We start from the raw sequence: 54,345 nt of genomic DNA, 5'->3' as shown, positions 1-54,345 counted from the left end.
TCGACGAGGTGGACTTCGAACTCGGTACGGAGCTCTGCTCGCTCATCGGCCCCAACGGCGCCGGCAAGACGACGTTCTTCGACCTCCTGACCGGGGTCCTCGAACCGACCGCCGGGTCGATCGAGTTGCGACGCGACGGCGACTGGGTCGACGTGACCGACGCCTCGCCCGACGAGACGGCCGCGATGGGCGTCCACCGCTCCTACCAGATCACGAACGTCTTCCCGACGCTCACGGTGCTGGAGAACGTCCGCGTGGCCGCGCAGGCCCACGGCGACGACGCCGCGACGTTCTGGCGCAACGTCGACGCCTACGACGAGTACGTCGCCGAGGCCCGCGCGGTCCTCGAACGGGTCGGCCTCGCCGACCGCGCCGACGACGTCGCGCAGAACCTCAGTCACGGGGCGAGTCGCCAGCTAGAGGTCGCCGTCGCGCTCGCGGGCGACCCGGACGTACTCCTGCTCGACGAACCAAACGCCGGCGTCTCCTCCGAGAGCGTCGGCGACATCGTCGACCTCATCGAGGACGTGGCCGAGGACCACGCCGTCCTGCTGGTCGAGCACAACATGGACATCGTCATGGAGGTCTCGGATCGAGTCGTCGTGCTCAACCAGGGCGCGGTCATCGCCGACGACGAACCGAGCGCCGTCCGCGAGAACCCGGCCGTGCAGGAAGCCTATCTGGGCGGCTACGAACCCGGCGACCTCGAGGACCGGAACGCCGACGAGTCGGGAGCGGGCCGCGACACCGACTCGGGAGGCGTCGCATGAACGGGAGGCGTCGCATGAACGGGAGGCGTCGCATGAACGGGAGGCGTCGCATGAACGGGGGGTCGTCGGCGTGACCCTCCTCGAACTCGACGGCGTCGAGACCTACTACGGCGAGAGCCACGTGCTGGAGGGCGTCACACTCTCCGTCGACGAGGGCGAGGTGGTGGCGCTCGTCGGGCGAAACGGCGTCGGCAAGACGACGACGCTCCGCTCGATTCTCCAGTTGACACCGCCACGGGAGGGCAGCATCGAGTACCGCGGCGAACAGCTCGTCGACCTCGAGACGCACGAGGTGGCCGACCGCGGCGTCGGGTGGATCCCCGAGGACCGCCGGATCTTCTCGCAACTCACCGTCGGCGAGAACGTCCGGGTGGCGATCCCCGACGACGCGGACACGGGCGAGGCGCTCGCGATCGCCTTCGACACGTTCCCGATCCTCGAAGAGCGACGCGACCAGGAGGCCGGCACGCTCTCGGGCGGGCAACAGCAGATGCTCGCGCTCGCGCGGGGCCTCGTCGGCGAGAACGACCTCCTCCTCGTGGACGAACCGAGCGAGGGGCTCGCGCCGCAGATCGTGGCGGACGTGGCCGAGGCGCTGAACGACGCCGCCCGCGAGACGACCCTGCTCGTCGTCGAGCAGAACCTCCCGCTGGCGCTCGATCTGGCGGATCGGTTCTACGTGCTCGACAAGGGCCGGGTCGTCGACGACGGCGACACCGCGGAAGTCACGGCGGACGACGAACGACTCAGGAGGTATCTCTCGGCATGACGGTACCCCTGCTCCTGCCGGAACTGGCCGCGTTCGCCCTCCAGACGGGCTTCGTCGACGGACTGGGCCAGTTCCTCCGCCCCACCAATCTGGTGAGCGTGCTCGTCGAGGGGCTGGCGAAGTCGGCCATCTACGTGATGATAGCCAGCGGCCTCACGCTGATATTCGGACTCATGGGCGTGCTCAACTTCGCCCACGGGTCGCTGACGATGATCGGCGCGTACCTGGCGGGCGTCGTCATGGTCGTCCTCGTCGGGAGCGCGACCGGGCAGTGGACGCGGCTCGCGTACTTCTTCGGCGCGCTCGTGGTCGTGTTCGCCGCGCTCTCGCTCCTCGGCGGTATCATGGAGGTCGGACTGATCCGCGAACTGTACGACCGGCCGCCGATCTACCAGATCCTCCTGACGTTCGGGCTGACGCTCGTCCTCGAGGAGGTCGTCCGGATCGTCGTCCAGTTCTACGGGCTCCAGCCTATCTCCGAGTGGCAGGGCGCCCTCGGCACGAAGCCGGCGTTCCTCGCGACCGACCAGTCGCTCGGACCGCTCTCGATTCGCGGGCTGGCGGTGTTCGAGATACTGCTCGGCGTCGCGACGGTCGCCGCCATCTGGGCGTTCCTCACCCGGACCCGGTACGGCCTGTACATCCGCGCCGGCAGCGAGGACGCCGAGATGGCCGAGGCTCTCGGCATCGACGTGCGGCGCGTCTTCACGGTGGTGTTCGCGCTCGGTGCGGGTATCGCCGGCGTCGCCGGCGCGCTCCTGATGTGGGACCCCGTCTGGGGCGCGAGCGTGCCGCTCGCGGCGGAGACGCTCCTGCCGGCGTTCGTCGTCGTCATCATCGGCGGCCTCGGTACCTTCCGCGGCACCGTCGCGGGCGCGCTTGTCGTCGGCATGGCCGACGCGACCACGACCTGGTGGTTCCAGAACGTCGTCACGTGGACGTGGCTCCCCGAGATGGCCGTGTTCCTCATCCTCGTCGGGATGCTCGTCGTGAAACCGCAGGGGCTCTACGGCGTCGAGGAGGTGGGGGGCCATTAGCTCCGTCACCCGCTGGGCCGAGGAGCGTGGCGTCTCCTGGCCCCTCGACCACCTGCGGAGCCAGCAGGTCCACATGCTGGTGATCCTCGCGCTCGTCGCCTATCCGGCCGTGTACCACCTGCTGACGAACTCGCCGGTCGCGAACCTCGCCGTCGCCGTCCTCCCGCGGATGGACTCGATGGTCGCCGTGCTGTACTTCGCGCTGTTCGCGATGTCGTTCGACTTCATCAGCGGCTACACCGGCTACCTCTCGTTCGGCCACGCCGCCTTCTACGGCACCGGCGCGTACGTCGTCATCCTGATCGCCAACGGCAAGGTCCCGCTGCTCCCGCCGGGAACGCCGTTCGTGGTGTCGCTGTTGATCGCAGCGGTCCTCGCCGCGCTACTGGCCGTCGTCATCGGCCTCGTCTCCTTCCGGCTGACGGGCGTGTACTTCGCGATGATCACGCTCGGGTTCGCGCAGGTCATGTACGTCTTCGTCCGCGGCTGGGACTACGTGGCGAGCAATCCCCGCGACGGCCCCGCCGTGGGGTCGACGCACGCCGAGGGCTTCGGGATCGGGATCCCCTTCGTCGACCAGTTGAACCTCGCTATCGGGAGTTTCACCGGCGACACGGTGACGCTACTCGGCCACGAACTCGGGACGTACACCGTCTCCTTCTACATGGTCGGGCTGGTCGTCCTGCTCTCCTATTTCGCGATGCAGCGGGTGATCCACTCCCCCTTCGGCCGGGTGATGATCGCCATCAGGGAGAACGAGGAGCGAGCGGAGGCGATCGGGTACGACACGTTCCGCTACAAGCTGGGAGCGTTCGTGATGAGCGCCTTCTTCGGCGGCGTCGCCGGCGCGCTCTTCGCGGGGTTCAGGCGCTCGGTCACGCCCGAGAACACGTTCTACTTCCTGGTGACCGGTGACGCCCTGCTCGCGAGCATCATCGGCGGGTTCGGCACCCTGGCCGGCCCGCTGTACGGCCACCTGTTCGACCACGGCGTCCGCGAGTTCCTCTCGAACCGCGGCCAGGGCGGCGGGCTCCTGCCGTACCTGCAGGAGACGCTGAGCGAGGGACTGCTCACGACGCAACTCCCCGGCGGGATCAGCGTCCAGGGGTTCATCCAGGCGGCGCTGAACGGCCACGCCAGCCTCTACGTCGGCATCGTCTTCGTCCTGGTCGTCCTCTACGTCCCGAGCGGCATCCTCGGGACGGTGCGGAGTCGACTCGGCGGCAAGCTCTCCGAGACCCTGCCCGCCCGAGTGTGGGGTGACCGGTGACGGTCCACCTCACCGGCGTCGGGACGACGCTACCCGACGAGACCATCGGCGGCGCAGACATCGCCGAACGGAGCGGGATTCCGAGAGACGTGGTCGTCGAGAAGATGGGTATCCGCCGGAAACACGTCTGCCGGAACGGGGACGAACAGCCGAGCGACATGTGCGTCGAAGCGGCGGCGGCCGCGCTCGCCGACGCCGACTGGGACCCCGCCGACCTCGACGTCGTCTGCTATCACGGCAGCGAGTACAAGGACCACGTCGTCTGGAGCCTCGCCGCCGACGTGGCCGACCGGATCGGCGCGACCGACGCCTACGCCACCGAGAGCTACGCCCTCTGTGCCGGCGCGCCGGTCGCGATCCGCGAGTCGAAGGCCCAGATCGAGGCCGACGCCCCCGACAAGATACTGCTCGTCGCGGCCAGTCGCGAGGAGGACCTGGTCGACTACGAGGACCCCGACACCTCTTTCACGTTCAACTTCGGGAGCGGCGCTTCGGCGATGGTCCTGGAGCGGGACACGCACGAGCGCGCGCTGGCGACCGTCCACGAGAGCGCGGCCGTCACGGACGGCAGTTTCTCCCGTGACGTGATCGTCCCCGGCGGCGGCACACGCCATCCGGCGTCCCGCGAGACGGTCGACTCGGGGATGCACGCGCTCCGGGTGCGCGACCACGCTGAGATGAAGGAGCGCCTCGCCGAGGTGAGTCTCCCGAACTTCCTCGAGGTGGCCGACACGGCGCTGGACCGGTCGGGCTACGACCGCTCGGCGCTCGACTTCGGGGCGATCACCCACATGAAGCGCTCGTTCCACGCCTACCTCTGCGACGAACTCGGGCTCGACGACCGGGGTCACTACTACCTCGACGACTACGGGCACGTCCAGAGCGTCGACCAGGCGCTCGCCACTGAGGAAGCGCGCTCGCGCGGGTGGCTCGACCGCGGTGACGTGGTGCTCTATCTCGCGGCGGGCACCGGCTACACCTGGGCGGCCACAGTGCTGGAGTGGCGGGGCTGACCCCGCATTGAACGGAGCCGGTTCTCGTCCGATCATGCGGAATCTGACGGCGCTGGCCGGTGAATCTTGAGTGGCTTCGTATCACTTATGCCGGTCGCGTGCGCCCACTCGCTCATGGATCTGCACGAGTACTTCGACGAGTTCACGACACGTGACTGGCCCCAGGCGGACGAGGGGACGGTACGCTTCGCGATGGTGGGGCTCGGCTGGTGGACCCTCGACCACGCCATCCCGGCGACCAACGATCTGGAGCACCTGGAGACGACGGTCGTCGTCTCCTCCTCGACCGAGAAGGCCGAGGGCGTCGCCGAGGACCACGAGACGATCGAACACGGACTCACCTACGACGAGTTCCAGGACGGCGTGGCCACCGACGCCTACGACGCCGTCTACATCGCCACGCCGAACGCCCTCCACCTCCCCTACGTCGAGGCGGCGGCGGAGTTCGGCAAGGACATCCTCTGCGAGAAGCCCCTCGAAGCCAACACCGAGCGCGCGGAGAAGGTCGTCGCGGCCGCCAGCGACGTGACGCTCGGCGTCGAGTACCGGATGCACGTCCAGCCGGCCGTGCGGATGATGCGAGAGCTGATCGACAGCGGGTTCATCGGCGACCCGACGCTCGTCCACGGCAACATGTCCCAGCTCCTCCTCGAGATCAACGACAACGAGGACCAGTGGCGGCTCAACCCGTCCCTCGCCGGTGCCGGGGCGTCCGTCACCGATCTGGGCGTCTACTCGATCAACACCTCGCGGTTCGTCCTCGACAGGGACCCCGTCGCCGTCTCCGGCGCCACGTGGTCCGAACACGACGCCTTCGACGAGGTGCCCGACGAGCGGGCCGCCTTCACCGTCGAGTTCGAGGACGGCGTCCTCGCCTCCTGCACCGCCAGCCAGAACGCCCAGTACGCCAGCAGCCTCCGCGTCGTCGGCACGAAGGGCGAACTCCTCCTCGAAGACGCCTTCCTCGGCGACGAGCGCGTCCTGACGGTCACCCGCGGCGACACCACCATCACCACCGAGTTCGACCAGATCCAGGAGACCAAACGCTCGCTGGAGTACTTCGCCGACCACGTCCTGACCGACACCCCGATCCTCGGCGACGGCGAACACGGTCTCGTCGACCAGCAGGCCATCGACGCCGTCTACGAGGCGGCCGACGAGGGCGAGCGCGTCGAACTGTAACGGTCCACCGAGCGTTTCTGTGGCTCGAGACGTCGCTACGAGTCGCGACTCCCCGCCTCCTGTGATGCGAAATCACCGACCCAGGTCAGAGCGCTCGCGAGAGCGACGGTCCCTCCAGCTACCCCGGCGAGCGCGAACAGGAGACCGTCCTGATAGCCGGAGACCACGTACCCGGTGTTCGCGAGCGTCACCACACCGACGCCGAGTACGAACACGAGACTCATCAACCAGCGGCGGATCGACCTGAGCAACGCGACTGTCTCGGAGGGCATCGCCAGCACTTCTGGGACGACCGGCATAATTCCGCTGATACCCGGTTTCAGTGGCACGTCCGCTTGCCGGCCGATGATCCCCTCGTTCTCGCCGTGGAGGTGGATCCGTCGAGCCCAGTTTCGAGAGACGCTCCACTGGAGACGACGTCGACGAAAGAGCGGAGCGACCGGGCGACCGGTCGCCCCGTCAGAGGCACAGGTGAGTCAGTTGCCACGCGATACACCAGCGGCGCAGTCCGGTGAGGAGACCGGCGGAGGGCCGAAGCGCGGGGACCTGACAGGGTGGCTCGGATGCCGCCCCACCCACCGAACTGCGCGCACTAGCAGGTAGCCGCCGTCGGTATGTAATTACTACCCGAGTACTATCTATTGTGTCGACACCGTTCATACTATACGAACTATCTGAACTGTTTGCGGAACGGGGACTGAACGGGCCAGGGAGAACGGGCCAGCGACGGCTCAGAGCTTGTGACGGAACGCGTGGAGGACGTTCTCGCCGGTGTCGGTCAGGCGGATCTGTTTCTGTCGGCCGACGCGTTCGACCTCGACGTAGCCGTCGTCGACCAGCGGGTCGACGATGTTCGCGTTCAGGAGGGCGAACTTCGCCTTGTCGTTGGCGGGGTCGGCGTCGGCGATGAAGGAGAGTTCGGCGGTCTCCGCGTAGTCGATGAGATCCGATTTCTTCGCGGTGTACGTGTCGTCGTTGGTCGCTTCCAGGTAGTCGAGTATCGCGACCTGGTCGCGGGAGACCGCCTCGATGGGGTACGACGGGAGCACTTCGTCGCCGCGCATCCCCCGCGTTCGCGGGTTGGTCTCCAGGTCGGGGACGTGTTCCTCGACGCGGACGTAGTAGGCCGTCGCGTCCGTGGCCATGCAGGCGATGGCGCTCCCGATGGCCGCGAGTTTGCCGCCGCTGGAGACGTTCACCCGGACCACGTCGTCGGAGTGGTAGGCCGCGACGGTCGTCACGACCGCCAGCACGTCGTAGAGGTCGCTCAGATCGGTCTCCCGGAAGCGGATGGTCCGTCCGTCGGCTTCGAGTTCCTCGACCAGGGCTTCCTGGTAGGGGGTCAGCGGCGTGTGCTCGCCGTCGGCCGCGAGCAGGTAGACCACGTCCGCGTCGTGCTTGCGGACGGGCTGGAGGATCCGGTCGTGCTCGTACCCCAGCGGCACGACGTGGACTTCGTCGATGGTTCGCATGCGAGGGAGCGCGTCCCCGACCGACGAGAGCGTTTCGGTGAGCCCCCGTCGGTCGACGCGCCCGCACCGGTGCGACGACGCTGCGGGTCGGTCCCACGTCCCCGGAACGCACTTGAGAGCGCCGGGAAAATCGACGGACGATGACGAACGCCGGAGGCCCGAGCCGCGAGAACGTCGGCGGCCCGAGCCGCGAGACCGGCGGCAGCGAGGCGACGCACGAGGTCGTCTGTCGCGGCGACCCGGCGGACGCGGTCGCCGCCGACACCCGACTCGTGTCCGTCGGCTGCGAGTTCGGCGACGAGGCGCTCCTCGCGACGACGAGCGACGACCTGCTCGACCGGAGTCCGCACACCCAGCGAGTCCTCGACGACGAACTGGAGCGACTGCCCGACGGCGCCGGACTCCGAGGTGACGGTCCGACGTGGCGAGCGACGCTCCCGGGTGACGCCGACGCGCTCCGGCGTGGGCTCACGGTCGACACCGAGGAGTCGGACGGCGATCCCCTCGGCGACGCGCGCTGGCGGGTGTGGGACGTCGAAACCGTCGAAGTCCGCCGCGACGACGAGTGGATCTACCGGTCGGTCCCGCACCACTCCCAGATGGAACTCGACGGCGAGGGGGCTCCCGGACTCGTCGAACGGGCGACCGAACGGCTCGCGGAGCTGCCGTGTGCCGTCGTGCCCACGGGACCGGTCGCCACCTGGGAGGACGGCGGCGAACTCGACCACCGGAGTCTCCGGTTCGAGACGGGGTCGGGCGTCTCGCTCCGTCACGTGCGACGCGTCGCGGTCGACCGGGACCGACGCGAACTGGTCGTCGACTGGGAGCCCCTCCGCGAGCGCGTCGAACGCGAGCCGAGTCGCGTCCTGCGGACGGTGCTTCGCGCCTTCACGTGGACGCTCTCGCGGGTGACCGACACGGAGTCGCCGCCGCGGCGACTCGCCTTCGCCGACGAAGCGTCGTTCGACCGCGCGGCCGAGGGGATCGAGATCGTTCGCGACAGGGTCGGCTACGAGTTCGACGTCGTCGACGCGTGATCGAGAGGACCGCTGCCGCCAGTCTTTATATCCGCACCGGCCACTGTTCCGACATGGACCGGATCACGGACCCGGAGACGCTACGCGACGACCCCGGCGTCGACTTCCGCGAACAGGAACGCGTCGTCGGCGACGAGGAGTTCGAGACGGCGATGGAGGGCGCGGAGGACCAGAGCGGCCTCGTCGTCGTCGGCGTCGAGAACGAGGACGGCGAGCTCCTGCTCGTGGACTCGGAGTGGGTCGACGGCTGGACGCTCCCCAACGGCCCGGTCGGCGTCGACGAGGACTGGGCCATCGCCGCCGACCGCTGGAGCGAGGACGCGCTCGGCTTCCCCGTCCAGATCGGGACGCCGGAACTGGTGATCCGCACCGAGACCCGCCCCGAGAGCGGCGGTGAGGGCGTCGTCGGCTACACCGTCGCGTTCGGTGCCTCGCTCGTTCCGGGGATGGAAGACAGCGGTGCGATGGGGCCCGGCGGCGCGGTCGGCGGTGGTCCGCCACCCGGCGTCGGTCCCGACGACAGCGGCGCCGGCGCGCCGCCCGGTGGCCCGCCGGGCGGTGCGGGCGGTAGCGGCGGCGCACCCGGACCCAGCGGCGTCGACGCGGCCTCGAATCTCGACTGGTTCGAACACGTCCCCGACGACGTAGCGCCGGGCCACGATGCCCTCGTCCGGTTCTTCGTCGAGCGGTAGCCCAGAGCCGACGAGGTGACCGGGACACCGGCCGAAACGGCGGTTCTCCCGGGGACGCCGCCGATCCTTGCCAGACCACCTGAAGATATTTACGACAGCCGGCGTCTCGGTCCCGTATGGACGACTCGACCCTCCGGAGTCGGCTCGACGCGATCGAGCGACGGCTCACGCTCGTCTCGTGGTTGCTCGCAGGGATGTACGTGTTCGGTACCGCCTGGCTCCTCGTGGAAACGTTCGATGCCGTTACCGTCTACTCCGCCGCGGTCGGTGTGGTCGCTCTCGCCGTCGTCGCGTCGATGAGCGGCGTGTACCGGCGGCGACGAGCGAGGCGATGAACGCGGTCTGGCGGGCGAATTGCTCGAACGGTCCCAGTTCGGCGACGCGTACGCTTCGTCGAACACCGACAGACCACCTTCGCTCGTCTGTCGAGCGCGACTTCGGCTATGCCTCGTCGAAGAGGGTCTCGCCGGAGACCATGTGCTCCTCGACGGTGTCGAGGTCGAGCGTCACGCCGAGACCGGGTTCCTCGGGCACGTCCATGTAGCCGTCCTCGATGAGGCCGTCCTCCTGCACGAGGTCCTCCCACCAGTCGAGTTCGTAGGAGTGGTACTCGACGGCCAGCGAGTTGGGCACCGCGGCGCCGACGTGGGCGCTGGCGACGGTGCCGACCGGCGAGGAGACGTTGTGCATCGCGACGGGGATGTAGTACTGGTTCGCCACGTCCGCGATCTTCCGCGTCTCGCGCATGCCGCCGATCTTCGGCATGTCCGGGGCGACGATGTCGACCGCCTGACTCTCGATGAGTCGGCGGTGCTCGGTGACCCGGTAGCGGTTCTCGCCGACGGTGATCGGCGTCGTCGTGGAGTCGGTCACCTTCTCCTGCACTTCGAGGTTCTCCGGCGGGACGGGGTCCTCGAGCCACCACACGTCGTAGTCGTCGATGGCTTCGGCCAGGCGCTCGGCGGAGTTGGCGGAGAACGTCCAGTGGCAGTCGAAGGCCACGTCGGCGCGGTCCTTGACGCGCTCGGTGACTTTCTCGACGATCTCGGCCTTGTGACGGATCTCGCCCGGGCGGAGGTGGCGATTGGCGCGGTCCTTCTCGTGGCCGGAGGGGACGTCGAGGTCGAACTTCAGGGCGTCGTAGCCCAGTTCCTCGACGACGCGCTCGGCCTCGTCCGCGCAGGCGTCGGGGTCTGCCTCCTCCTCGGTGTGGCAGTCACAGTAGACGCGCATCCGGTCGCGGTACTTGCCGCCGAGCAGCTGGTAGGCGGGCACCTCGATGATCTTGCCGGCGAGGTCGTGGAGCGCGACGTCGATGCCGGAGATGGCGCTGACGGTGACGCCCTCGACGGAGCCCTCGCCGGACATCTTCTGGATCAGGTGTTCGTACAGGCGGTCGATGTCGAGCGGGTTTTCGCCGATGAGGAACGGCGTCATCCGCTCGATCAGCTCCGGGATGCCCGCGCCCCAGTACGCCTCGCCGGTGCCGACGATGCCCGCGTCCGTGTAGATCCGAACGAGCGTCCACGGGAAGTTGCCGTCGACCATCGTACACTGTACGTCGGTGATCGCCACGTCTCGGCCGCCTCCGCGCTTGGCGCCGGCGCCCATGGTCTCGGCCGACAGTTCTCGCATCGTGTACTCCGCGTTGGGATCGTGGAGATCCCTGTAGTTACGTCCCATACCGGCGCTACTTGTGGGCAATACTAAAGTCTGGATGAATCCGATCGCCGCGTTCGCCTCTTCGGAACGGCGGCCCGGATTCGACCCCCGATCCGTCGCGACCGGCGGGTCGGAGCCGAACGCGACGGCGCCGAGAAACGGTCAGTCGTCGACCGCCGCGTCGGCCTCCTCGGCCTCCTCGGCCTCTATCTGTGCCTCCAGTCGGTCGAGTCGCTCGACCAGTTCGTCGTACTCGTCGCTCTCGGCGAGTTCGGCCGGGTTCTTCTCGACGCGGAGCGTCGCGACTTTCGCCGCGAGCGCGTGATACTCCCGGACGACCGTCCGCTTGTCGAGTCGATTGACCGTCTCCGCGACGACCGACTGGAGCTCCGCCCCCTTGACTGGCTTCAGCAGGTAGTCGTCGAACCCCATGTCGACGATGTCGAAGCCCGGATCGACCGCCGTCACCATCACGACCCCGCACGTCAGGTCGCGCTTCCGGATGCGCTCGAGGACTTCCTGTCCCGAGAGTCCGTGCATTCGCCGGTCGAGCAAGACGACGTCGACGTCCTCCGTCACCAGTTCGAGTGCTGTGTGTCCATCGTACGCCGTCAGCACTTCGTACGACTCCCCCAGTTGACTCGCGTACACGTCCGCGACGGCCTCGTTGTCGTCGACGACCAATACGGTCGCTACCCCCCCTCGTACCATGGGGTTGTGTTGGCGGGTACCCGATTTAGGGTTTTATAATAGAATCTGACACGTTCGGGTTCGGAGCGGCCCGGTCAGTCCGTCCACTCGTCGCGGTGAGCGTCGCTACAGAAGTGAGTCGTCTGCACTTCGCCGTCCCGGACTCGGGTGACAACCCGGTGGTCGGGGTCCTGCACGAGCGCGTCGCCGCAGACGGCGCACGTCGGCGCGTCGTCCTCGGAGACGTCTTCGTTGAGATCTGAGGTCGGGTCGACCATCTTGTCACACCCGTGTAGACGGACCCACTTAACCGCATACATCGACGGCGGACGAACGTGTGCGCTCCGCCCCGCCGCGACGACCCGCCCGCACCGGCGCCCGGCCGGTCACCGGTCCCGCGTCACGGACTCGCCGGGCGTCGTCGTCGCACCGGCCGAGAGCCTGAGACCGGGAGAGAGACTCGTGTTGATGCCGGTCTTCGCGCCGTCGCCCGCGACGACGCCGAACTTCCTGCGACCCGTCGAGACGCGCTCGCCCTTGACGGTGAACTGCACGTCGGCGCCGTCGTGTCTGAGGTTCGCGACGTTCGTCCCCGCGCCGAAGTTCACGTCTCGCCCGAGGACGCTGTCGCCGACGTACGAGAGGTGGGGGACGTGCGTCCCGCGCATGACGACGCTGTTCTTGATCTCGACGCCGTTGCCGACGTGCGTGTCCTCGGCCAGCAGCGTCGCGCCCCTGACGTACGCGTTCGGACCGACGTCTGCGCCCGAGCGGATCAGCGCCGGCCCCTCGACGACGACGCCGGCGTCGACCGTCGCTCCGTCCTCGACGACGACCGCGCCGCGGAGGTCCGCCGTCTCGTGAACCTCGCCCCGCACGTCGCGGTCGAGTTCGGCCAGTTTCCACTCGTTGGCCTCCAGGAGCTCCCACGGGCGGCCACAGCCGAGCCAGCGCTCGACGGCGACCGTGCTGACGGACTGCTCCGCGATGGTCCTCGAGAGCACGTCCGTGATCTCGTGTTCGCCCCGTTCGCTCACGGGCACGTCGAGCCACTCGCGGGCCTCGGCGGGGAAGCGGTACGCGCCGACGTTCACGAGGTCCGTCGGGGGGTCCAACGGCTTCTCGACGATGCCGGTGACGACGCCGTCCTCGACCTCGAACACGCCGTAACTCGTCGGGTCGTCGACGCGGTAGGTGCCGACCGCGGGACCGTCGGCGGAGAGCAGCGCGTCGATGCTCGGACGGTCGTAGAGGTCGTCGCCGTTGAGGACAACGAACGGTCCGTCGAGGTGCTCGGTCGCGCAGTCGACCGCGTGAGCGGTACCGAGCTGTTCCTCCTGGACCGCGTACTCGACCGGGACGCCCCGGTACTCGTCGCCGAAGTACTCCCGCACCGCCTCGGCCTCGTAGCCGACGACGAGGATCAGTTCGGACGCGCCGGCGTCCACGGCGGCGTCCGCGCCGTGGGCGACCAGCGGCCGGTCGGCGACGGGCAGCATCGGCTTCGGTAGCGACTCGGTCAGCGGACGCATCCGGGTTCCCTCCCCGGCCGTCAGCAACACGACTTGCATGTCTCCGTGGTGACGCGGACGCTCCAAAGAGGTACCGCCACGGGAGTCGGTGACGTGTGACAGTCGCGGACGGCGGCGGTGTGTGATACCGCGACACATACTAATGCGGCCGGGCCGTACCGAGTGGATCGATCACCATGAACTCGACCGACGACGGCGGACGGGGCGTCGAGCGCGCACGAGCGTTCGCCGACGGCGGCGAGACGGTGCGTGACGACCGGGCCGCGCTCCCGGAGTCGGTCGTCGCGGACCTGCGGGCGAGCGAGCGGCGGTGTCACGCACTGGAGTGTCTCGACTCACGCGACGACCCCCTCCCCGTGTCGGATCTGGCGCGGGCGGTCGCGGCGCGCGAGCGCGACGAGCCGCGGGCGGAGATCCCCGACGATGTCGTCGACACCGTCCGCAGGGACCTGTTCCAGCGGCACCTGCCGAAGCTGACCGCGACGGAGGTGGTCCGGTACGACTCACAGGTCGGGACCGTCGCGCTCTCTACGGACGACGGTCGGTTACTCGGCGGTGTCGCGGCCGGCCCCGACTGACGCCGACCGAGTGCACGAGAGTATCCGAAACGGAAAGAGCAATACAGGCAGCTTTCTAACGAGCCGGTACTGTGACGAACACGCAGGTAACGCACGTCCAGATCGACAACTACGGTCCGTGGACGGTCACCCCGGAGCCACGCCGGGAAGTCGACCTCCAGACGCTCCAGTCGCGGCTCTACGCCGATCTGTGCCAGCTCGTCGGCAACAGGGGCGGCTACGTCTTCTTCTCACGGTTCGACAACATGATCGCCGTCACCAACGGGTTAGACGAGGCCGACCACCAGCTCGTCCAGGAGTCGGTCGGCAACCGCTACCCGGTGACGATGAGCCTGAGCGTCGCCACCGGCACGACGCCGGCCGAGGCGCTCGGCACGGCGACCGAGCAGCTCCAGGCCGCCGGGAGCGCACAGGACAAGACTCGCCGCGAGATCCTCCGTGGGCGAACGATCGACGCGGAGTTCCGAACCGACGAGGACCTCCAGATCGCTCACTTCGACGTCGTCGACGCGACGGGCAAGTACACCGACCAGCTCAACGAGTTCGACACGTTCATCCAGATCGAACAGGGGTACGCCGAACTGATGCGCTACATGCGGGAGGCGTACGACTCGCTCTCCTTCTTCGTCGGCGGCGACAACGTCATCGCGGTCTGTTCGGAGATGGACGCCGCGGACTACCGGGACGCCGTCGACCACGTCAGCGACGCCGTCGACGTGGAACTCCAGGTCGGCGTCGGCCGCGGCGCGGTCGCACAGGACGCCGGGATGGCGGCCAAACACGCGCTGGAGGAGTGCCGCGCGACGGGCGCGGAGGTACACGTCGGCTGGTCGCGGACGAACGACTCACAGGTCGGGTGATGCCGCGCACGGCCGGGCGGGATATCGGACGGGAGAAAACCGCCTCACCGGGGGCCTGAACAACCGGTAACGTACGCCCGGACAGGCCTTAAGCATGGTGCAGGTACCTTTTAGACGCCGTGTGTGAAAGGTCCGCACATGGAACGAGACGTGAGTGTCCAGGAGGTGATGGACCGCGAGTTCGTCGGGGTCAGCGAGTCGGACGACCTCAGGGAGACGGCCGAGTTGATGCTGGACGAGGCCGTCGACAGCGTGGTCGTGCTGCGGGGGAGCGACCCAGTCGGGGTCGTGACCGAGCGCGACGCGCTGGAGACGTTCGTCCGGTCGGACGGCGACGCCCCTCGGGTCCAGGACGCGATGACCGAATCGGTGCCGACGGTCTCTCCCGAGACGACGATAGCGGAGGCGGCCGACGAGATGTCCGCCAACTCGACCCAGCGGGTACTGATCTCCGAGGGCGCCGAGCCCCTCGGCGTCCTGAGCGAGCACGACCTGATGACAGCATCGCCGTTCGCACAGACCGCGAACGGACCGGACGTGCCCGGCGGCGAACGGCAGGTCGCCGGCGTGTCGGCCGGCCGCGGCGAAGCGGCCGCGGAACCGGGGGGCGAAGGTCGCTTCACCGACCAGTCGCTGTGTGAGGCCTGCGGCTCGCTCGCCCGTGACCTCTCCCCGTTCAACGGACAACTACTCTGTGCGGACTGCCGAGACATCTGATCGGCGCCGGCCGCCGCGTTCGGCGCAGTCGGTCCCGGACTGGCCGAGACGGGACAGTAGGCGCTCGTTACATGAGCGCGTTCTGGTAGGACTGGACACCCGGTATCCAGCATCCGGTCTGGACGGTCGTTCGAAAGCTCACGCGTCGGGTCAAGCCGTTCGTATTAGTCGTAGAACGTGACAGGAAGTGGAACAGCTTTATACTCGTCGCAGGAGAAGAGGTTGATCGAGATGACTCGCAAGATACGTCGACGGAAGGTGCTCAAGGGGCTCGGTGTCGCGGGTGTCGCCGGACTCGCAGGGTGTGCACAGGCGGGGGACGACACCCCGACCGAAGAAGACGAGGCCGATGGCGGCGGTGACGGGGCGGACGGCGACGGGACAGACGGGGACGGGACAGACGGTGACGGGACAGACGGTGACGGGACAGACGGTGACGGTGACGGAAACGGGGGCGGCGATGCGTCCCGAACGATCAGGATGGGGATACTCATGGGAGTTACCGGGGGGTTGTCGGAGCTCGGGCCGCCGATCCGGCAGGCCGCGGAGGTGGCGGCCGAGTACGTCGACGAGGAGAGCGACACGTTCTCGGTCGAATACGACTTCGAGGACACCGCGACGGACCCGAACACGGGCATCTCCGGCGCGAACGCGCTGGTCGACGCCGACTATCCGATGATCGCGGGTGCGCTGTCCTCGACGGTGACCATCCAGACGGCGAACAACTCGACCGTCCCGAACGGCGTCGTCCAGTGTTCGCCGGCGAGCACCTCGCCGGCGATCACAGATCTGGAGGACAACGGCTACCTCTGGCGGACGACTCCCGGCGACGGACTCCAGGCCGAGGTGATGACGACGGTCGGCCGGGACCGCCTCGACGGCGAGACGACGGCCACCCTCTCGCTGAACAACGACTACGGGCAGGGCCTCGCCGAGGAGTACGCCTCGGCCTGGGAGGACGCGGGCGGCACCGTCCAGAACGAGGTGAGCTTCGAGCCGGGCCAGGGGTCGTACACCTCACAGCTCAGTTCCGCGCTGCAGGACGAGCCCGACGTTTTGATGATCGTCGGCTACCCGGAGAGCGGCGTCCAGATCTTCCGCGACTTCTACGGCGACTACTCACAGGACTTCTGTGACATCGTCGTCCCCGACGGCCTCCAGAGCGGGAGTCTCCCTGGCGACGTCGGCAACTCGATGCGGAACGTCTGGGGCACCGCGCCGAGTTCGACGGGTCCCGGCCGCGACGCGTTCGAATCGATCTATCAGGACGCCTACGACAGCGACCCCGCGGGGAGCCCGTTCACGGCGCAGTCGTTCGACGCCGCCGCCGTGCTGCTCCTCGCGAACGCCGCCGCGGGCGAGAACGACGGCGAAGCCGTCCGCGACCAGATGGCGAACGTCGCCAACGACGGCGGCGAGGAGGTCACGCCCGACAACCTCGTCGAGGGGCTGGAGATGGCAGCGGAGGGGACGGAGATCAACTACCAGGGCGCCTCCAGCGACATCCAGTTCAACGACAACGGCGACATCGGCGCCGCGACCTACCAGTTCTACCGCTACAACGAGGACGGGTTCGAGGTCATCGAGGACATCGAGTACTCGCAGTAAGTCGCCGTAGAACCGCCGTTTTTTCGCGCGCTTCGGACTCCGCCTCACCCGCCGAGGAACTGCTGCCGGACGTTCTCGTCCGCCAGCAGGGCGTCGCCCGAGTCGACGAATCGGTTCTCGCCCTGCACGAGGACGTACCCCCGGTCACAGCGCCGAAGCGCCTCTTTCGCGTTCTGTTCGACCATCAGGATAGCCGTTCCCGCCTCGTTGATCGCGTCGATGCGGTCGAACAGGTCCTCGACGAGGTCGGGCGCGAGTCCCGCGGAGGGTTCGTCCAGCAGGAGCAGGTCGGGGTCGAGCATCAGCGCCCGCCCCATCGCCAGCATCTGCTGTTGGCCGCCCGAGAGGGTGCCCGCGCGCTGGTCTTCGCGCTCTTCGAGGATCGGGAACCGGTCGTAGACCTCGGCGAGTCGCCCGTCGGGGAACTCCTCGAGGATGTACGCGCCCATCTCGAGGTTCTCGCGGACCGAGAGGCCCGCGAAGACGTTCTCGTTCTGCGGGACGTAGCCGAGGCCGAGGTGGACCAGCGAGTCGGGCGGGGCGCCGGTGATGTCCTCGTCGTCGAAGGTGACGGTCCCGCCGAAGACCCGGGTCAACCCGAACACCGACTTCATCACCGTCGACTTGCCGGCGCCGTTGGGGCCGACGATGGTGACGTACTCGCCGTCGGCCACGTCCATGTCCACGTCGTTCAGGATCTGGAGGTCGCCGTACCCCGCGTCGAGGTTCCGGACCGAGAGCAGGGAGTCGGCCGCCGTCTCGGCCTCGCCGGCGCTCGTCGCGGTGACGCCGCCGCCCTCGTCCGCCGCGGACCCGTCGTCGGGGTCGGTCGCGTCGCTCATATGTCCTCACCCAGGTAGGCGTCGATGACTCGGTCGTTCGACCGGATATCGGCCGGTTCGCCCTCCGCGAGTACCTGTCCCTGATGCATGACGATGACGTGTTCGCAGTGTTCCATGATGAGGTCCATGTCGTGTTCGACCAGCAGGAAGGTCAGGCCCTCCTCGCGCAGTTCGTGCACGCGGTCGAGCAGTTTCTCCTCCAGCGTGGGGTTGACGCCCGCGAACGGCTCGTCGAGCAGCATCATCGACGGGTCGAGCATCAGCGCCCGCGCCAGTTCCAGCAGTTTCCGCTGGCCGCCGCTGAGGTTGCCGGCGTGCTCCTCGGCGAGGTGGTCGATCTCGAACAGTTCGAGCGTCTCCCAGACCCGCTCGCGCAACGCACGTTCCTCCTCGCGCACTCGGCCGCGCAGTCCCGGCGTGACCGCGTTGACCAGCTTCTCGCCCGACTGGCCCCGCGGCGCGAGCATCAGGTTCTCGAGGACGGTCATCTCCTCGAGTTCGCGGGCGATCTGGAAGGTCCGAACCAGCCCCTCGTTCGCGATGTCGCTCGTCCGCAGTCCCGTGATGTCTTGCCCTTCGAAGGAGACTCGTCCGGTGTCTGGCTCGTTGACGCCCGTGATCAGGTTGAACGTCGTCGACTTGCCGGCGCCGTTGGGGCCGATGAGTCCCGTGAGCGACCCTCGTTCGACGGAGAAGGAGACCCCGTCGACCGCGTCGATGCCGCCGAACGACTTCGAGAGGTCGTCGACGACGAGCGACGCGTCGCCCGGCTCGTCGAGGCGGTCGGCCGTCCGCTCCGCGGTCGCCGATTCCCGGTTCCCGGACTCGGCGGCCGCGTCGCTCTCGGTCGCCGCCGTGCCCTCGACCGACGTGCCGTCGTCAGTCATCTCGCTCACCCCCCACGTCGTTCCCGCCGTCCGTCGCGGGACGGCCCTCGCCCGGTCCGGTCCGGGAGGTCCGCTTACCCAGGTCGATGCTCGACGCGACCTCCTTGCGGTGGCCGAGCAGGCCGGTCGGTCTCCGGTGCATCAGGACGATCAACACGACGCCGACGAGGACGAACCGGAGCGAGGAGACGTTCTGGAGGGTGTAGGCGACGAACGGCGTGAGATTCAGGGAGGCGACGGGGGCGAGCGCGCCCGCGAACGTGCTGGGCGCGTCGCCCGTCGCGATGAACTTCGAGAGGATGCGGCTGACGTACAGCGGCCCCTGGAAGAGGAGCGCCGCGAACAGCGCGCCGCCGAGGACGCCCCCGGTGTTCGACCCGGCGCCGCCGATGATCAGCGCGATGAAGATGTAGAACGTCTGGATCGGCCGGAAGGTGGTCGACGTCGGGTCGGTGAACCCCCGCTGGGTCTCCCAGAGGATCCCGCCGAGCCCCATCAGCGCACACCCGACCATGAACACCTTGATCTTGAACATTCGGGTGTCCTTGCCCAGCGAGTTGGCGACGAGTTCGTCCTCGCGGATCGCCTTGAGGACGCGCCCGAACGGCGAGTTCCCGATCCGGCGCAACAGCCAGTAGAAGAGGGCGACGAACCCGAGGAGCACGAGCGTGTAGGTCAGCGAGACGACGACGGTCTGTCTGACTCCGACTGCCCTGAACGCCGTGATCACCGTCTCACCGAAGGCCGTGAAGTCGCCGGCCGCCGGGTTCTGCGGGTTCGTGTAGTAGATCGACTTGACCGGGATCGTCGGGTTGATCGGCATACTGATCCCGCGGCCCGCGCCGGTTCCAAGCGGAACGTCGGGCAGGAAGGGGACGCTGGAGAACAGGGTGAACTCCTCGAACGTCGTGGACAGCAGTGAGAGCCGCACGATCTCCGAGAAGGCGACGGTGACGATGGCGAGGTAGTCGGCGCGGAGCCTGAGCGCCGGCAGGGAGACGAGCGCGCCGGCGAGCGCGGCCATCAGCATGCCGCCGACGATGCCGACCCACAGCGGGAGTCCGAGCCCCGGCGGCGTCGCGCCGGTAGGTGCGGTCAGTGCCGCGAACGTGTAGACGCCGACGGCCATGAAGCCGGCGACGCCGATGTTGAACAGCCCGGCGTACCCCCAGTGGAGGTTCAGCGCGAGCACGAGCATCGCGTACAGCGCCGTCCAGAGCGTCACCGTCTGGATCGCGGCGACGACCCCTTCGAACCCCTGCGAGGGGCCGAGTATCGCGAAGATCGTGAACAGCACGTAGATGCCGGCCATGACGAGGGCGATCAGACCGGCGTCACCGTCCTGTAGCTGTGCGCCCAGCCGCCTGACCGCGCTCCGCCCGTCCGACGGCGGGCCGTCCGACTCGCTCGGGTCGGTGTCTGACTCGCTCATGCCGTCGTCACCCCTCCGTAGAGACCCGCCGGCCGTATCACGAGCACGACGATCATGATCGCGAACGCGGCGGCCGTCGAGAACGACGACGGGATCCACACCAGCGACACCGAGTTGGTGAGGCCGATGAGGATACCACCGACGATGGCGCCGTAGATAGAGCCGATCCCCCCGAGGATGACCGCGGCGAAGATGAGCAGGAGGAGCAGCCAGCCGAGGTTGAAAGCGAGCGTCCCGCGTTCGAGCGCGATGAGGTATCCCGACGCGCCCGCGAGGCCGCCGCCGATGATCCACGTCGCGCGGACGACGCGCTCGGTCGGGATGCCTGTGACCCGGGCGAGGTCCTCGTTGTCGGCCATCGCCCGCATCGCCTTCCCGAGTTTCGTTCGCTGGAGGGTGACGTGGAGGCCGTACATCAGCGCTAGTGACGTGACCACGAGCGTCAGCTCCACGCTCGTGACCGTGAGCAGTTCGGCGGAGTAGCCACCGAAGTCGAGCACCGGCAGCTCGGTGTAGAAGGCGTCCGCCGGCACGTCGCCGCCCTGCGCGCGGATGATGGTCGACCGCTGCGTCGCCAGCGCGAGCTTCCCCTCGACGCCGGCGAGGATGAGCTTCGCGCCGCCCGCCGTCAGCCCGCGGTTGCGCGCCCCGAAGACGAAGACGACGACGTATCGAAGCGCGAGCGCGACGCCGATACTCGCGATCAGGAGGGCGATCCCGCTCTGGTCGCGCATCGGTTCGAAGACGAGTCGGTCGAGCAGGAGCGAGACCGCGACCGTCGCCAGGATGGCGACGACGAGCCCGCTGAATATCGCGAACGGCGTCTGGAGCACGTTGACGGACAGCTCACCCGCGCTCGGGCCCCCGGAACCGAACCCGACCGTCGCCAGAAAGAGAACGTTCCCGTCGAGCGCGCCGGAGCCGAAGCCGGCGACGAGCCAGGCGACGGCCCAGCCGGCGAAGGCGCCGCTCGTGATGTAGTCGCCGTGGGCGAAGTTCGCGAAGCTGAGGATGCTGTAGGTCATCGAGAGTCCGATCCCGGCCAGACCGATCCCCAGTCCGACGACGAGCCCGTTCCAGACCAGCGTGATCAGCCGACCGAATCGCAGACTCCCCCCGAGGAGTGACGCGCCGCCGGCGGTCAGCTCGAAGCCGAGGAGTTTGAACACCAGGTCGAGGGCGAGCAAGACGACGAAGGCGCCGAAGAGCGCCGTCGTCGGTCGCTCGGTGACGGCCAGCCGTACGTCCGCGATTCGTTCAGTCGTCGCCATGGTTCGATGGTGGCGATTCGGTCGCGCCGCGGCCGAAGCCGGTCAGCGCGGTGGTTCTCGGGCAGGAACCGAGTTCCCGCGAGGGGACGTGAGCCGTCCGGGCCGGTCCGGGCTCGCTCCGACTCCCACTCTCGCTCCAGCCCGAACTCCTCTCTCCCCCTCCAGTAGGTCGTACGGGCCGTCGCGGTCTTCGTGTCGGCGGCAGGCGCACTCGCACCCGCGCTGTCCACCTCGAGCCCCGGCGACCTGTCGTGTGATCGGCGAACATTCCGTGTTCCTCACTGGGAGTGGAGACTCCGAGGGGATAAAACTCTTCGACGCGCCGACCGAAGTGATTTGTCGGTCCCCCGTATCTCTCCGATAACCAGATGGAGATCGAGCTGGCAACGGTCGAACAGGCCGAGCGCGTCACGGAGCTGTGGGTCGCGCTCGCGGCCGAGCAGACCCAGTACGACTCGCACGTCCTCGCCGAGCGCAACGAGAGCGTGGTCGCCGACGAGCTGACTCGCCACGCAGTCACCGACCGCCTCGTCGTCGCCACCGCCGACGGCGATATCGTCGGATTCGTCATGTACACTCTCGACCGCGGCAGTTACGAGATGGACGTGACCCAGGGCGTCGTCGAAAACCTCTACGTCGTCCCGAAGTACCGCAACGAGGGGGTCGGCGGCGAGCTGCTGGAGACCGCCGAGCGACGGCTCGACGGGCTGGGGGCAGACACGGTCGTTCTGGAGGCGATGGCCGAGAATCTCGAGGCCAGACGCTTCTATCGGCGTCACGGGTACGACTCTCACAGGGTGCAACTGGAGAAACCGCTGGAAAACGATAACCTCTCAAAGGAGGGGGAGTAACTGCCGAGTGCGCCAGGGGAGCTTGGGTGGTTCAAGCACTCGACTTGTAATCGAGACTCCCGGGGTTCGAATCCCTGCCCTGGCTTCCTGCGGCGTCGTCGCGAACGGTGCGAGGCGCGAACGGAGTGAGCGCCTCGGTGTGAACGGGGAACGGAGTGACCCGTGAACGGACGTGAGCGTCTGCTCGGAGCGACTGCTCTACACTGTACCTGCGAACGTTTGCGAATCGACGGGAGAGCGATCGTATTTCGGCTTGCGACTGACCTGAACCGGGGTTCAGGCGCCCCCTTCGAGCGGGTTGTACGTGCCGTTGATGTCCCACTCGTGGAGGCAGAAGCGGTCGCCGGCGAGTCGGTCGCCGTCCTCGTCGGTCGCGACGGTCCAGGTCCCGGTGTCGTCGTCCCAGACGTCGCACCGGCCGCAGCGCTCACACTCTCGCTCTCTCGGGGGGACGATGGTTGTCATACACCAGTCTCTGTGACGGGGGGTAATTAATCTCGTGGGCTCGGGGCGAGACCCCCCACGCTGAAAGGCCGACCGGTCGTAGCGCCGAGTATGACATCGAGACGAAAGTTCCTGGTCGCCACCGGGGCCGCCCTCCTCGCCGGCTGTGGCTCCGACTCCGACGGCCTGACGATAACGAGAGACGACCCCACGGACGACGACGGCACCGACGTCCCGGCGCAGACAGACCCGCTCGTCGTGTCCTCGGACGCGTTCGACGACGGGGAGACGATCCCGGAGCGACACACGGGCGTCGGCGAGGACGTGTCGCCGCCGCTGACGGTGGAGTCGGCACCGGCGGCGGCGGAGACGTACGCCCTCGTGATGGACGACCCGGACGCGGACGACTACCTGCACTGGCTGATCTGGAACGTCCCGGCCGAGACGACGGAGATCCCGGAGGAGATTCCGCGGACCGAGTCCGTCGACTCGCTCGACGGCGCGCGTCAGGGGACCAACGACTTCGGCGAGATCGGATATCGCGGTCCGCTCCCGCCCACCGACGACGGCCCTCACACCTACCGGTTCTCGGCCTACGCGGTCGACACGACGCTCGACCTCGAAGCAGGCGCCGGTCGCGGCCCGCTCGAATCGGCGCTCGACGGACACGTACTGAACGGATACGCGTTCACGGGCCGGTTCGAGCGGTAGCCGTTGGACGGTTGTAGTCGTTTTTTGGAATTATACTCCTAGAAGAACCTTGAAGGAACGCTTTTGCAGACGAGTGTCCATCTATATCACATGCTCCGCGAAGATCCGTATACGCCGGAAAAGTCCCGGTACGAGTGTGTCGATTGTCTGCACAGAACGACGACAGACGGGACGATCGGGTCCTGCCCGGAGTGTGGCGGTCGGACGAAGAACGTGGCCGTGCCGCGGGAGTGAGCGGTCGCTCCCGAGGCGGCTACTCGTCGAAGTCGGGGAGGTCGTCGGGCGCTTCGTACTCGGTCTCCCACTCGATGTACTCGTCTTTGAGCACGTCACAAACCTCCTGACCCAGTTCCGTCAGTCCCGCGTTGATCGCCGAGACGGTCCCCCAGGAGTCGAGTTCGGGGTGAATGTCCCGCTGTTTCCAGTCCTCCGGGAGCCCGGGCGCGTGATACCCCACCCGCTCGGCGTAGGAGTCCCAGAAGAAGTCGAACCGCGCTATCAGGTCGAGGTCGACGACGATCTCGAAATCCTCGGGGTCCATCGCCGTGCTCGCGGCCCACGTCTCGAAGGCCTGGGCCCACGCGCCGTCTCGGAGATACGATTCGATCTCCTCGCGACGATAGTCCGTGTCGTCGACGACCTGCGTGTCGTCGTACTCGTTGGGGTCGATCGTCTCCAGTTCGGGCGGGGTGGGCGGGTCGACGTCCAGAGTCATGTCTCCGGGTACGGCGGGTCACCGGATAAGTCCCCGTACACGGGCGAGAGCGTCTTCGCTGGCGGGCGCCGTCAGGCGGTGTTCCCCTTGTTGTCGCCGTCGAGTGCCTCGGCGCGGAGCCGTTCGCCCTCGTCCGTCTCGACGGTCAGCTCCGGGACCGCGACGGGCTCGCGGTCGTCGTCGATGGCGACGTAGACGGAGTAGGACTCCGTGGTGAGCTCGCGCTCGCCGGAGCGGGGGTCCTCGCGGAAGACCCGCAGGCGGACGCGGACGCTGGAGCGGCCGGTCTCGTACACGTAGGCCTCGACGAGTGCGGTCTCGCCGACGGGGATGGGCTGCTTGAAGTCGACCTGGTCCATGCGGGCGGTGACGCAGTCGCGGCCGGCGAAGCGCATGGCGGACATCGCGCCGACCTCGTCCATCCACTTGAGCACGTTCCCGCCGTGGGTGGTCCCGAGCGAGTTAGCGTGGTTCGGCTGGACCATGTAGCGGTTCTCGAGAAACGTATCCTGCAGGTCTGGCATCGGCGACGGTTGGACGAGCGCACTGTTAGCTATTGTGTCTGACCGAACGGGCCGTGCGGGCGAGCGTTCTGGGCCACTGGCTCGGCGGAATGGAGGGGGATTTATACTCCGGCGAGGCAGGGGTAGGGGTATGGACCGCGTAGACGTAGCGATCGTGGGCGGGGGCCCTGCGGGCACCTCGGCGGCGTGGGCGGCCGCCCGAGAGGGCGCCGACGCCCTCGTCGTCGAGAAGGGCGTCCCCCGCGCCGACCGCGACCGGATCGGCCCCGACTCGACGGACGCCGCCGGGATGCTCGACTACTGGGTCGACATCATGGACGTGTCGCCCGAGGAGATCCCCGACGACGTCATCCTGAGCGTCCTCGACGGCGCCGAGTTCATCGGCCCGAACGAGTCGGTCACGCTCGAGCAGACCGGCATCGACGCCTCCTACGACCACTTCGGCTTCGCCTTCCACCGCGCGAAGTTCGACGACTGGCTTCGCGACCGCGCGGAGGAAGCCGGCGGCACCTACCACGTCGGCACCAGCGTCAACGGCGTCGAGACCGATCTGTCGGGCGACCCCCGCCACACGCTCACCCTCGCAGACGGCGACGAGATCGGTGCGGACTACCTGATCCTCGCCGACGGCCCCCAGCGGACGGTCACGACCGACGCGCTCGACCAGTTCCTGCCCGGCGGGCAGAGCGTCTCGGACTACCTCGGGCCGAGTCAGGCCAACCACATCGCCTACCAGGAGCACCGCCGCATCCCCGAGGAGCTGTTCGACCCCGCCCACATCAAGTTCTGGTGGGGTGTCATCCCCGGACACACGGCCTACCCGTGGATCTTCCCGAACGACGACAACGTCGCGCGCGTCGGCCTGACCATGCCCATGGGGATGGATCTGGCCGACGTGGAGAACCCCGAAGACTACGCGCTCCTCGACGCCGACGACGAGCGCATCCCGGCCGGCGCCGTCTACCTGCGCCGCCTGCTCGAACGGGAGTACCCCGGCTACGACCTGGACGACTTCCCGCTGGTCGAGGACCGCGGGAAATCGGCCGGGACGGAGGCCTACCCCATCTCCTCGACGCGACCGATCGACTCGCCGGTGAACGCCGGCATCGCCGTCGTCGGCGGGGCGATGGGGGCCACCTCGGCGTTCCACGAGGGCGGCGACCACGTGGCGGTCCGCACCGGCAAGATCGCCGGCGAACTCGCCGCCAACGACCAGTTAGGTCGATACAACGGCCGCTGGAAGAGCGCCATCGGCGAGGAAGTGCTCCGCAACGTCACCTTCGCCGACGTCGTCCGCGGGTGGGAACCGGACGACTGGGACGAGGTGTTCGCCGCGACCCGGCAGATGCAGCGCAAGGGCGGCTACGACTGGGTCGGCGCCCTGCGTTCCGGGGCGACGGCGCTCCGGATCGTCGCCGACTACAAGTGGACGAAACGCGGCTACCGCGACGGCGCGTACGTGCAGATCAGGCAGGACGAGTACTCGATCTGAGAAGCGACCGCACCCGCTCGTTTCGCGTCAGTTGGCGTCCGGGAACCGGACGGTGTGGCGCAAGGTGCCCACGTCGTCGACTTCTATCTCTACTTCGTCGCCGTCGGAGAGCGGGCCGACGCCCTCGGGGGTTCCGGTGGCGATCACGTCGCCCGGTTCGAGCGTCATGTACTCCGTGATCTCCTCGATCAGTTCCGGGATCGAGAAGATCATCCTGTCGATTGTCGAGGACTGCCTGGTCTCGCCGTTGACGCGCGCTTCGATGGTGGCGTCGTCGGCGAGGTGTTCGGGCGTGGCGATGACCGGGCCGATGGGCGCGGCGCCGTCGAAGGCCTTGCCGCGGACCCAGTTCTGTTCGCGGTCCTGGTCGTCGCGGTTCGAGAGGTCGTTGAAACAGGTGTAGCCGGCGATCACGTCGTCGGCGTTGACGGCGTCGACGTTGCGACACTGCTCGCCGATGACGACGCCGAGCTCCGCCTCGTACTCGACGCGCTCCTTGCCGGCGGGGAGCGTGACCGTGCTCCCGTGGGTGGCGACGGTGTTCGGCGTCTTGATGAACAGGAGCGGGCGGTCGGGGACCTCCTCGCCGCGCTCGTCGGCGTGGTCGGCGTAGTTACGGCCGACGCAGACGATCTTGGTCGGCTCGCAGGGTGCGAGAATGTCGACCTCGTCCGGGTCGAACGTCTCGTCGCCGAAGGCGATGCGCCCGTACGGCCCCGCGGCGGCGGTGACCACCTCCTCCCCGTCTCGAGTCGTCCACCGGCCGCCCCGGACGTTGCCGGCGGAATCGCGAAAGCGGACGCGTCTCATGTCACGGACATCTCGGGGCCGGCCCATAAGCGTTTTCAGAACGGTACCGGGTGACACACCCCGCGCTGCGGGTCAGCGGAGTCGACTGACCGAACTGCTTTTGAGAGGCGACACAGTAGCCGGCCGTATGAACCTGCTCGTGGTCGGCGCCGGCGAGATGGGGCGGTGGTTCGCCCGGACCGTCGCCGCCGGGACGCCCGACCCGCCGGCGGTCGCGTTCACCGACACCGACCCGAGCGTCGCCCGCGATGCCGCCGCCGAACTCTCCCGTTCGACCCACGCGTCGAGCGACGAATCGAGCGCCCGTGCAGTCCCGACCGACACCGAGGAGCGATTCGACGTTGTCGTCTTCGCCGTACCGATCCCGGCCGTCGAGGCGGCAGTCACGGCCCACGCCGACCGCGCGGACCGCGCGCTCGTCGACGTCTCGGGCGTCATGGGTGCGGCGGTCGACGCGATGGCCGACGCGGGGCCCGACCTGGAACGGGTGAGTCTCCACCCGCTGTTCGCCGCCTCGAACGCGCCGGGCAACGTGGCCGTCGTCGCAGACGCGCCCGGTCCCGTCACCGACGAGATCCGTGCGGCCCTGGCCGAGGCCGGGAACGACTGTTTCGAGACCACGGCGAGCGAACACGACCGGGCGATGGAGACCATCCAGGCGCGCGTTCACGCGGCCGTCCTCGCCTTCGGGCTCGCGGCCGAACCGGTGGCCGAGGAGTTCCAGACGCCCGTCTCCGCGGCGCTGTTCGACGTCCTGGAGACGGTCACCGGGAACGACCCGGGCGTATACGCTGACATACAGGCGACGTTCGAGGGCGCAGAGAGCGTCGCCACGGCCGCGCGCCGACTCGCCGACGCCGACCGGGGGACCTTCGAGGACCTCTATCGCGAGGCGGGGAACTCGGCGACCGTCCCGACCGACGGTGAGGACCGATGAACGACGACCAGCGCGAGCAGGTCCGCTCGAACGCGAAGTACCTCCGGGAGGTGCGCCCCGTCGACGCCGACGAGATATACGAGTACGTCGACGGCCAGCCCCACCCGGCGGCCGTCAAACAGGTGCTCCGGGAGTCCGCGGTCGACCTCGGACTCGTCGAACGCGAGGACGGCACCTTCGAACCGGTCGCCGAGGGACCGGTGTCGGTGGCGTTCGACGGCGTCGAGGCGTTCCCCGTCGAGTACGGTCGCGTCCTCGAGGACCTGCTGGTCGAGCGCTACGGCGCTGGCTGGCCGGACGGCGACTCGGGCGACCGACTGCGCGAGCGGATCCGCGCGATCAAGGACGACTACTACCACCAGCGCGACGTCGCCTACGACGAAGAGACCGCGCTCGCGTACGCACTCTACCACCTCCCGGACTACTACGCGGTCGTCCAGTACGTCGTCGCGGACCTGATCCGCGAAGAGCTGGTCCCGCGACGTCTGCGCGTCCTCGACGTGGGCGCCGGCGTCGGCGGCCCGGCGCTGGGCCTGCACGACCTCCTGCCCGAGGATGCACTGGTCGACTACCACGCCGTCGAACCGAGCGACGCTGCCGACGTGCTGACAGCCGTGCTCGACGAGACGGGCCGGAACTTCCACCCGGCGGTCCACCGGGAGACCGCCGAAGCGTTCGACCCGAACGCGGTCGCCGGCGTCACCGACGGCGACGCTCCCGAGGGCGGAGCCGCCACCGACGGGTTCGACCTGATCCTGTTCTCGAACGTCCTGAGCGAGCTCGACGACCCCGAGGCCGTCGTGCGCCGATACGCGGATGCGCTGGCCGAGGACGGGACGATCGTCGGGCTCGCTCCCGCGGACCGCAACACGGCGATCGGCCTCCGGGAGATCGAGCGTGCGGTCGCGGACCGCGGGCCGCTCACTATCTACGGGCCGACGGTCAGGCTCTGGCCGGGCGAGACGCCGTCGGACGACTGCTGGTCGTTCGACACCCGCCCGGACCTCGAGACGCCGGTCTTCCAGCGCCGCCTCGACGAGGGCGACCCCGGCGAGGCGGGACTCGACGGCGCGGACCGGCGCTCCGGGGAGTTCGTCAACACGGACGTGCAGTACGCCTACACGTTCCTCCGTCGCGACGGCCTGCGACGGGTCGATTTCACGCCCGACGGGTCGCGGGTAGCGAAACTGGCCGACAGCGAGGCGCACGTCACCGACAGGGTGGACTGCTACGCGGCGAAACTCAGCCGCGACCTCTCGGACGACGGGCACCCGCTCTTCCGCATCGGCGACGGGAGTCAACGCGTGGACCACTTCGCCGTGCTGACCGACGAGTCGTCGCTCAACGCCGACCTGCTGACAGCGGCCTACGGCGACGTGCTCGGCTTCGAGAACGTGCTCGTCCTCTGGAACGACGACGAGGCGGCGTACAACCTCGTCGTCGACGGCCAGACCGTCGTCGACCGCATCCCGGTCTGACCGCCGGACCCCGCGCCGAACGGCGCGACCGCGCTCCCGGTCGACTGAGCGGTGGGCTTTTGCGACCGCCAACCTCACGGACGGTATGGACGAGCCGTCGATCCTGTTGACGAACGACGACGGTATCGAGAGCGCGGGCCTCCGGGCGCTCTACGACACGCTCACGGCCGTGGGCGACGTGACAGTCGTGGCGCCCGCCGAGGACCAGAGCGCGGTGGGACGGTCGCTCTCACACGACGTGACCGTCCACGAGCACGAACTCGGCTACGCTATCGAGGGGACGCCGGCGGACTGCACGGTCGCGGGTCTCGGGTCGCTGGCTCCCGAGACCGACATCGTGGTCGCGGGCTGTAACCAGGGGGCCAACCTCGGGGCGTACGTCCTCGGGCGGTCCGGGACCGTCTCGGCCGCCGTCGAGGCGACGTTCTTCGACGTGCCCGCCATCGCCGTCTCGATGTACATCCCCGTCCGCGAGGACACCGCCTACGAGGCGGTGCAGGTCGACCCCGACAGTTACGCCGAGGCCGCGGCCGCCACCGAGTACCTCGTCGAACAGGCCCCGGAGACGGGCGTCTTCGAACAGGCCGACTATCTCAACGTCAACGCCCCCGTCGCGGAGTGGGGGCCGGCCGAGATGGCGGTCACCTTCCCCTCGGCGGTGTACCAGATGACCGCCACGCGCGACGCGGGCGACATCAAACTGCACGACGGGATCTGGGAGCGAATGGCCGACGGCGATATCCCCGACCCAGAGGGGAGCGACCGCCGCGCCGTCGTCGACGGACAGGTGAGCGTCTCACCGCTGACGGCCCCGCACACGACCGAACACCACGAGCGACTGGACGTGCTTGCCGCGGAGTACGACCCCGGGGAGTGATCACGTCGCGGAGTCGAAACGTATACCTTCCCGCCGAGTGACACGCCGAACGAACCGCCCTCCAGCGGTCCCGACCGATGAGAGAAACAGTCGCTACCCTCGGCGTCGTCGCCCTCCTCCTGCTCGCCGGCTGCGGGAGCCTCCTCGGCGGACAGGACACGGCGGCGCCGACCCAGACCGACGCATCGACCGACGAACCGACTGCGACGCAGGCGGACGCGACGGCCGACCCGGCGGACTCGACGGCCGCCGACACACCGACGGCCACGCCGACAGACGCGGCCACGCCCGCTTCGACGGACGAGCCGACCGTGACTCCGTCACCGACGGAGCGCTCGACCGACACGCCGACGCCGACCGAGACGCCCGGGTCCGCCGACGCGCCGGACGTCGCAGTCCGCGGCGGGAACCTCTCAGTGGACGAGGACGCCGTCTACGCCGACGTACAGGAACTGCTCGGGACGGACGTAGACCCGCCGACGGTGTACGTCCGCGACGAGATGCCGGCGCTCGAACGCTACAACGACCAGCTCGCGTCGGACCCGTTCTACGACACGTTCGGCTACGGCGAGGAGTTCATCGACACGAGCGTCTACCACGGGTCGGCCACCACCCGCCGGATCGTCGTGATGCCGAAGAACGCGAGCGAACGGCAGGAGCGGACGCTGCTCGCCCACGAGTACGTCCACTGGATGCAGTTCCACAGCGACGTGATCGACATCGACGGCTTCGGCGAGTTCGTCGACGACACCGACTCCCAGCAGGTCGCCGCCGGTCTCGTCGAGGGCGCGTCGGTGTACGTCACCGACGCCTACGTCGACCGGTACATGGACACCGAGTGGAACCAGACGCAGGAACTCGAAGAGCAGTACGAGGAGGGGCCGGCCGGCCGGCGGCTCTTCCGCGCGCGCTACCTCTACGGCGCACAGTACATCGACTCGCGGGTCGAGAGCCCGCACAACGTCTCCTGGCTCTACGACGAGTCGACGCCGACGCCGGTCACCGGCGAACAGCTGATCCACGGCTACACACCGGACGAAGAGCCGGAACTCGACCTCGACCTCTCGGTGAACGGGACCGGGAACTGGTCGGTCGCGTCCCGCCACCACGACACCAAAGGCGAGATCGTCGTGCGGACGATGCTCCGCGCCGAACTGAACCACTCGGTCGCGTCGACGGCGGCCGAGGGGTGGGGGAGTGATCACGCCGTCCGCATGCGTCACGGCGAGAACCACAGCAGGCTCGGCATCGCCTGGGCGCTCCGCTGGGACGACGCCGGCGAGGCCGACGAGTTCGCCGACGCGTTCGAGTCCTGGCGGGCCGAGCGAGCCGAGAGCGACGACACCGCGTACCGCCTCGTGCGCGTCGACTCCCAGACGGTCGCCGTCTTCGCCGGTGACGACGGGTTCGTCGAGACGGCGGCGGCCACCGGGTCGAACGCGAACGTCACCGTCTCCGCGACGAACTGACGACACTCGGTGCCACGGGCACTCACCGCCACGTAACACTCAAATCCGGCCTGCTCGAACGCCGCCCATGGGAGAACGCGCAGCGGTCGATAGGGTCGAGGCCCCCGTGACGGTCTCGACGATAGTCGACGACCTCCGCGAACTCGGCGTCGCGCCGGGCGACACACTGCTCGTCCACTCGTCGCTGAGCGCGCTCGGCTGGGTGTGTGGCGACGCGCAGGCCGTCGTCGACGCGCTCCGCGAGGCAGTCACCGAGGCCGGGACGCTCGTGATGCCGGCTCACACCGGCCAGTACACCGATCCGTCGGTGTGGTCGAACCCGCCGGTCCCCGACGACTGGGTCGAGACCATCGAGGCCGAACGACCGCCGTTCCGACCCGAGAGCACGCCGACCAGAGGGATGGGTGTGATCGCCGAGTGTTTCCGCGCCTATCCCGACGTCGTCAGGAGTCAGCATCCGACGACCTCGTTCGCGGCGTGGGGCGCCGACGCCGACGAGGTCGTCGCCGACCACCACTACGACTACGGCCTCGGCGAGCACTCCCCGCTCGCGTCGGTGTACGACCGCGACGGCGACGTGCTGATGCTCGGCACCGACTGGGGGACGAACACGTCGATCCACCTCGCCGAGTACCGCGCCGAGTTCCCGAAGGAGACCCACAGGAACGAGGTCCCCGTCGTCGCGGACGGCGATAGCGTCCGAGTGTCCTACGAGGACATCAGGCGAGACACGTCGGACTTCGTCTCGCTCGGCTCGGACTTCGAGGCCGAACGGGCGGACGCGGTCGAGACGGGACGCGTGGGCGACGCCGAGACGGTCCTGGTCGGCCAGCCCGAACTCGTCGACTTCGCCGTCGAGTGGTTCGACACGAACCGCTGAGTCGCTCGGCGACCGACGCAGAGTGTACGGAGTGGCAGATGGTTTATAATTCGTCGAAGAGCTATATGGGTACCACGAGTAGGAGGCGGTATGGATCGGACGGTCGTCGAACTGCTGGAGGGGAACGCGCGACACGCCGAACAGTTCGCTGACCGCTTCGACGACGTACAGGACGCCCAGCACCCCGCTGCGGTCACGGTCTGTTGCTCGGACTCGCGGGTCCTCCAGGACCAGATGTGGGGTAACGAACAGCCCGGTCACCTCTTCACGGTCGGCAACATCGGCAACCGCGTCGTCCAGCGGGGCGACACCGGCGAGGAGCTCTCGGGAGACGTGCTCTACCCCATCGCCCACACCGGGACCGAGACCGCCGTCGTCGTCGGGCACACCGGCTGTGGCGCCGTGACCGCGACGTACCGGAAGCTGACCGGCGAGCTCTCCGAACCGCCCGGGATCGAACACTGTCTCGACCTGCTGGAGCCACACGTCGCGCCTGGCATCGCGGCGCTCCCCGACGGCCTCGACGAGGGCGCGGCCGTCAACCACCTCGTCGAGTACAACGTCGACCAGCAGGTCGAGTCGCTCGTCGAGAGCGAGGGGGTGCCCGAGTCGGTTGACGTCGTCGGCGCGGTGTACGACTTCCAGGACGTGTACGACGGCGAGCGTGGGGAGATACACGTGGTCAACGTCGACGGCGTGCACGACGTCGACGCGCTCCGCGACGCCCACCCGGACGTCGAGGGGCGCATCGACCGGATCTGGGAGTACTGACCCGCGCGGCGAACGGTACTGACCCGGCCCGGCAAACCGGGTCGGACGCCCGGTCAGTGGACGAGCGGCTTCGCTAGCGTCGGCTCCCACTCCAGGTCGCCCTGGTAGTGGAACGCGTCGTTGTCCTGTTCGGGGTCGACGACCGTCAGCGATATCCAGCCGTTGTCGAGCAGCGTCGCGACCTCCTCGTGGCGACCGATGATATCGTTGACGCGCTCGATGGGCGCGTGGATGACCGCCGTGAGACGGAGCGGCTGGTGGTACGGCTGTTCATCGTCGACCTTGAGGGACTGGAGCGGCAGCCCGGTCATCAGGTCGCCGCCGTTGCCCTGCACGACGCCGACGTTGCCGCGCGGGTTCTGCGTGACCTTCGAGCCACTCCCGTAGACGGCGTTGTCCACCGTCGCGAAGTAGTACTGGTCGTTGATCCACTGGGTGACCACCAGCGGCCCCGTCATTATGGCCTCCAGCGCCTCCCCGCCGGGGTCGGTCGACCAGTCGTAGGAGTGCAGGAACGCCCGGCCGTCGAGGTTCTCGTCCTCGGTCAGCGCTCGCGGACCGACGACGAACGAGGCGTTGCCGGCCAGCCCCCACTCGGGGCGGGTCTCCGCCCAGTCGGCCGCCCGGCGCTCCGTCTCGCGGACGGCGTCCCCGGCGTCGCCGCCCGCCATCGACTCCGTGCGCTCGGCCGCCGCGGCGGCCCGCGCCGCTTCGAGGTCGTCACGGAGGCGTTCGAGGTCCTCGCGGTGGCTCTCGGGGACGTGCCCGTCGAACAGCGTGATCTCGTCGGTGGTCGTGTTGTGCTCGCCGGCGAGGAAGACGGTGTCCGAGGGGACGTCGAACCCGCGCTCGCGGAGTTCGGCCCTGACCGCCTCGTCGTTGCAGATGGCGGCGAGGACGCGAGCGTTCGGGCCGCCGGGGTTGCCGGCGCAGGCGCCGCAGTCGAGGCTCGAGTCGAACGGGTTGTTCGTCGTCTCGCTCGCGTGGCCCGCGAAGACGACCAATCGGGAGAACTGCTCCCAGCCCATCAGCTCGAAGGCGGTCTCGGCGCAGGAGACCTTCTCCGCCAGCGTCATCCCCTTCGGGAGGTCGCCGACGTCGCCGTCGCACTGACGGTCGATCGTCGGCTCGCAGAACTCGCCCTGAGACGGGACCCTGTCGTCGACGGCGCCCGAGAGGTCGGCGACGGCCGACGGGAGCAGCGTCCGCGCGGCCATCGCCGCGCCGTAGGCGCTCCCGCCGCCCTCGACGAAGGTGAACGCGGCGGCCACGTTGGTCTTGAGCGACTTGAGGTGCTTCCGACCGGCCGAGGCCAGGTCGGTCCACCGGTCGTGGGCAGCCCTGTCGTCGCGATGGTCGTGTTCCGGGCGGTCGGTGATGCGGTGTTGCGGGTCGACGATGGGGGGACAGGCGTCGATATCTACGTCCGAGTCGTACCCCTGATAGCGCATCGGGACGCCGAAGAAGCCCGCGTACCCGTGGGTCTCGTACGGGCCGGCGGCCTCGATGTGACGGCGGACGACCTCCGAGCGGGTGTCGATACAGAAGACGAGCTGTGCGGCCGGGCGCTCGTCGTTCTCGGTGGCGGGCTCCGTGACCGTCCGGTCGATGCCGTCGAGCAGGCGGTCGCGGTAGCTGTTCTCCCACGCGGTCAGCCAGATCTCCGACAGGGGAACGTCACCGTCGTCGGTCTCACCGGACCCGGTGGCCACCCCGTTGGACCCAGCGGCCACCCCGTCGGACACGGCGGCCAGCCCCTCGTCGGGTTCGACGGACGCGTCGAGCAGGTCCGCCAGGGTCAGGCGCACCGCGAGGTACTCCAGCAGCGAGATGGGGTACGCTTCCTGCCACGGCCCGGCGTCGTCGTCGTCGGCCCGCTGTTTGACGAACCCGGTCCACCCCGGGAGCGCGGCGAGATGGTGCTCGAAGATGTCCTCCCAGCGCCCCTGCGGGTGGTCCGAGAGGGCGGCCTCCACCGCCGCCGTCGGCGTCTCTGGGAGGTCGGCGGGGTCGTCGCAGCCGGGCACCTCGTCGTCGTACGGGGCGAGTGCGCGCCAGGCGGCGTAGAAGCCGCGCTCGCGGTCGGGCATCGACCACTGGGCCTGTCCCTGGTCGAGGAACGCGGCGAGCCACTTCGAGAGCACGCGGTCGACCGTCTCGGTCGCGTGGTCGGTCTCGCCCTGGCCGTCGCGCTCGGACTCGGCCGTGGCCATCTCGTCGAGCAGGGCCTCGGGCTCGCCGGAGACGCCGTGGGCGTCGAGTTCCGCGCCCAGCACGTCCGGGTCGATCCGGCCTTGCTCCCACGCCTGACGGAACACCGAGGGTCGGGGGTAGCCGCGACCGCCGAACAGTTCCTCGGCTTCCTCGACCGCGCGGTGGAACGGTCGGTCCTCGAACCCCGAGAGGGGGTTGGCGGTGACGAAGGAGTGCAGCGGCCACACCGAGCCGACGGTGTCGGCCGCGCGTTCGATGCTGTCTTCGACGGTGGCGCGTTCAAGCGTCATTGTAGTCCTCCTTGCGGGTGAGAATCGTCTCCGGATCAGGCTGCGAGCGGTTGAGCAGGGCGACGTAGAGCCGCTTGCTGGAGCGGTGCCAGCCGAGCTCCGTCGCCAGATACGACAGGGCGAACAGACCGGCGACGCCGACGTGGACGACCGTCAGGTCGGTCGGTGCCGTCGCCATCGGCGCGCCCGCGATCACGGTCGAGATGGCGTTGAAGAGCAGGGCGTACCCGCCGATAGCGGTCAGGACCACGAGCGGGACGCTCAGGAGCCTGACCGACGGCGAGAGGGTCGACCGTCGGAAGATGTCCCGGGCCGCGTGCATGGTCGTCAGGACGACGACGAACGCCAGGAAGAGCCCGCTGTCCGGGTGCATTCCCTTCCCGGTGAGGACGGCGAACAGGGCGCCGCCACCCAGCGCCGTGAGCAGGCTGACGACGGCGCCCGGGGCGGTGAGCCGATTCCGTTTCGCGCCCTTCGGGGTCGTCTGCTCGACCGCCTCGCCCGACGAGAGGAACAGGTACGCCTTGTAGAACCCGTGGAGGACGAGGTGGGTGATGGCGGCGGCGAAGAAGCCGAGCCCGCACTGGAGTATCATGAAGCCCATCTGGGCCATGGTCGAGGCGCCGAGTTTGCGCTTCACGTCGGTCTGGACGAGCAACAGCGCCTGTCCGAGCAGGGCGCTGACCGCGCCGACGAGGACGATAGCCGACATGAGGGCGGTCTCGCCGGCGAACAGCGGCGCGAACCGGGTGAGCAGGATGCCGCCCGCGTTGACGAAGCCGGCGTGCATCAGCGCCGACGCCGGGGTGGGCGCCGTCATGGACGACAGCAGCCACGAGTGGAACGGGAACAGCGCCGACTGGATGATCGCCGCGAGGAAGACGCTGCCCGCGGCGAAGAGCGCGACGGTCTGTGGGACGGTCTCGACCTGTCCGAGGATACCGGAGAGACCGGTCGTGCCCGTCGCCCAGACCAGCGCGGTCAGGCCGACCGCCAGCAGTCCGCTACTGGCGAGGAAGTACCGGCGAGCGGTCCTCGCTGCGGCCTGTGCCTGCGGCCAGTCGCGGACGTGGCCGATGAGCGACGCCATGAGGAGTCCCATCGCCAGCCACGCCCCCGCGAACAGCGCGACGTGGTCGGCCGCGGTCGTCGTCATGACGACGAGCGTGAAGGCGAAGATACGGGCGAAGAAGGCGTCGAGGTGGCGGTCGCCGGCCATGTAGCGGCGGGAGTAACTGTGGACGATCCCGCTGAAGAAGGTGACCACGACCCACATCACCGCGGTCAGTCCGTCGTAGACGAGCACGCCCGCGATTCCCCACTCGAACCCGTTCGTCACCGACAGGGCGAGCGCCCCCACGCCGAGGAGAAAGAGGACCCAGACCGTCGCCGTCGTCGCTCGGGGAACGAACGAAGCCGTCGAATCCGGTTCCTCGAGGGGCTGTACGGCGTCGTTCGCTCTCGGTTGGCCTGTCATCGTTTGGGTCCTCGACCAGTCCGTGTCGCTGCCACGACGCCGAACCCCCGGCGGGGCCGTAGACGAACTGGTCGTCGTTACACCACTGTAGAACAATCTGGTTATTATAGACTTCGATCTTACCGATTCGTTCGAACTAATTGTATGAAAGAACATTATGGTCATTACGGACGATCCCACTCTGGAAGGGCTGCCGACGGAGTGCGGTGCTGGCCGAAACGGTCGACTCAGACATTCTCCGGTGCGTTCTGGGGCCCCTGTCGGGAACGTAGTCGCGCTAGTTCCGAGCCGGGAGATCGAGGTACGGGAACCCGTCTTGCGAACAGTTCGGTATCCGATGGGCGACGAACGAACAGTTCGATCGGGGACGGTGGTCAGTTTCCGAGCTCGTTCGACGGTTCGTTCGACGCTTCGTTCGTCCCGAGTGCGACGCCAACGTGGATCGGTCGCTCCGAGAGACGGCCCGTCGAGAACGCAGAGGTACGGGAAGCGTGTGGTGGGTGCGGTCGCCGGAGTTACTCCGAGGAGAAGTCGTCGAACGGCGTCGTCTCATGGCTGCGGACGAGTACCTCGTCGGCGACGGTCAGCCCCATGTCGAGCAGTTCCTGTGCCACCGGCGTGATGTCGTCGTCGGACTCGCCGACGGCCGTCACGAGGAGGTTCTGTTCGCCCGTGACCAGTTCCTGGACCGAGACGACGCCGGGGATGTCGAGAATGTCGTCGATGCGTTCGCCCCGCTCCGGGATGGGGGCGGTGCAGAACAGCAGCATCCTGAGCGGGTAGCCGGACTTCTGGTAGTCGACGTCGGCGCTGTACCCCTTGACGACCCCCTCCGATTCGAGCCGCTGGATGCGCTTTCGAACCGTGCTCGACGAGGCGTCGGTCCGCTCGGCGATCTCGCCCGAAGAGAGGCTCCGCGCGTCCTCCTGCAGCGCGGCGAGGATCTCCCGGTCGATCTCGTCGAGTTCGTAGTCGGCCATACCCCCGATTCCCGCCGGAGCACATAAGGAACTTCGGCTGCCGCGCCCGGGTCCGTCTCGGTTACCGGCTCTCGCGCCGTTCGACCTTGTTCAGATAGTTGAAATCCGTGACGCAATACGGCGCAATAAACCAATTCTGGGACTTTCAGTGTGCCGAAAACAAGCGATTTAGACGCTCAGAGAGGGAGACACATACCGACAAACGTGCGCTACCGGTGATGAGGGCATGTCGACATCTTCCAGTCGGGGAACACTGCTGAGGTAGTGGTGATTAGACGGCACGCACTATGCAATTTTCTCAGTCTCCCGCGGATCGTCTGGAGGTGAGTTTTATGAATTGGGGTGCGTATAGTTAGCATGGGTCAAACTCGATTCACTCCCGATCTCGAACTCGACCGGCTTTCCCCAGACGAGGCCTTCGCCACTCTGGGGAACGAAATACGGCTAGACATCATCCGCGTGCTCTGGCGGGCAGGTGCTGCCCACGAATACGACGACGGCTCTGACGCCGTCGAGACGGTGTCGTACTCCGAGCTACAATCCGAGATTGATATCGACGATAACGGGAAGTTCAACTACCACCTTTCGAAACTCGCTCCCCATTTCGTCCGACGAACTGACGACGGATACCGGTTGAGCAGTGCGGGGAAGCAGATCGCCAGAACGGTGATAGCCGTGTCCGGAGCGGGAAGCCTCGGGTTCTCCCAGGAGCTCGATGAGGGCTGCCCGTTATGCGGGGCAGCTGTTGTAGTCACCTACGAGGATCAATGGCTCCGAGTCAGGTGTACCGAGTGCTACGGATTGTTCGGTGACCAGGCGCCGACTGGGACGCTCTTCCTCACGAGCTATCCAGCAGCGGGTCTGACGACCCGTGACTCCGAGCAAGCGCTCGCAACCGGACTCTATCGGTGTGCTCTGGACATCACCTATCTGATGTACGGTATCTGTCGTGAGTGTGCGGGCCAGATCTCGTCGTCAGTGACAGTCTGTGACACGCACGATACCGATGGTCAGCCCTGTGATACCTGTGGAACTCTGTTTCCGGTCTGGGCGGAAATGAGGTGTCGCACCTGCGGGTTCGCCAAGCGGTTACCGGTCGAGATGTTTGCGACTGGTCTCGTCCTTGCGACCGAACTGACGGGCGATCCCGAGCTAGATCTCGACTCACCTGCGGTCGACGAGGCTATCGAACTGCTTCAGAACAACGTCGAGACGGACGTTTCGACGGAGCCCCTCCGCGTATCACTTCGTATCGAGGTCGAGACGGCAGCGTTCGCTCTCACGTTGGACGACGAGATGAATCTCGTCGAGTTCGACCGAGAACCCCGGACTGACGCCGTTGTTTCGTGACCCGGATACGTCTCGTTCGCTCAGAGAAATATTATTCTCCTAATAAATAAGCGCAGTCCCGCCGATAGCATTAGCTGCTCGTCTCGGGCCGGAATCCAGCAAACGGCGTCCGTCACGTGGAGCGCCCGGGGCGATATCGAGCGGCGGAACGGACGCTACAGGAGGTGACAACGGACCATGACAAGGAAATCAATGCCGAACGGCGAGGGTGTTGGCGAGGGCAACGCTACGACGACAGTAGATAGCGGCGAGCAGGACCGAATCCTCGACTGGGGCGGTTTCCCGGGTTACTGGGAGATCACGCGATCGACAGCGGATACGGACGGCGAACTGTTGGAAATGAGATTCGACATCGAGACCGTCCCCGAGGACGGTCCGTTCGTCCACACCCATCCACACGCCGAAGAGCGCTACGAAGTGGTTTCAGGTGTGCTGGAAGTGTACGTGGACGGGGAGTGGATGGACGTTTCGGCTGGTGAGGAACACACGGTCCCGCCAGGGACGCCGCACACGTTCAGGAACAAGACGCCCGTCGAAGTCATCAACGTCCACCAGCCCGCGCTACAGCACGAGGAGTTCTTTCGGCGGTTCCATCGGCTCGTCACCGAGCGAGGAGTGTCGCTGCCTCCGGCGGGATTCAACGATATCCTGCTGTTAGCGATGCTGACGACGGAACACGAGGAGGATATCTGCGCGGTGAGCCCGCCGCATTGGGCCTTCAGGGCCCTGGCTGTCCTCGGACGTGTGTTGGGATACCGTCTGCCGACTGACCGACACCGCAGATAACACCAGTGACTTCCAGTAATACGATTCGAAATCGACGATGACACGATCATCAGACCATCGAATGGGGAAATCAGACGCGGCGAACAGTCAACCGATCTGCCGACGCAGAACCGTGCTCAGAGCGACCGGACTCGGCGCGGCGCTCCCGATATTCGGAGACGTTGCTGGGGCGAAAGAGAGTGCCTCCGAACCGCCAAACGAGCGGGATGAGGCCGATACTGCCCGTCCACCGAGTATCCACTCCCACTTCGGCTATTCAGGGACGAGTGAGGACGAGATCCCGAATCGGTTGGAACCGGACGAGACCGTCGAACTCCACGTCGACGAGGACAAGATCGACGATTCGAATCTCCCGGCTCTAACGGTCGAGTTCGGTGCGTTCCACTTCGCTCCCGTGGGACTCCACGTGGATCCGGGGGCGATAGTCGAATTCGATTTCGACACGCCGGAACACACGGCGACGGCGTACCACCCTGGTCAAGAGCGCCAGCAACGCGTCCCCGACGGCGTTCCGGCGTTCTCGTCGACGGTCAACGAGCACCACGGGTTCTGGCTCTATCGCTTCGAGGAAGAAGGCGTGTACGACCTGTTCTGTGCCCCGCACGAATGGGGCGGGATGGGCATGCGGATCGTCGTCGGAGACGATCCCGGCGATGTCGTCCGGGCTCCCGGTCGTCCACCGCTTCCGATGACCGGCGCGCTCCTCGGGACGGGAGTAGACGGCGACATCGGTCATCCAGACATGGAACCGCAGAACATCGTCGACAACGGGCCGATCTCTGGGGACGACCTGGGTATCGATCTCGAGGTAACGATAACGGCCCCAGGTCCGACCTGAGATCTCGCCTATTTTGACTTCCGTTTTCCGTGAACGAGTTTCGCTGAGTGAAGGATACAGTTCCCGTGTGCTGAATTCGACTACCGGCTCTCCCGCTGTTCGACCTTGTTCAACTCGATCAGCAGTCGGAAGATGGCCTTGACGAGGTTGGAGTCGACGTCGAACTGCTCGGCGTTCTCGCCGGCGCGGTCCATGACGGCCTGTTCCTGGTCCTCGTCGGTGGTCGGGAGGCCCTGTTCGTCCTTGACCTGGGCGATGGTGTCTGCGACGTAGGTCCGCTGGGCGATCAGTTCGACGATCTCGCGGTCGATCGCCCGTATCTCGTCGCGCAGTTCGTCCAGGTTCATCTCCTCGGCGTACGCTGTGGATTCGTCGTCGCTCATGTGATCTGTGTTCCCTCCGTCTGCGTCGTCGTCAGCCAGGTCCGCCCCTCGCGCTCGCTCCACCGCTCCCGCAGCGCTTCGAGCGCCTCGCGCTCGCCGACGGCGGTGAAACTCGGCCCGGTGCCCGACAGCGAGACGCCCTCGACGGTCGGCATCGCCTCGACGACTGGGTCGGTCGGGAAGTCGAGCGCCGCGCAGAAAGCCAGCCCGTTGACCGTCATCGCGCGGCCGAAGTCGCCGTCGAGCGCGAGGTCCGCGACGAGGTCGGCCATCGGCGCGACCTGTCGACAGCGGTCGACGTCGGCGTCCGCGGAGAAGGAGCGTTCGGGCGGCGTCCAGACGAGGACGTGCCAGTCGCGCTCCTCGCGGGCGAGCAGTTCGTCCGAGGCGTTGTCGGTGACGGTGACGCCGCCGAGCATGCTCGCGCTCGCGTCGTCGAACGCGCCGGTCACCGTGACGCCGGCGTCGCGGGCGGCGTCGACGCCGATGCGACAGGCGTCCTCGCGGGAGACCTCGTCGGCCGCGTCGAGCGCGTCCAGCGTCGCCAGCACGGTCGCGTTGGCCGCGGCGCTGGAGCTCTTGAGCCCGGAGGCCATCGGCACGTCGCTCTCGGTGTGGACGCGCCCGCCTTCGCCGTCGCCGAAGCGGTCGGTGACCGTGGCGACGCACCGTTCGATCAGCGTCGTGTCGGCGTCGGCCTCTTCGGCGACGCGACCGACGACACCGTCGCGCTCGGGGTCGAGTTCGACTGTCGCCGTCGTGTACTCGTCGATGGCGAACGCCGAGCCCTTCCCGTTCGCGAGGGCGTTCAACACCGTCCCCGCCGCGGGGGCGACTGCCTGTCCTTCCATCGTCTCTCTGTCTTCCCGGGCAGTATTTACCTCTGTGGGAATCAAGCGAGGCGCGACCAGTGAGGGACCGGAGGTCCCTCATACCATGCGAACGGCGCGACGCGCCGTGAGCAGACGAAGGGAGCACCTCGAAACGGACGGGGTCCTGTCGAACGAAGTGAGACAGGGCTCGGAAGATGAACGGAGTGAGTCTTCCGGTGAGCGGAGCGACCCGTGAGCAGACGAGGCGACCGCCGACGGGAACGCGACGCTTTTGGGGCGCTGGCTGGAACGCCCGGGTATGAGCGCGCGAAACGACGTGCCGCCGGACACGCTGGGCGTCGAGTTGACCGAGGACGGCATCGCCGTCGAGTATCTCGACGGTCGAGAGGTGTTCTACCGCGGCGTCCCGACGGCGGTCGAAGACCGCGTCCGCGCCGCCCCGGGCAAGGACGTACACGTCCTGGTCACCGACGAGACCGAGACCCAGGGGATCATGCTGTACATCAACGACCTGAACACCCACGACGACATCCTCGAGGAGACCGGCGTGGGGCGGGTCATGATCGAGGGCGGCGAGGAGGAGACGCTGTTTCAGGGGGTGACCGCGACCGCGAAGGCCCACCGGGTCGCTATCGAGGCGGACCTGTCGGTCGTCGACGGTCGGGTGTTCGTCTTCGCCGAGGACGAGATGGGCGAGCAGAGTTACGAGATCGTCGAGAACGCGTAGCCGGCGCGGGTCACAGTCGAATTTTCACTCGCCGCTCGAACGACCCGTCACTGGATGTACGACGGCTCTTCGGCGTCGCAGTTCTCCTCGTGCTGTCGCGCGTCGGACTGGTCGTCGAACATCAACCCGCAGGCCTCGCACTTGTACCAGGTCATCTCGTCGCGCTCGGTTGTCACGACCATAGTAGCGTGTGCGTCGGGAGACGGTAAAGGCGTTTCTCCGGTCTCCGTCCCGGGTCGTTTCGTCCGCGACGCTGACACACATCCCCGGTACGTACAGTTGCGAATCTCACGGCGATCCGGGGGGACCGGGGCTATCGGAGCGGCGGCTTCTAGCCCGGAGTGTCTCCCTGATCGTCTCCGGGTTTGCACAGCGGGCGCGCCTCGTCGAAGTGTGTCCCTCGGCTCACTGTCTCTTCGCGTCGATCGAACTCGATCACCCCGCCGGCCTCTAGCTCGGGGAGCTGGACGTGGTGGAGCTCGTAGACGAGTGTGACGTACTCCTCGCAGGAGATGACTTCGTCGTCGCGAACGATAGGTGTGGGATCTATCGTCTTCTCTGTTGCTACGGCAGCCACCACTCGTCGCTGCTGGTCTCCCAGCACGGTCCGGAAGTCGTCACGACTCGAAGCGGCCTGCTCACTCATCTCCGGTCGCGCCTCCTAGCTCGAAGGTCTCGCATTTACTCTCCGAACACGTGTCCCGATACGGAACGGCCGCAGTATCAGGAGTCCGGTTCCGACCTGTTCGAGGCAGTTCACGGCCAGCAAACGCAGTGAGAGACGGAAGCATCGGTGCCAATTACGCGCTCTCGATAGGATCCGCCTCGATTTCGTCCTGACTGGTGACTGTGACCTCGAATCCGTCGTATCTGAAGGAGATGGTGTCACAGTTCCCGGAACCAGTCGGTGACTCCGACGCCAGTTTGTCGAGCGCGTCCGTGTCGATGACGGTCTGAAGGGGTGTCAGGGCCTGCTGGTCTTTCTGAAGGGCGGTCGCGACCACTGCAACGACCGCGAAACTCGTCGAGTCACGGGTGCTGTCGTACGTAGCCTGGAAAGTTTCGCTCTCGGTATCGAATTCGACGGGGCTCAGAGAGTCTGCGATATCCGAATTCGCGGGTATCGTTTGAAAAGCTTCCATCACCCGAACAGAGCCCTCGTATCGAAGAGAAGGTGACTTTTGCTCACGCAACACGCATTTATACGGAACTGCTCCGCTCACGCTTCGTGAGTGACGAGGGTGCTCGCTACGAGTCGGCGCATCCCCCGCTGTAACCGGGACGAAACTGCTTGCCGGGAGATCCCGAGTTCGTCTGCGAGATCGTCTTGCGTGGCGTCCCGTGGCGAGTCGAAGTACCCCATCGAATACGCCATGACCAGCGCTTTCCGTTGCCCGTCGGTCAGGTCGTACTCTCGGGCGGACCTGAGCGACGAGATCGCGTGTAATTCGGTCAGTTCGATTGGGATGTCGTTGTCTCGGCAGTACGTCTGGAAGTCGGAGAGGTCCTGTTGCTCGCTCGCACGGACGTCGAAGGTCCATTGCTTGTCGTTGCCGATGCCCGAAACGAGCACGATGTCGGTGTTGACGATCGCGGTGAGAATGTTGTCGCTGTCGAGGTTCCAGTCGATACGGACGAACATCTGTTTCTCCACTCTGTCGATTACTTCGACCTTCTCGACCCCGATATCGTCGCTCAGATCCGTCGTGAGTTTGTCGGTGTCGTCGCCGGAGATCCAGAAGTAGGGGATGATAGACCTACCCGTCGGCACGACGCGATCTAACTCGATTCTGGCATCAGTCATCTGCTCGAACACGGCATTCAGCGGGAAGTCTTCTCGCTGGATGACGAACGAGGCTTCGATGGCCATGCTAGTCGATTAGGCGGTCACCCTATTTGGTTAGTCGCCGCTGTATCCTCGAAGGAATTTCCAGCGCTCGGTCAGTCTGCTTCCTGTACCGAGTATCCGACGCCGACGGCGCTAAAAGGTACTTCGCGCCTTTCGAGCCCGCTCGCGCTCCGCACGAGCGGCCGTTTCGCCCCATGTTTTATGACGGGATCGCCGCCGGCGCCCCTCGAGCGAAAAGGTGGTAGGGAACGGATTAAGACCGTCCGCCTGATAGGTCGGTTATGGGAAGCGGCGACGCTATCGAGGTCTCTGTGGAGGGTGCGAACAAACGCGACGCCGGGCGGGGGATCGCCCGCGTCCCCGAGCGCGTTCGCTCGGAACTGGGCGTGTTGAGCGGCGACCCGCTGGTCATCCAGGGGGAACGCGCCACCGTCGCGAAGGCCTGGCCGGAGACCGGGAACGGCTCGTACATCCGTATCGACGCCGACACGCGGGCCAACGCCGGCGTGAACATCGGCGACACCGTCACCGTCGAACAGACCTCCGTCCGCGAGGCCGACAGCCTCACCGTCCGACTGGCGCAGTCTGTCGGGCTGGACGAGGCCCAGAAGGAATCGGCCGTCCGTCGCGCGCTGCTGGACCGCCCGCTCCGCGAGGGTGAGCAGGTCCACATCGACGGCGTCGGCGCCTTCGCCGTCTCGGGGACCGACCCCGGCGGCGCGGTCCGCGTGACCGACGAGACGGACATCACGGTCCTTCCGCCGATCAGCGCCGACCGGACGGGCAACGTCGGCGTCGGCGGGAGCAGTAGCGGTGACGACGCCACCGGCGGGAGCGCGAGCGGCGCGTCCGGTGGGTCCGCCGGTTCGGGCGCGTCGACGTCCGGGTCGGCGCCGGCGTCAGGGGCGGGAGCGGGAGCAGGAGCGGGGTCCACCCCGGACGAGTCCGCCTCGCGGACCGGCGTCTCCTACGAGGACATCGGGGGGCTGGACGAGGAACTCGACCAGGTCCGCGAGATGATCGAACTCCCCCTGTCGAACCCCGATCTCTTCACCAGGCTCGGTATCTCGCCGCCGCGGGGCGTGTTGCTCCACGGGCCGCCCGGGACGGGGAAGACGCTCATCGCCCGGGCTGTCGCCAACGAGGTCGACGCGTACTTCGACGTGATCTCCGGGCCGGAGGTCGTCTCGAAGTACAAGGGCGAGAGCGAGGAGCGCCTGCGCGAGGCGTTCGCCCGCGCCGAGGAGAACGCGCCCGCCATCGTCTTCATCGACGAGATCGACGCCATCGCCGGCGAGCGCGACGAGGACTCGGACATGGAGAACCGCGTGGTCGCGCAACTGCTGACACTCCTCGACGGCCTCGAAGAGCGCGGGCAGGTCATCGTCATCGGCGCGACCAACCGGGTCGACAGCATCGACCCCGCACTCAGGCGGGGCGGGCGCTTCGACCGCGAGATCGAGATCGGCGTCCCCGACGAGACGGGCCGACGGGAGATCATGGACGTCCACACCCGCGGCATGCCGCTGGCAGACGACGTGGACCTCGACCGGATCGCCGGCCGGACTCACGGGTTCGTCGGCGCGGACCTGCACACGCTCACGACCGAGGCGGCGATGCACGCGCTCCGGCGGACGCGCGACGAACCACAGGTCACGCGGGAGGACTTCGAGGCTGCGCTGCGGGCGGTCGAGCCATCCGCCATGCGCGAGTACGTCGCCGAGTCGCCGACGGTCACGTTCGAGGACGTGGGGGGACTGGCGGCGGCCAAATCGACGCTCGAACAGGCCGTCGAGTGGCCGCTGGAGTACGGCCCGCTGTTCACCGCCACTAACACCGACCCGCCCTCGGGCGTGTTACTCCACGGGCCGCCGGGAACCGGGAAGACCCTGCTGGCCCGGGCAGTGGCCGGCGAGAGCGGCGTCAACTTCATTCGCGTCGCCGGGCCGGAACTCATGGACCGCTACGTCGGCGAGAGCGAGAAGGCGGTCCGGGAGGTGTTCGACCGCGCCCGCCAGACCGCGCCGGCGATCGTCTTCTTCGACGAGATCGACGGCATCGCCGGCGGACGCGTGGAGGGCAACGAAGTGACAGAGCGGGTCGTCTCGCAACTGTTGACGGAGATGGACAGCGCGGCCGAGAACCCCAACATCGTCGTGATCGCGGCCACGAACCGCCGCGACATGCTCGACGACGCGCTCCTCCGCCCCGGTCGTCTCGAACAGCACGTCGAAGTCCCGAACCCCGACGAGCACGGGCGTCGGGAGATCCTCGCCGTCCACACCGAGGGCAAGCCCCTCGGCGACGACGTGGACCTCGACGAACTGGCCGCCGAGGCCGACGGCCTCTCGGGCGCGCAGATCGAGTCGGTCGTCCGCGAGGCGTCGATGCGCGCCATCAGCGAAGTCGCCGCCGGCGTCCCGCCCGAGGAAGCCAACGAACGCGCCGACGACGTGGTGATCGGCCGGGACGACTTCGAGGCTGCGCTCGAGAGGGTCGCAGCCAACCGATAACGACGGATACGTCGCGGGACTGCGAATCGGAGGCCGCCCCTGCAGCGGATGGGTTTTTCACGCCGCCGCCGCAATATTTACCGGAACGATGAGTGACCACGACCAGCAACCGTACCGGCACTACGTCGACGGCGAGTGGACGACCGGCGAGAGCGGGGAGACCTTCGAGAGCGAGAACCCCGCGACGGGGGAGACCCTCGGGGAGTTCTACCGCGCGACCCCCGCCGACGTCGAGGAGGCCGTCACCGCCGCCGACGACGCCTTCGAGGAGTGGCGCGCGATGTCGTACATCGACCGCGCGGAGGTCCTCTGGGACGTGTACCACGAACTCCGCGACCGCACGGACGAACTCGGCGAAATCGTCACGAAGGAGAGCGGGAAGGAGATAAGCGAGGGCCGCGCCGACGTGGTCGAGGCCGCCCACATGGTCGAGTGGGCCGCCGGCAACGCCCGTCACCCCCACGGCGACGTGGTCCCGTCGGAGATCGCCGAGAAGGACGCGTACATGCGACGCAAGCCCCGCGGCGTCGTCGGGTGTATCACGCCGTGGAACTTCCCAGTGGCCATCCCGTTCTGGCACATGGCCGTCGCACTCGTCGAGGGCAACACCGTCGTCTGGAAGCCCGCCGAGCAGACGCCGTGGTGTGGCCACACCGTCTCGGAGATGATGATCGACGCCGGCGTCCCCGACGGCGTGTTCAACGTCGTTCAGGGCTTCGGCGACGCCGGCAACGCCATCGTCGAGGACGAGCGCGTGAGTACGGTGCTCTTCACGGGATCTGCGGAAGTCGGCCACAAGATCGACGAGAAACTCGGCGGCGTCCCCGGCCGCGACGCCGCGCTGGAGATGGGCGGGAAAAACGGCATCGTGATCACCGAGAACGCCGACATGGACATCGCTCTGCACTCGGCGGTGATGTCCTCGTTCAAGACGACGGGACAGCGCTGTGTCTCCAGCGAGCGTCTCATCGTCCACGAGGCGGTATACGACGAGTTCAAAGCGGAGTTCGTCGACCTCGCCGAGAGCGTGGCCGTCGGCGACCCGCTCGACGAGGACACGTTCATGGGGCCGGTCGTCGACGAGGGACAGGTCGAGAAGTTCCACCAGTACAACGACCTGGCCCGGGAGGAAGGGGCGGAAGTGCTCGTCGACCGCGCCGAACTCGACCCCGACGAGATCCCCGACGGCCACGAGGACGGCTACTGGATCGGTCCGTTCGTCTACGAGATCGACTACGACCCTGACCTGCGCTGCATCCACGAGGAGGTGTTCGGCCCACACGTCGCGCTGATGGAGTACTCCGGCGACATCGAGCGGGCGGTCGAGATCCACAACGACACCGACTACGGCCTCGCCGCGGCTATCATCTCGGAGGACTACCGCCAGATCAACTACTTCCGCGACTACGCCGAGGTGGGGCTGGCCTACGGCAACCTCCCGTGCATCGGCGCGGAGGTCCAGCTCCCCTTCGGCGGCGTGAAGAAGTCCGGCAAGGGCTCGCCCAGCGCCCGCGAGGTCATCGAGGCCGTCACCGAACGCACGGCGTGGACACTCAACAACTCGAAGGACATCGAGATGGCACAGGGCCTCTCGGCCGACATCACGACCAGCGACGACCGCTGAGAGACAGATTCTCTCCTTCCGGCCGTCGTGGAGCGTGCTCTCACGCGTTCGATCGATCTCGTCAGCGTCGCGACTCAGAGCGGGTCGGCGAAACCGAGCCACGGCACCGACTATGAGAGCGGGACACTCACGAAGCGAGAGGCGAGTTCGAGACGAGGAGGCGAGCCGCGAGCGACCTGTCCGGACAGGTCGGCCGCGGCATGTGGTCGACGTGGGCCTGGCCGAGCGCGGTTGGATTGCCGGGTACGACGTGAAAAGCGTCTCACCGGCAAGCGGCAATACAGCCCCCTCCGTTATAAACCTCGTGGCTGGCAGCGGCGTCCCGTCCCACGGTTCGCCGCGGATACGTCTCCGCCGCCCGACGGACCCGGTTCAGCGCCCACCGGAGTCTTCGTCCGATGGCGTGTCCGTCGAGTGCTCCGCGTCGTCGGACCGCGGTGTCTCGCCGGAGGACTCGTCCGTCCGGTCACGCTCGTCGGTGCCGCGTCCGAGTCGGGTTCGCCTGCCCACGAGCGGTAGTCGCGACGGTCCGCGCAAGCGGCTGCCGGCGCCGACGACGAGGAGGGCCGGGACGCCCAGTCCGACGACCCACGGCACGGCGGCGACGCCCGCGATGAAGACCGTCCGTCCGAAGGTGACGAACCCCTGGACCGAAGCGAGGAAGACGGCCACGGGCGACTGCTCGTGGAACGGCGTCGGTTCCTCGTCGGGCACTGGCTCCGGCACCGGCTCACGCAGTTCGACGCGGACCGTGGAGAAGGCCACTCTGTCACCGAGCGACCGCTTCTTGGCTTCGAGGCGTTCGATGTCCCCCTGCACCGCCGAGAGTCGCTCCTGGACCCGGAGCAGTTCCTCGGTCGTGTTCGCCGACTCGTACAGCGAGCGGAGCTGGTCCCGCTGGGACCGGAGATTTTCCAGACGCGCGTTGATGTCGACGAGCTGGTCGGTCACGTCCTCTATACTGGAGTCGGCCGACAGCACCGTCCCCGCTCCCCGCGTCGAGTCGAACATCGCCGTGAAGTTCTCCGACGGGACGCGGACCTCCACGTAGCCCGTGCGCCAGGTGGCGTCGTTCTCGTGGTGGAGCGTCACCTCCGACCCCGCGACGTATCCGCCAAGCTCGGTCGCACGCGACTCGACGGCCGTCTCTGCCGCGGAGTAGTTCTCGACTTCGAGGGTCACCTGTCCCGTCTTGACGAGCGCCCGGTCGACGCGGGCCGCGGCGCTCGGCTGACCACCGCCTTCGCTGTCGCTCTCTCCCACAGCGGGATCCGCCTGGTTATCGCCGCCCCCGTCCCCGCCGCTGCCGTCCCGGGCCCCGGCGTCGCCGCCGCCGTCGGCCCGCTGGTCGGGTGCTTCGCCGGCGTCGTCTTCGCTCGCCCCGAGTCCCGCACAGCCCGCGAGAACGACCAGTGCAGCGACCAGTACGACCGACTTTCGAACCATACCGCTCCGATCCGGCGCCGACAGTAAAGGGGTATCGCGGCTTCAAACGCGCGCTTGAGCTATCGACGCCGGTCGTCGAGCGCCGGGAACTCGGAGCGCACCTCGCCGACGCGCTCGGCCGGCACGTCCGCGGTCACGAGCCCGGGCCGGTCGCCCGTGCTCGCGAGCGTCGTGCCCCAGGGGTCGTATATCGCCGACCGACCCAGCAACTCCGCGTCGTCGAAGCTCCCGACGCCGTTGACGGCGCCGACGTACAGCAGGTTCTCGACGGCGCGGGCTTCCGGGAAGAGGTTCCAGTGCTCCACGCGGGGGTACGGCCACGCGCTGGGGACGAGCACCATCGTCGCACCGCGGTCGACCAGGTCGCGATACAGCGACGGGAAGCGCAGGTCGTAGCAAGTCGTCATCCCGACGACGTGGTCCTCGAACTCGACCACCGGGACAGAGTCGCCCGGGATCAACAGCTCCTGTTCCGCGGAGCCGTACCCGAAGAGGTGGTGTTTGCGGTACACCGCGCGGCGCTCCCCGTCGCGGTCCAGGAAGACGGAGGCGTTGGCGAGTCCGTCGGACGCCGGCGTCTCGACGCCCGCCTCGCGGGAGGCCGCCAGGTCCTCGACGACGCTCCCGGCGAGGACGCCGATGCCGTGTTCGCGCGCGCTCTCTGCGAGGGCGGTTACCGTCGGCCCGTCGACGCTCTCGGCGCGGCGCTCGTAGAGGTCGAACGCGAAGTATCCCACGTTGAAGATCTCGGGGAGCGCGACCAGATCCGCGCCCGCGGCGGCGGCGTCGGCGACGGCGGTACGGGCTCGCTCGAGGTTCGCGTCCACCTCCCCGCTCTCGATCCGGAGCTGGGCGAGCGCGAGCTTCACACCTCGACACCGAGGTCCTCGGCGAGCGCCTCCTCCAGGTTCTTGAGCTCGCCGTCGAGGTTCTTCTTGAAGAAGCGTTCGACGCCGGGCAGGGACCCGTCGACGACGAAGCGATTGGTGACCTTCGTCCCCGTCTCGGTCTCTGCGAGTTCGTGTTCGCCGACGACCTTCATCACCTTCGAGCGACCGACGAAGCGGACGTACTCGGGCTCGCGGACCTCCTCGTCCTCGGTCTCGACCGCGATGGTCTTGTCGACGACGGGGATCGGGAGCCTGATGTGCCAGGTCGCGCTGCCGTCGTCGTGGACGGTGTAGTCTTCGACGACGCTGATGGCGGTCGCTCGTCGTCCCGGGTCGGCGATGAACTCCCAGACGCGCTCGCGCTCGACCGGTAGCTCGAAGGACCGCTCCACCCGTACTGTCATGTCCTCGCTTCGGACTGGTGCACCTAAAAGAGCCCGTTAACTGAGCGTGACTCGCCACGTCGTCGACCGAGCGCGCCCCCACTTCTCGATCTCTACTTCGTCGGACTCCTCGTCGAGTTTCGGCAGGCGCGCCCCGACCTGCTTCGACGAGAGGCCGATCTGCTCCGCGATGTTCTTCGCTCTGAAGTAGCTCTCCCCTCGTGAGACGCTATCGCGCAGATAATCGAGGATCTGCCTGTCCTCCTCGCCGAGTTCGCTCATACGCCGCCGTAGGGCTCGAATACTCTTAAGAATTCCTTACGCGTCTCGCCGGCCGTAGAGGTGGACACCGGCGATCGAGAGGATACCGGCCGTCATCGCCAGCGCGAAACTCCAGCCCGCGACGACCTGATCGCTGTAGGCGACCAGCATACCGAGCGCGCCGGCGACCGCGAGCGCGCCGAACGCAAGTCCCAGTCCGATGCCCATGTCCGAACCCGCGGCTGCCTCGGTCATACCACCAGCTTCCGTCACTCCGCACTTAATTCATTCGGGGTCCGCGCGGACGGCCCGGCGTCCGTGGCCCGTGGCGACAGGACAGACGCCGACCCGCCGCGTCAGTCGTCCGTGGAGTCGGACTGGATCGTCGTGTGTTCGGACTCCTCGCTGAGCGCGAGGTTCGTCGCGATCTCGGCGTTCCGAACGGCGTACTGGGCGGTCTGCTGGAGGCTGACGAGCACTTCCCGCACTCGCAGGACTTCCTCGTTGGACATCTCGTCCAGGTCGGAGAGGATGTCGGCCTCGCGGTCGCCGACCTCCGCGAACTTCTCGCGGACCTCGATGGCCATGTCGTAGTCGCGCTCGACGGCGGCCTCGACGGCGAGTTCGGTGATGTCGTTGACCTGGTCGGTGAACTCCCGGATGCGCCGCATCGTCGCGGAGTCGACGTTGAGCGAGTGGCCCTCCGTCTCCAGCGCGATCTCCGCGATGTCCTCGGCGTTGTCCGCGGTGAGTTCGAGGTTCTTCGCGATCGACCGGTAGCCGATCAGCGGGAAGCCGTCGTCGAGTCCGACGGCCCGGGCGAGGTTCGGGTTCTGGTAGGAGGTGAAGATCAGGCGCAGGAGGAGGACGAAGATCTTGTTGGCCTGTCGCTCCCGGTTGAGCGCCCGCTGGGCGAGGTCCGGGTTGCCGTGGGCGAGCGCCTTGACCGCCTCGTTTCGCATCGTCGAGCCCGTGCTCTCCAGGCGTTCGAGCAGGTTGTCGAGCGTGAAGTCCTCGGGGTCGACCGAACAGCGGATCGCGATCCGCTCGGGCGTCTCCTCGACGACGCCGAGGCCCATGAGCTGGGTCTCCGCGTTGTACACCGCGTTGATGTGCGAACTCTCGAGCGTCCCGCCGTCGCCGGCGTCGACGTGGATGATCCGCCGCCCGAGGACGTACTGCGAGAGGATCGCCCGTTCGAGCGCGTCGGCGTCGAGGTTCTCCGCGTGGATGATGGCCTCGGAGTCCTCGCCCTGCACGGACTCGGGCATCACCGTCAGCGTCCCCTTGCCGCCCATCCGCAGCGAAACTTCGTCGCCCTTCTCGACGTTGTGCTCCTTTGCCCACTTCGCAGGCAGGGTCATCGCGAGCGTCGACGGACCCAGCCGCTGGACTTTCCGTGTTTCCATACCCTTACTTATCCTCTCTCGACCTTAGTTGTATCCATACACGGTATAATATTCGTCCGAATACTATTACGTTCACTGGACGAACGTCCAGCGATCGGAGGGCGACTCGCTGACGGAGTGACACACCCGCTGCTGTCTGTCGGTTCGACCGAGTAGAACACGGGAGTCGGGCCCCGGCGCTCACTCGACCTTGACGAGTCGGCGCTCGTAGCGGCCGACGCGGACGCGGTGCCAGCCGCGCAGTTGTTCGTCGAGGTCGGGGTCGCCGGTGTCCACCCGCAGGGCGTCGAGCCCGTCGAGTTTCGCCCGCGTCGCGATGATCTCCACCTCGGACCGGCGGATCACCTCGGGCGAGATCTGCTGGTTGCCGCGGCCGAAGACGAACCCCTGTCCGCCGATGGGCGAGACGACGACTACGTTGCGGTCGCCCAGTGCCGCTTCGATTTCGTCCGCGCCGCCGTCCCGCACGACGACGTCGCCGTCCCGGCTCTCGGCGTTGCCGCTCGCTCTTTCGGGGGACTCGCTTCGCTCGCCCGCCCGCCACACGTCGACGCCCAGCGGCGTCCCCTCGAAGCCGAGGTTCGCCTTGATCGCCCCGACGGTACCGCCCGGCCCCAGCACGTACGTCACGCCGTTCTCGACCTCCTCGGCGACCCCCTCTGCCAGCGTCTCGACGGTTCCGCCCCCGCTCTGTTTGCTCGCCTGGCGCTGTTCGGCGACGGGCGTCTTCGCGATCGCTCGCAGTTCCGTCGAGACCTCCTGTGCGCGGTACTCGTCCTCGTCCACGTCGTTGACCTCGCCGGTCTCCACGT

The 54,345-nt window shown here is 67.7% G+C and carries 59 protein-coding genes and 1 tRNA gene (2 of these 60 cut by a window edge); 30 read left to right on the top strand and 30 right to left on the bottom strand.

From position 1 onward, the window contains the following. From D1409_RS04180 to gfo6, 6 genes are all read left to right on the top strand, one after another. Positions 1 to 770, top strand: partial view of an ABC transporter ATP-binding protein gene (locus tag D1409_RS04180; protein ID WP_123534313.1) — the 3' portion only. The gene continues 49 nt to the left of window position 1, outside the view; only the last 770 of its 819 coding nucleotides appear in the window; its start codon lies off the left edge, out of view; it ends in the stop codon at positions 768 to 770. Between the two features lie 70 nt (positions 771 to 840). After that, a complete protein-coding gene (locus tag D1409_RS04175) occupies positions 841 to 1,539 on the top strand; it encodes an ABC transporter ATP-binding protein (protein ID WP_123534311.1) in 699 nt (232 codons plus the stop codon). Beyond that, positions 1,536 to 2,576, top strand: a complete 1,041-nt coding sequence (locus D1409_RS04170; protein WP_123534309.1) for a branched-chain amino acid ABC transporter permease — start codon at positions 1,536 to 1,538, stop codon at positions 2,574 to 2,576. The genes D1409_RS04175 and D1409_RS04170 overlap by 4 nt, the downstream gene beginning before the upstream one ends. Positions 2,577 to 2,649: 73 nt before the next feature. Continuing rightward, entirely contained in the window at positions 2,650 to 3,846 is a 1,197-nt protein-coding gene (locus D1409_RS04165; protein ID WP_123534307.1) for a branched-chain amino acid ABC transporter permease, read from the top strand. Then, complete coding sequence (locus tag D1409_RS04160) at positions 3,843 to 4,859, top strand: 3-oxoacyl-ACP synthase (protein ID WP_123534305.1); 1,017 nt, start codon at positions 3,843 to 3,845, stop codon at positions 4,857 to 4,859. Before D1409_RS04165 ends, D1409_RS04160 begins: the two co-directional genes overlap by 4 nt. A 114-nt stretch (positions 4,860 to 4,973) precedes the next feature. Next, positions 4,974 to 6,041 (top strand): D-xylose 1-dehydrogenase Gfo6, encoded by a 1,068-nt coding sequence (gene gfo6, locus D1409_RS04155; protein ID WP_123534303.1) that lies wholly within the window; start codon positions 4,974 to 4,976, stop codon positions 6,039 to 6,041. 35 nt (positions 6,042 to 6,076) lie between these two features. Here the strand turns inward: gfo6 and D1409_RS04150 are convergent, their stop codons facing one another. Continuing rightward, on the bottom strand, positions 6,077 to 6,313 hold the full coding sequence (locus tag D1409_RS04150; protein ID WP_123534301.1) for a hypothetical protein: 237 nt from the start codon (positions 6,311 to 6,313) through the stop codon (positions 6,077 to 6,079). A gap of 459 nt (positions 6,314 to 6,772) precedes the next feature. Next, the gene (locus D1409_RS04145; protein ID WP_123534298.1) at positions 6,773 to 7,513 is read right to left on the bottom strand and encodes an HFX_2341 family transcriptional regulator domain-containing protein; all 741 of its coding nucleotides are present in this window, start codon (positions 7,511 to 7,513) and stop codon (positions 6,773 to 6,775) included. Positions 7,514 to 7,653: 140 nt separating this feature from the next. Between D1409_RS04145 and D1409_RS04140 the strand changes: the two genes are divergently transcribed. From D1409_RS04140 to D1409_RS04130, 3 genes are all read left to right on the top strand, one after another. Then, positions 7,654 to 8,550: a hypothetical protein gene (locus D1409_RS04140; RefSeq protein ID WP_123534296.1), complete on the top strand. Its 897-nt coding sequence runs from the start codon at positions 7,654 to 7,656 to the stop codon at positions 8,548 to 8,550. A gap of 53 nt (positions 8,551 to 8,603) precedes the next feature. Continuing rightward, on the top strand, positions 8,604 to 9,242 hold the full coding sequence (locus D1409_RS04135) for an NUDIX hydrolase (RefSeq protein WP_123534294.1): 639 nt from the start codon (positions 8,604 to 8,606) through the stop codon (positions 9,240 to 9,242). Between the two features lie 116 nt (positions 9,243 to 9,358). Then, positions 9,359 to 9,577, top strand: coding sequence for a hypothetical protein (locus D1409_RS04130; RefSeq protein ID WP_123534292.1), 219 nt, complete (start codon positions 9,359 to 9,361; stop codon positions 9,575 to 9,577). 106 nt (positions 9,578 to 9,683) lie between these two features. Here D1409_RS04130 and D1409_RS04125 read toward each other — a convergent pair whose 3' ends face one another. The 4 genes from D1409_RS04125 to glmU all read right to left on the bottom strand — a co-directional run bounded on the left by D1409_RS04125 (position 9,684) and on the right by glmU (position 13,165). After that, positions 9,684 to 10,925: a mandelate racemase/muconate lactonizing enzyme family protein gene (locus D1409_RS04125; protein WP_123534290.1), complete on the bottom strand. Its 1,242-nt coding sequence runs from the start codon at positions 10,923 to 10,925 to the stop codon at positions 9,684 to 9,686. 141 nt (positions 10,926 to 11,066) lie between these two features. Further along, positions 11,067 to 11,615, bottom strand: coding sequence for a response regulator (locus tag D1409_RS04120; RefSeq protein ID WP_123534288.1), 549 nt, complete (start codon positions 11,613 to 11,615; stop codon positions 11,067 to 11,069). A gap of 74 nt (positions 11,616 to 11,689) precedes the next feature. Further along, on the bottom strand, positions 11,690 to 11,872 hold the full coding sequence (locus D1409_RS04115; RefSeq protein WP_123534285.1) for a DUF7576 family protein: 183 nt from the start codon (positions 11,870 to 11,872) through the stop codon (positions 11,690 to 11,692). A gap of 108 nt (positions 11,873 to 11,980) precedes the next feature. Then, a complete protein-coding gene (gene glmU / locus D1409_RS04110) occupies positions 11,981 to 13,165 on the bottom strand; it encodes a bifunctional sugar-1-phosphate nucleotidylyltransferase/acetyltransferase (protein WP_123534283.1) in 1,185 nt (394 codons plus the stop codon). Positions 13,166 to 13,302: 137 nt separating this feature from the next. Here glmU and D1409_RS04105 point away from each other — a divergent pair, with 137 nt between their 5' ends. The 4 genes from D1409_RS04105 (at position 13,303) to D1409_RS04090 (ending at position 16,889) form a co-directional block, all read left to right on the top strand. Continuing rightward, positions 13,303 to 13,704, top strand: coding sequence for a DUF7344 domain-containing protein (locus D1409_RS04105; RefSeq protein WP_235853493.1), 402 nt, complete (start codon positions 13,303 to 13,305; stop codon positions 13,702 to 13,704). A 71-nt stretch (positions 13,705 to 13,775) separates the two neighbouring features. Continuing rightward, positions 13,776 to 14,564, top strand: coding sequence for a GTP cyclohydrolase III (locus D1409_RS04100; protein WP_123534282.1), 789 nt, complete (start codon positions 13,776 to 13,778; stop codon positions 14,562 to 14,564). A 138-nt stretch (positions 14,565 to 14,702) separates the two neighbouring features. After that, entirely contained in the window at positions 14,703 to 15,281 is a 579-nt protein-coding gene (locus D1409_RS04095) for a CBS domain-containing protein (protein ID WP_123534280.1), read from the top strand. Positions 15,282 to 15,512: 231 nt separating this feature from the next. Then, on the top strand, positions 15,513 to 16,889 hold the full coding sequence (locus D1409_RS04090; RefSeq protein ID WP_123534278.1) for an ABC transporter substrate-binding protein: 1,377 nt from the start codon (positions 15,513 to 15,515) through the stop codon (positions 16,887 to 16,889). Positions 16,890 to 16,933: 44 nt separating this feature from the next. Here the strand turns inward: D1409_RS04090 and D1409_RS04085 are convergent, their stop codons facing one another. The 4 genes from D1409_RS04085 to D1409_RS04070 are packed head-to-tail and all read right to left on the bottom strand — an operon-like array spanning position 16,934 to position 21,321. Then, the gene (locus D1409_RS04085) at positions 16,934 to 17,731 is read right to left on the bottom strand and encodes an ABC transporter ATP-binding protein (RefSeq protein ID WP_123534276.1); all 798 of its coding nucleotides are present in this window, start codon (positions 17,729 to 17,731) and stop codon (positions 16,934 to 16,936) included. Further along, the gene (locus D1409_RS04080) at positions 17,728 to 18,618 is read right to left on the bottom strand and encodes an ABC transporter ATP-binding protein (RefSeq protein WP_123534274.1); all 891 of its coding nucleotides are present in this window, start codon (positions 18,616 to 18,618) and stop codon (positions 17,728 to 17,730) included. Before D1409_RS04080 ends, D1409_RS04085 begins: the two co-directional genes overlap by 4 nt. After that, positions 18,611 to 20,050, bottom strand: coding sequence for a branched-chain amino acid ABC transporter permease (locus D1409_RS04075; protein WP_123534272.1), 1,440 nt, complete (start codon positions 20,048 to 20,050; stop codon positions 18,611 to 18,613). Before D1409_RS04075 ends, D1409_RS04080 begins: the two co-directional genes overlap by 8 nt. After that, a complete protein-coding gene (locus D1409_RS04070; RefSeq protein ID WP_123534270.1) occupies positions 20,047 to 21,321 on the bottom strand; it encodes a branched-chain amino acid ABC transporter permease in 1,275 nt (424 codons plus the stop codon). Before D1409_RS04070 ends, D1409_RS04075 begins: the two co-directional genes overlap by 4 nt. Positions 21,322 to 21,689: 368 nt before the next feature. Between D1409_RS04070 and D1409_RS04065 the strand changes: the two genes are divergently transcribed. Next, positions 21,690 to 22,172 (top strand): GNAT family N-acetyltransferase, encoded by a 483-nt coding sequence (locus D1409_RS04065; RefSeq protein WP_123534268.1) that lies wholly within the window; start codon positions 21,690 to 21,692, stop codon positions 22,170 to 22,172. Between the two features lie 11 nt (positions 22,173 to 22,183). Further along, positions 22,184 to 22,257: transfer RNA gene (locus D1409_RS04060), tRNA-Thr, on the top strand. A gap of 191 nt (positions 22,258 to 22,448) precedes the next feature. Here the strand turns inward: D1409_RS04060 and D1409_RS04055 are convergent. Next, positions 22,449 to 22,637, bottom strand: coding sequence for an HEWD family protein (locus tag D1409_RS04055; protein WP_123534265.1), 189 nt, complete (start codon positions 22,635 to 22,637; stop codon positions 22,449 to 22,451). Positions 22,638 to 22,727: 90 nt separating this feature from the next. On the opposite strand from D1409_RS04055, the gene D1409_RS04050 reads away from it, so the two are divergent. Continuing rightward, a complete protein-coding gene (locus tag D1409_RS04050; protein WP_123534263.1) occupies positions 22,728 to 23,327 on the top strand; it encodes a YbhB/YbcL family Raf kinase inhibitor-like protein in 600 nt (199 codons plus the stop codon). A gap of 90 nt (positions 23,328 to 23,417) precedes the next feature. Then, complete coding sequence (locus D1409_RS04045; RefSeq protein WP_123534261.1) at positions 23,418 to 23,561, top strand: rubrerythrin-like domain-containing protein; 144 nt, start codon at positions 23,418 to 23,420, stop codon at positions 23,559 to 23,561. Between the two features lie 19 nt (positions 23,562 to 23,580). Here D1409_RS04045 and D1409_RS04040 read toward each other — a convergent pair whose 3' ends face one another. Together D1409_RS04040 and D1409_RS04035 are read right to left on the bottom strand one after the other, a co-directional pair. Then, complete coding sequence (locus tag D1409_RS04040; protein ID WP_123534259.1) at positions 23,581 to 24,042, bottom strand: hypothetical protein; 462 nt, start codon at positions 24,040 to 24,042, stop codon at positions 23,581 to 23,583. Positions 24,043 to 24,113: 71 nt separating this feature from the next. Further along, positions 24,114 to 24,566, bottom strand: coding sequence for an acyl-CoA thioesterase (locus D1409_RS04035; RefSeq protein ID WP_123534257.1), 453 nt, complete (start codon positions 24,564 to 24,566; stop codon positions 24,114 to 24,116). Positions 24,567 to 24,696: 130 nt separating this feature from the next. Here D1409_RS04035 and D1409_RS04030 point away from each other — a divergent pair, with 130 nt between their 5' ends. Further along, positions 24,697 to 26,058 (top strand): NAD(P)/FAD-dependent oxidoreductase, encoded by a 1,362-nt coding sequence (locus D1409_RS04030; RefSeq protein ID WP_123534255.1) that lies wholly within the window; start codon positions 24,697 to 24,699, stop codon positions 26,056 to 26,058. A 27-nt stretch (positions 26,059 to 26,085) separates the two neighbouring features. Here the strand turns inward: D1409_RS04030 and D1409_RS04025 are convergent, their stop codons facing one another. Beyond that, positions 26,086 to 26,868, bottom strand: coding sequence for a fumarylacetoacetate hydrolase family protein (locus D1409_RS04025; protein ID WP_123534253.1), 783 nt, complete (start codon positions 26,866 to 26,868; stop codon positions 26,086 to 26,088). Between the two features lie 127 nt (positions 26,869 to 26,995). Here D1409_RS04025 and D1409_RS04020 point away from each other — a divergent pair, with 127 nt between their 5' ends. The 6 genes from D1409_RS04020 (at position 26,996) to D1409_RS03995 (ending at position 33,280) form a co-directional block, all read left to right on the top strand. Further along, complete coding sequence (locus tag D1409_RS04020) at positions 26,996 to 27,805, top strand: NAD(P)-binding domain-containing protein (RefSeq protein ID WP_123534251.1); 810 nt, start codon at positions 26,996 to 26,998, stop codon at positions 27,803 to 27,805. Further along, positions 27,802 to 29,283 carry a small ribosomal subunit Rsm22 family protein gene (locus D1409_RS04015; protein ID WP_123534249.1) on the top strand — a complete coding sequence of 494 codons (1,482 nt, stop codon included), beginning with the start codon at positions 27,802 to 27,804 and terminating at the stop codon, positions 29,281 to 29,283. Before D1409_RS04020 ends, D1409_RS04015 begins: the two co-directional genes overlap by 4 nt. A gap of 85 nt (positions 29,284 to 29,368) precedes the next feature. Further along, a complete protein-coding gene (gene surE / locus D1409_RS04010; RefSeq protein ID WP_123534248.1) occupies positions 29,369 to 30,160 on the top strand; it encodes a 5'/3'-nucleotidase SurE in 792 nt (263 codons plus the stop codon). A 77-nt stretch (positions 30,161 to 30,237) separates the two neighbouring features. Next, complete coding sequence (locus D1409_RS04005) at positions 30,238 to 31,629, top strand: hypothetical protein (RefSeq protein WP_123534246.1); 1,392 nt, start codon at positions 30,238 to 30,240, stop codon at positions 31,627 to 31,629. 67 nt (positions 31,630 to 31,696) lie between these two features. Beyond that, on the top strand, positions 31,697 to 32,509 hold the full coding sequence (locus D1409_RS04000) for an aminoglycoside N(3)-acetyltransferase (protein WP_123534244.1): 813 nt from the start codon (positions 31,697 to 31,699) through the stop codon (positions 32,507 to 32,509). Positions 32,510 to 32,599: 90 nt separating this feature from the next. Continuing rightward, on the top strand, positions 32,600 to 33,280 hold the full coding sequence (locus D1409_RS03995; protein ID WP_123534242.1) for a carbonic anhydrase: 681 nt from the start codon (positions 32,600 to 32,602) through the stop codon (positions 33,278 to 33,280). Positions 33,281 to 33,333: 53 nt separating this feature from the next. Here the strand turns inward: D1409_RS03995 and D1409_RS03990 are convergent, their stop codons facing one another. From D1409_RS03990 to D1409_RS03980, 3 genes are all read right to left on the bottom strand, one after another. Continuing rightward, a complete protein-coding gene (locus D1409_RS03990) occupies positions 33,334 to 35,784 on the bottom strand; it encodes a DUF2309 domain-containing protein (RefSeq protein ID WP_123534240.1) in 2,451 nt (816 codons plus the stop codon). Next, complete coding sequence (locus D1409_RS03985) at positions 35,774 to 37,261, bottom strand: proton-conducting transporter transmembrane domain-containing protein (protein ID WP_123534238.1); 1,488 nt, start codon at positions 37,259 to 37,261, stop codon at positions 35,774 to 35,776. The genes D1409_RS03990 and D1409_RS03985 overlap by 11 nt, the downstream gene beginning before the upstream one ends. Positions 37,262 to 37,776: 515 nt before the next feature. Then, a complete protein-coding gene (locus tag D1409_RS03980; protein WP_123534237.1) occupies positions 37,777 to 38,241 on the bottom strand; it encodes an Lrp/AsnC family transcriptional regulator in 465 nt (154 codons plus the stop codon). Positions 38,242 to 38,598: 357 nt separating this feature from the next. On the opposite strand from D1409_RS03980, the gene D1409_RS03975 reads away from it, so the two are divergent. The 3 genes from D1409_RS03975 (at position 38,599) to D1409_RS03965 (ending at position 41,215) form a co-directional block, all read left to right on the top strand. After that, positions 38,599 to 39,591 carry a DUF7351 domain-containing protein gene (locus D1409_RS03975; protein ID WP_123534235.1) on the top strand — a complete coding sequence of 331 codons (993 nt, stop codon included), beginning with the start codon at positions 38,599 to 38,601 and terminating at the stop codon, positions 39,589 to 39,591. Between the two features lie 177 nt (positions 39,592 to 39,768). Then, a complete protein-coding gene (locus tag D1409_RS03970; RefSeq protein ID WP_206424963.1) occupies positions 39,769 to 40,377 on the top strand; it encodes a cupin domain-containing protein in 609 nt (202 codons plus the stop codon). Between the two features lie 289 nt (positions 40,378 to 40,666). Next, a complete protein-coding gene (locus D1409_RS03965; RefSeq protein ID WP_123534233.1) occupies positions 40,667 to 41,215 on the top strand; it encodes a cupredoxin domain-containing protein in 549 nt (182 codons plus the stop codon). Between the two features lie 80 nt (positions 41,216 to 41,295). On the opposite strand, the gene D1409_RS03960 is transcribed toward D1409_RS03965, so the two are convergent. Both D1409_RS03960 and D1409_RS03955 read right to left on the bottom strand, forming a co-directional pair. After that, positions 41,296 to 41,598: a chorismate mutase gene (locus D1409_RS03960; protein WP_123534231.1), complete on the bottom strand. Its 303-nt coding sequence runs from the start codon at positions 41,596 to 41,598 to the stop codon at positions 41,296 to 41,298. Continuing rightward, a complete protein-coding gene (locus tag D1409_RS03955; RefSeq protein ID WP_123534229.1) occupies positions 41,595 to 42,449 on the bottom strand; it encodes a shikimate kinase in 855 nt (284 codons plus the stop codon). The genes D1409_RS03960 and D1409_RS03955 overlap by 4 nt, the downstream gene beginning before the upstream one ends. 280 nt (positions 42,450 to 42,729) lie before the next feature. On the opposite strand from D1409_RS03955, the gene D1409_RS03950 reads away from it, so the two are divergent. Further along, entirely contained in the window at positions 42,730 to 43,158 is a 429-nt protein-coding gene (locus D1409_RS03950) for a DUF5796 family protein (RefSeq protein ID WP_123534227.1), read from the top strand. A gap of 47 nt (positions 43,159 to 43,205) precedes the next feature. Here D1409_RS03950 and D1409_RS25530 read toward each other — a convergent pair whose 3' ends face one another. The 4 genes from D1409_RS25530 to D1409_RS03935 all read right to left on the bottom strand — a co-directional run bounded on the left by D1409_RS25530 (position 43,206) and on the right by D1409_RS03935 (position 45,028). Then, positions 43,206 to 43,340, bottom strand: coding sequence for a DUF7128 family protein (locus D1409_RS25530; RefSeq protein ID WP_268895806.1), 135 nt, complete (start codon positions 43,338 to 43,340; stop codon positions 43,206 to 43,208). Positions 43,341 to 43,489: 149 nt separating this feature from the next. Further along, a complete protein-coding gene (locus D1409_RS25150; protein WP_206424962.1) occupies positions 43,490 to 43,804 on the bottom strand; it encodes a hypothetical protein in 315 nt (104 codons plus the stop codon). Positions 43,805 to 43,958: 154 nt separating this feature from the next. After that, positions 43,959 to 44,381 carry a HalOD1 output domain-containing protein gene (locus tag D1409_RS03940; protein WP_206424961.1) on the bottom strand — a complete coding sequence of 141 codons (423 nt, stop codon included), beginning with the start codon at positions 44,379 to 44,381 and terminating at the stop codon, positions 43,959 to 43,961. Continuing rightward, the gene (locus D1409_RS03935) at positions 44,378 to 45,028 is read right to left on the bottom strand and encodes a helix-turn-helix domain-containing protein (protein ID WP_123534222.1); all 651 of its coding nucleotides are present in this window, start codon (positions 45,026 to 45,028) and stop codon (positions 44,378 to 44,380) included. The genes D1409_RS03940 and D1409_RS03935 overlap by 4 nt, the downstream gene beginning before the upstream one ends. 260 nt (positions 45,029 to 45,288) lie before the next feature. Here D1409_RS03935 and D1409_RS03930 point away from each other — a divergent pair, with 260 nt between their 5' ends. After that, positions 45,289 to 47,520, top strand: a complete 2,232-nt coding sequence (locus tag D1409_RS03930; RefSeq protein ID WP_123534220.1) for an AAA family ATPase — start codon at positions 45,289 to 45,291, stop codon at positions 47,518 to 47,520. A gap of 88 nt (positions 47,521 to 47,608) precedes the next feature. Further along, positions 47,609 to 49,144 carry an aldehyde dehydrogenase family protein gene (locus tag D1409_RS03925; RefSeq protein ID WP_123534218.1) on the top strand — a complete coding sequence of 512 codons (1,536 nt, stop codon included), beginning with the start codon at positions 47,609 to 47,611 and terminating at the stop codon, positions 49,142 to 49,144. 372 nt (positions 49,145 to 49,516) lie between these two features. On the opposite strand, the gene D1409_RS03920 is transcribed toward D1409_RS03925, so the two are convergent. The 7 genes from D1409_RS03920 to D1409_RS03890 form a co-directional block, all read right to left on the bottom strand. Continuing rightward, complete coding sequence (locus D1409_RS03920; RefSeq protein ID WP_123534216.1) at positions 49,517 to 50,590, bottom strand: DUF4349 domain-containing protein; 1,074 nt, start codon at positions 50,588 to 50,590, stop codon at positions 49,517 to 49,519. Positions 50,591 to 50,649: 59 nt separating this feature from the next. Further along, positions 50,650 to 51,459: a nitrilase-related carbon-nitrogen hydrolase gene (locus D1409_RS03915; protein ID WP_123534214.1), complete on the bottom strand. Its 810-nt coding sequence runs from the start codon at positions 51,457 to 51,459 to the stop codon at positions 50,650 to 50,652. Further along, positions 51,456 to 51,884 carry a CoxG family protein gene (locus tag D1409_RS03910; RefSeq protein WP_123534212.1) on the bottom strand — a complete coding sequence of 143 codons (429 nt, stop codon included), beginning with the start codon at positions 51,882 to 51,884 and terminating at the stop codon, positions 51,456 to 51,458. The genes D1409_RS03915 and D1409_RS03910 overlap by 4 nt, the downstream gene beginning before the upstream one ends. Before the next feature lie 36 nt (positions 51,885 to 51,920). Continuing rightward, entirely contained in the window at positions 51,921 to 52,145 is a 225-nt protein-coding gene (locus D1409_RS03905) for a DUF7123 family protein (protein ID WP_123534211.1), read from the bottom strand. Positions 52,146 to 52,181: 36 nt separating this feature from the next. After that, positions 52,182 to 52,379 (bottom strand): DUF7525 family protein, encoded by a 198-nt coding sequence (locus D1409_RS03900; protein WP_123534209.1) that lies wholly within the window; start codon positions 52,377 to 52,379, stop codon positions 52,182 to 52,184. A 101-nt stretch (positions 52,380 to 52,480) separates the two neighbouring features. Further along, positions 52,481 to 53,533, bottom strand: a complete 1,053-nt coding sequence (locus tag D1409_RS03895; RefSeq protein WP_123534207.1) for a phosphate signaling complex PhoU family protein — start codon at positions 53,531 to 53,533, stop codon at positions 52,481 to 52,483. A 180-nt stretch (positions 53,534 to 53,713) separates the two neighbouring features. Beyond that, positions 53,714 to 54,345, bottom strand: the 3' portion of a protein-coding gene (locus D1409_RS03890; protein WP_123534205.1) for an ATP-NAD kinase family protein. Its footprint extends 505 nt past the window's final position; the window shows 632 of its 1,137 coding nt (coding positions 506-1,137); its start codon lies off the right edge, out of view — the gene reads right to left on this strand; it ends in the stop codon at positions 53,714 to 53,716.

The sequence above is a fragment of the Halosimplex salinum genome (genome assembly GCF_003730195.1).
Taxonomy (GTDB): Archaea; Halobacteriota; Halobacteria; order Halobacteriales; family Haloarculaceae; genus Halosimplex; species Halosimplex salinum.
The sequence above is the reverse complement of the archived record's forward strand: the minus strand, read 5'-3'. Positions and strand labels throughout refer to the sequence as shown.

Bases quoted from the DNA above. Each gene is read 5' to 3' on its own strand.
- D1409_RS04170 (WP_123534309.1), top strand. From the start codon at position 1,536: ATGACGGTACCCCTGCTCCTGCCGGAACTGGCCGCGTTCGCCCTCCAG.
- D1409_RS04165 (WP_123534307.1), top strand. From the start codon at position 2,650: ATGCTGGTGATCCTCGCGCTCGTCGCCTATCCGGCCGTGTACCACCTG.
- gfo6 (WP_123534303.1), top strand. From the start codon at position 4,974: ATGGATCTGCACGAGTACTTCGACGAGTTCACGACACGTGACTGGCCC.
- D1409_RS04150 (WP_123534301.1), bottom strand. From the start codon at position 6,313: ATGCCCTCCGAGACAGTCGCGTTGCTCAGGTCGATCCGCCGCTGGTTG.
- D1409_RS04145 (WP_123534298.1), bottom strand. From the start codon at position 7,513: ATGCGAACCATCGACGAAGTCCACGTCGTGCCGCTGGGGTACGAGCAC.
- D1409_RS04140 (WP_123534296.1), top strand. From the start codon at position 7,654: ATGACGAACGCCGGAGGCCCGAGCCGCGAGAACGTCGGCGGCCCGAGC.
- D1409_RS04135 (WP_123534294.1), top strand. From the start codon at position 8,604: ATGGACCGGATCACGGACCCGGAGACGCTACGCGACGACCCCGGCGTC.
- D1409_RS04130 (WP_123534292.1), top strand. From the start codon at position 9,359: ATGGACGACTCGACCCTCCGGAGTCGGCTCGACGCGATCGAGCGACGG.
- D1409_RS04125 (WP_123534290.1), bottom strand. From the start codon at position 10,925: ATGGGACGTAACTACAGGGATCTCCACGATCCCAACGCGGAGTACACG.
- D1409_RS04120 (WP_123534288.1), bottom strand. From the start codon at position 11,615: ATGGTACGAGGGGGGGTAGCGACCGTATTGGTCGTCGACGACAACGAG.
- D1409_RS04115 (WP_123534285.1), bottom strand. From the start codon at position 11,872: ATGGTCGACCCGACCTCAGATCTCAACGAAGACGTCTCCGAGGACGAC.
- glmU (WP_123534283.1), bottom strand. From the start codon at position 13,165: ATGCAAGTCGTGTTGCTGACGGCCGGGGAGGGAACCCGGATGCGTCCG.
- D1409_RS04105 (WP_235853493.1), top strand. From the start codon at position 13,303: ATGAACTCGACCGACGACGGCGGACGGGGCGTCGAGCGCGCACGAGCG.
- D1409_RS04095 (WP_123534280.1), top strand. From the start codon at position 14,703: ATGGAACGAGACGTGAGTGTCCAGGAGGTGATGGACCGCGAGTTCGTC.
- D1409_RS04090 (WP_123534278.1), top strand. From the start codon at position 15,513: ATGACTCGCAAGATACGTCGACGGAAGGTGCTCAAGGGGCTCGGTGTC.
- D1409_RS04085 (WP_123534276.1), bottom strand. From the start codon at position 17,731: ATGAGCGACGCGACCGACCCCGACGACGGGTCCGCGGCGGACGAGGGC.
- D1409_RS04080 (WP_123534274.1), bottom strand. From the start codon at position 18,618: ATGACTGACGACGGCACGTCGGTCGAGGGCACGGCGGCGACCGAGAGC.
- D1409_RS04075 (WP_123534272.1), bottom strand. From the start codon at position 20,050: ATGAGCGAGTCAGACACCGACCCGAGCGAGTCGGACGGCCCGCCGTCG.
- D1409_RS04070 (WP_123534270.1), bottom strand. From the start codon at position 21,321: ATGGCGACGACTGAACGAATCGCGGACGTACGGCTGGCCGTCACCGAG.
- D1409_RS04065 (WP_123534268.1), top strand. From the start codon at position 21,690: ATGGAGATCGAGCTGGCAACGGTCGAACAGGCCGAGCGCGTCACGGAG.
- D1409_RS04055 (WP_123534265.1), bottom strand. From the start codon at position 22,637: ATGACAACCATCGTCCCCCCGAGAGAGCGAGAGTGTGAGCGCTGCGGC.
- D1409_RS04050 (WP_123534263.1), top strand. From the start codon at position 22,728: ATGACATCGAGACGAAAGTTCCTGGTCGCCACCGGGGCCGCCCTCCTC.
- D1409_RS04045 (WP_123534261.1), top strand. From the start codon at position 23,418: ATGCTCCGCGAAGATCCGTATACGCCGGAAAAGTCCCGGTACGAGTGT.
- D1409_RS04040 (WP_123534259.1), bottom strand. From the start codon at position 24,042: ATGACTCTGGACGTCGACCCGCCCACCCCGCCCGAACTGGAGACGATC.
- D1409_RS04035 (WP_123534257.1), bottom strand. From the start codon at position 24,566: ATGCCAGACCTGCAGGATACGTTTCTCGAGAACCGCTACATGGTCCAG.
- D1409_RS04030 (WP_123534255.1), top strand. From the start codon at position 24,697: ATGGACCGCGTAGACGTAGCGATCGTGGGCGGGGGCCCTGCGGGCACC.
- D1409_RS04025 (WP_123534253.1), bottom strand. From the start codon at position 26,868: ATGAGACGCGTCCGCTTTCGCGATTCCGCCGGCAACGTCCGGGGCGGC.
- D1409_RS04020 (WP_123534251.1), top strand. From the start codon at position 26,996: ATGAACCTGCTCGTGGTCGGCGCCGGCGAGATGGGGCGGTGGTTCGCC.
- D1409_RS04015 (WP_123534249.1), top strand. From the start codon at position 27,802: ATGAACGACGACCAGCGCGAGCAGGTCCGCTCGAACGCGAAGTACCTC.
- surE (WP_123534248.1), top strand. From the start codon at position 29,369: ATGGACGAGCCGTCGATCCTGTTGACGAACGACGACGGTATCGAGAGC.
- D1409_RS04005 (WP_123534246.1), top strand. From the start codon at position 30,238: ATGAGAGAAACAGTCGCTACCCTCGGCGTCGTCGCCCTCCTCCTGCTC.
- D1409_RS04000 (WP_123534244.1), top strand. From the start codon at position 31,697: ATGGGAGAACGCGCAGCGGTCGATAGGGTCGAGGCCCCCGTGACGGTC.
- D1409_RS03995 (WP_123534242.1), top strand. From the start codon at position 32,600: ATGGATCGGACGGTCGTCGAACTGCTGGAGGGGAACGCGCGACACGCC.
- D1409_RS03990 (WP_123534240.1), bottom strand. From the start codon at position 35,784: ATGACGCTTGAACGCGCCACCGTCGAAGACAGCATCGAACGCGCGGCC.
- D1409_RS03985 (WP_123534238.1), bottom strand. From the start codon at position 37,261: ATGACAGGCCAACCGAGAGCGAACGACGCCGTACAGCCCCTCGAGGAA.
- D1409_RS03980 (WP_123534237.1), bottom strand. From the start codon at position 38,241: ATGGCCGACTACGAACTCGACGAGATCGACCGGGAGATCCTCGCCGCG.
- D1409_RS03975 (WP_123534235.1), top strand. From the start codon at position 38,599: ATGGGTCAAACTCGATTCACTCCCGATCTCGAACTCGACCGGCTTTCC.
- D1409_RS03970 (WP_206424963.1), top strand. From the start codon at position 39,769: ATGACAAGGAAATCAATGCCGAACGGCGAGGGTGTTGGCGAGGGCAAC.
- D1409_RS03960 (WP_123534231.1), bottom strand. From the start codon at position 41,598: ATGAGCGACGACGAATCCACAGCGTACGCCGAGGAGATGAACCTGGAC.
- D1409_RS03955 (WP_123534229.1), bottom strand. From the start codon at position 42,449: ATGGAAGGACAGGCAGTCGCCCCCGCGGCGGGGACGGTGTTGAACGCC.
- D1409_RS03950 (WP_123534227.1), top strand. From the start codon at position 42,730: ATGAGCGCGCGAAACGACGTGCCGCCGGACACGCTGGGCGTCGAGTTG.
- D1409_RS25530 (WP_268895806.1), bottom strand. From the start codon at position 43,340: ATGGTCGTGACAACCGAGCGCGACGAGATGACCTGGTACAAGTGCGAG.
- D1409_RS25150 (WP_206424962.1), bottom strand. From the start codon at position 43,804: ATGAGTGAGCAGGCCGCTTCGAGTCGTGACGACTTCCGGACCGTGCTG.
- D1409_RS03935 (WP_123534222.1), bottom strand. From the start codon at position 45,028: ATGGCCATCGAAGCCTCGTTCGTCATCCAGCGAGAAGACTTCCCGCTG.
- D1409_RS03930 (WP_123534220.1), top strand. From the start codon at position 45,289: ATGGGAAGCGGCGACGCTATCGAGGTCTCTGTGGAGGGTGCGAACAAA.
- D1409_RS03925 (WP_123534218.1), top strand. From the start codon at position 47,609: ATGAGTGACCACGACCAGCAACCGTACCGGCACTACGTCGACGGCGAG.
- D1409_RS03920 (WP_123534216.1), bottom strand. From the start codon at position 50,590: ATGGTTCGAAAGTCGGTCGTACTGGTCGCTGCACTGGTCGTTCTCGCG.
- D1409_RS03910 (WP_123534212.1), bottom strand. From the start codon at position 51,884: ATGACAGTACGGGTGGAGCGGTCCTTCGAGCTACCGGTCGAGCGCGAG.
- D1409_RS03905 (WP_123534211.1), bottom strand. From the start codon at position 52,145: ATGAGCGAACTCGGCGAGGAGGACAGGCAGATCCTCGATTATCTGCGC.
- D1409_RS03900 (WP_123534209.1), bottom strand. From the start codon at position 52,379: ATGACCGAGGCAGCCGCGGGTTCGGACATGGGCATCGGACTGGGACTT.
- D1409_RS03895 (WP_123534207.1), bottom strand. From the start codon at position 53,533: ATGGAAACACGGAAAGTCCAGCGGCTGGGTCCGTCGACGCTCGCGATG.